This is a genomic window from Bradyrhizobium cytisi (assembly GCF_008123515.1).
Classification (GTDB): domain Bacteria; phylum Pseudomonadota; class Alphaproteobacteria; order Rhizobiales; family Xanthobacteraceae; genus Bradyrhizobium; species Bradyrhizobium cytisi.
This window is the reverse complement of record NZ_VSSR01000011.1, coordinates 1-54156: the sequence shown is the minus strand read 5'-3', so window position 1 is coordinate 54156 and position 54156 is coordinate 1. Positions and strand designations below refer to the sequence as shown.

Genomic DNA, 54156 nt, shown 5'->3' with positions numbered 1-54156 from the left:
GCTGGATGCAGGTGGCGTAGAGGCCTTCGGCGTCCTCCTCGTGCACCTTGCCGTCCAGATCCGTGAAGCGCACGCGCACCTTCGCCGGCCGCTCGACCTCCTCGTAATATTCGGGGATCGACAGGCAGCCTTCCTCGTAGACCGACAGATCCGCGGAAGACGCGATGATCTCGGGATTGATGAAGACGCGCGGCTCCGGCTTGGTCTCGCCGTCCTGGTCAGGCTTGGCGAGGTCCATGGTGATCAGCCGCAGCGGCTGCGCGATCTGGATCGCCGCAAGCCCGATGCCGGGCGCGTCGTACATGGTCTCGAACATGTCGTCGGCAAGCTTGCGGATCTCCGGCGTGACCTTCTCGATCGGCTTGGAGACCAGACGCAGCTGCTTGTCGGGCAGGATGATGATTTCTCTGAGGGCCATGGCGGGCGATTTAAGCCGCGCGCGACAAGCGGTCAATGCGGCCGGGAACACGTTAACGGTCCGCTAACCATAAAACTTCGCCTTCCGTTAACCATAAGGATTAGCGATCGATTAACCAGAAATGTTCGCTATTCGTTCGTACGGCGAGGCGAATCGGGTAGAAGGGCAGGCATGAACCAGATCATTTTCATGCTCGGCGACTGGCCGGTGCGCACCATCGACGCACTGATCGGCTTCGGCGCGCTGGTCCTCATCCTGCTGGTTGCCATTGCGGTCGTGATCGCGCGCTCCGGGCGGCGCGGCGCGGAACTCGCGATGGCGCACGCCATCCGCGCCGACGAGCTGGAGGAGCGCCTCAGCCAGGTCCTGCACGCCCAGAGCGAGGCCGCCGGCCGGGCCGACGCCATGACCCAGGCGCTGGCCGGCCGCCAGGCCGAGATGGCGCGGGCCGTCAACGAGCGGCTGGATTCAGTGACCCATCGGGTCGGCCAGTCCATGGAACATTCGACCCGCAACACCATGGAGAGCCTGCGCGCGCTGCACGAGCGGCTCGGCATCATCGACAACGCGCACAAGAACCTCACCGACCTCACCACGCAGGTGACGACCTTGCGCGACGTGCTCGCCAACAAGCAGTCGCGCGGCGCCTTTGGACAGGCGCGGATGGAGGCGATCGTCCAGGACGGTCTGCCGAAGGGGGCTTACGAGTTCCAGTTCACGCTCTCGACCGGCAAGCGGCCCGACTGCGTGGTGTTCCTGCCCGACCAGCGTCCGCTCTGCATCGATGCGAAATTCCCGTTGGAAGCGATGACGGCGCTGCACGATGCCCGCACCGACGAGGAGAAGCGCGTCGCCACGCAGCGGCTGCGCGGCGACGTGATGAAGCATGTCGGCGACATCGCGGAAAAATATCTCGTCACCGGCGAGACCCAGGAGATGGCGCTGATGTTCGTGCCGTCGGAATCGGTCTACGCCGAAATCCATGACGGCTTCGACGACGTGATCCAGAAGGCCTATCGCGCCAAGGTCGTGCTGGTGTCGCCCTCGCTGCTGATGCTCGCGATCCAGGTGATGCAGCAGATCATGAAGGACGCGCGCATGCGCGATGCCGCCGACCAGATCCAGACCGAAGTGATCAAGCTCGGCGACGATTTGGGACGCCTGCGCGATCGCGTGCTGAAATTGCAGAAGCACTTTGCCGACGCGAACGAGGACGTCCGCCAGATCCTGATCTCCGCCGACAAGATCGAGAAGCGCGCAGGCAGAATCGAGGAGCTCGATTTCAGCAAAACCGACGCGCCGGCGGACGGCCCGCGGCTGGTGGCGTCAGGCGCGCCGGAGCTGTTTCCAAGGAAGCTCCAGGCGGGGGAGTGAGATCGAGGCAACCGTCATACCCCGCGCAGGCGGGGTATCCAGCACGCCGCGGCGGTCGTGATTGAGCCGAGGTGCTGGTGAATACTGGATCGCCCGCCTGCGCGGACGATGACAGCGTTGAGGTGGTCACATGGGCGGACGCCAGTACTACGTCTACATCCTCGCCAGCAGGATTGGCGGCACGCTTTACATTGGCGTGACAAATGACCTCATTCACCGAGTGGCGGAGCACAAGTCAAAACTCATCGAGAGCTTCACGGAAAAGTACGACGTGGCAAGGCTCGTCTATTTTGAACAGTTCGACGATCCAGAGAACGCGATCAAGCGGGAGAAACGTCTCAAAAAGTGGAACAGGGCCTGGAAGGTCCGATTGATCGAGACGAACAACCCGAATTGGGATGATCTTTATTCAGGGATAGCTGGGCCACCATGAGGCCGTCATGCCCCGCGAAGGCGGGGCATCCAGTACGCCGCGGCGGTCGTGATTGAGCCGAGGTGCTGGTGAATACTGGATCGTCCGCCTGCGCGGACGATGACACTGAAGGGGTATTGAGGGCTTTCGACTCATTAGCGGAGCGGGAGTCTTTTCAGCCAGAATCTGCTAACACCTCCCGATGACCGCACCCGACGCGACCTCCCGTGCCGCGACCTCCGCCCCCGCCCGCTCCTGGCGCGACAGCCTGGCTGTTTACCTGCAGCCGCGGGTGCTGATCGTGCTGTTCCTCGGCTTCTCCTCGGGGCTGCCGCTGGCGCTGTCGGGCTCGACGCTGCTGGTGTGGATGCGCGAGGCCGGGGTCGATCTCAAGACCATCGGGCTGTTTGCACTGGTCGGCACGCCCTACACACTGAAATTCCTGTGGGCGCCGCTGGTGGATGCGCTGCATGTGCCGCTGTTCACGCGCGCTTTCGGGCGGCGGCGCGGCTGGCTGCTGTTCTCGCAATTGCTGCTGATCGTCGCGATCCTGCTGCTGGCGCTGACCGATCCGGCGCGATCGCCCTTCTATGTGGCACTCGGCGCGCTGCTGGTGGCGACGACGTCGTCGACGCAGGACATCGTGGTCGACGCCTTCCGCGTCGAGAGCCTGCCCGAGAGCGAGCAGGCCGCCGGCATGGCGGCCTATGTCGCGGCCTATCGCATCGGCATGCTGGTTTCGACCGCGGGTGCGCTGTTCATTGTCTCCGGCTTCGAGAGCACCGGCATCACGCGCACATCGGCCTGGATGTGGGGCTATGTGGTGATGGCGGCGATGGTGCTGATCGGGACGATCACGGCTCTCGCGGCGACCGAGCCCGAGCAATCGGTGCGGGCGGAAGCCGTGACGCACGACGAGACCGCGTTCACGCGCGTGCTGCACGCGGCGATCGGCGCCTTCTCCGAGTTCCTGTCGCGCAAGGACGCGATCGCGGCGCTCGCCTTCGTCGTGCTGTTCAAGTTCACCGACGCGTTCTCGGGAACGATGACGGCGCCGTTCGTGATCGACCTCGGCTTCACCCGCAACGACTATGCGGCGATCGTGAAGGGCGTCGGCCTCGCCGCGACCCTGATCGGCGGCTTTGCCGGCGGCTTTGTGGCGCGGCGTTATTCGCTGGCAACCTCGCTCTGGATCGGTGGCGTGGTGCAGGCGCTGGCGAACCTGACCTTCTCCTGGCTTGCGCTGGTCGGCACCAATCAATGGGCGCTGGCGCTCGCGATCTGCGCCGAGAATTTCACCAGCGCCATCGGCACCGTGATCTTCGTCGCCTATCTCTCGGCGCTGTGCCAGAACCCGCTGCACACAGCGACGCAATATGCGCTGCTCACCGCGCTTGCAGCGGTGGGGCGGACCTATCTCTCGTCAGGAGCCGGCTTCGTGGCCGATACGACCGGCTGGCCGCTGTTCTTCTTGATCTGCGTGCTGGTGGCGATCCCGAGCCTGGTGTTGCTCGTCTGGCTGCAAAAGCGCGGGCATTTTGAGGCGCTGGGGCCCGTGCGGGTGTAGCGCCGCCCCTCCTACTTCCTCACCAAGCTCCACTTCGTGACCACGGCCTCGCTCAACTGGCCGGGGTCGCTGGCGCAGGCGATTTCGTCGATCTTGACCGAGATCTCCTTGCCGACGAACGATTTCAACTGCGTGGCCTGCGCGTCGCTGGAGGTGACGAGCTGAAACGTTTCAGGTCCGGTCTCGAGATTGCACAGCCCGTTCGGCGCCGGCAGGCGGCGCGGCTCGGAGGTGATCTGGTACATCGCAATCCGCTTGCCGGCGTTCTTGACGTCGCGGATCTTCATCGCATTCAGCTCGCCCGAGAGCACCTCGCCGGCGCTGATCGGCTTGCCGGGCTTCGAGGGCGGCGGCGCCTCGTCGTCCCGCTGCGCGGCGATGGCCGGTGTCACCAGCAGCAGCATCGTCGCGACCAAAGCCGATCGTGTGGCGAAAAGTTTCGTCATGTCGTCCGTTCCGTCAAGTCTGGATGGCTAGAACAGGGTCCGCTGCCGCATCGCGGCCGAGAGCGTGCCCTCATCGAGATAATCAAGCTCGCCACCAACGGGCACACCATGGGCCAGCCGGGTTACTTTTACGTTGGCGTCCTGAAGCAGGTCGGTGATGTAATGCGCGGTGGTCTGTCCGTCGACTGTCGCATTCAGCGCAAGAATGATCTCGTGCACCTCGGCCGCATGCGCGCGCGCGACCAGCGCGTCGATGCTGAGGTCCTGCGGGCCGACGCCATCGAGCGGCGACAAGGTCGCGCCCAGCACGTGGTAGCGCCCTTGGGTCGCATTGGCCCGCTCCAGCGCCCAGAGATCGGCGACGTCGGCGACGACGACGATGATGGCGGGATCACGCTTCGGATCGGTGCAAATTGTGCAGGGATTTTGCGTATCGATGTTGCCGCAGGTCTTGCAGACCTGAACCTTGTCGAGCGCGACCTGCAGAGCGCCCGATAGCGGCATCATCAGCGCTTCGCGCTTCTTGATCAGATGCAGCGCCGCGCGCCGCGCGGAGCGCGGGCCCAAACCCGGCAGCCGCGCGAGAAGCTGGACGAGCCGCTCGATTTCGGGACCTGCAACCGCGCCCATATTACTGGCCGAACAGCCCCGGCGGCAGGCCAAGGCCGCCGGTCAGCGACTGCATCTTCTCCTGCATCGCGGTCTCCGCCTTGCGGCGGGCATCACCGAGCGCGGTGACCAGCAGATCTTCCAGCACCTCGCGCTCTTCGGCCTTCATCAGCGAGGGGTCGATCTTGACGCCCTTGACGTCCATCTTCGCGGTCATGCGCACGGCGACGAGACCGCCGCCGGAGATGCCCTCGACCTCCACATTGGCGAGCTGCTCCTGCATCTCCTGCATCTTGGATTGCAGCTGCGCCGCCTGCTTCATCATGCCGAGAAAATCAGCCATGGGTGCTCGTCCTTGGAAAGCCTAAGTTGTTTTGAGCATGATCTTGTCGGAAAACCGCTTCACACTTTTCCGGATCATGCTCTAGAGATCGTCGTCGGCGTCGGAACCGTCGGGCGGATCGTCAGAGCCATAGTCAGCGTTAATATTGGTTTCCGGCGTCTCGGGGGCAAGCCTGCGGACCTCGACGACCTTCGCACCGGGGAAGCGCGACAGCACCTCCTGCACGCGCGGATCGGCCTCGGCGCTGCGCGCATGTTCCTGCTTGGCGGCCTGGCTCATCGAGCGCAGCGTCGCCTGGCCCTGCTCGTTGGAAACAATGATGGTCCAGCGGCGGCCGGTCCACAGCTCGAATTTTCGCGCGAGCTCGGAGATCATGGTTTTCGACGCGTTCGGCTCGAGCGCGACCTCCAGCCGGCCCTCCTCGAAACGAACGAGGCGCATGTCGCCTTCGAGCGCGGCCTTGGTCATGAGGTCGCGCTTCTGCCCGGCGAGCGCCACGAGCTGGGCGAAGCTGGTGATGCGCAGCTGGGGTGCCGCCCCCTGCGGGTCTGGCGCGGGCACCGCCATTTGCGGCCGGGCACCGCCGCCGAATGCAGTCGGTGACGAGGTCGGCATGCGAACTGGCGCAGCAGAGGTCACGGACGCCGCGGAAGCCATTGGTGCCGCCGGCGCGCCGCTGCGCGCGGCACTGCCGCCCACGACCGGCGAACTGCCGCCGTTCTGCTCCAGCATCCTGATCGCCTCGTCCGGCGTCGGCAGGTCGGCGACATAGGCGATGCGCACCAGCACCATCTCGGCGGCCGCAGCCGGCCGGGTTGCGGCCTGCACCTCGGTGATGCCCTTGAGCAGCATCTGCCACATCCGCGACAGCACGCGCATGGAGATCTTCGAGGCGAAATCCCTGGCGCGCACGCGCTCGGTCTCGCCATAGGCGACGTTGTCGGCGGTTGCCGGCACGATCTTCACGCGGGTGACGAAATTGACGAACTCGGCGAGGTCCGAGAGCACGACGATCGGATCGGCGCCGACGTCGTACTGGTCGCGGAACTCCTTGAAGGCGCTCGCGATATCACCGCGCGCCAGCGAATCGAAGAGGTCGATGACGCGGGTGCGGTCGGCAAGGCCCAGCATCTGCCTGACCGCATCGGCCTTCACCTGGCCTGCCGCATGCGCAATGGCCTGGTCGAGCAGCGACAGGGAGTCGCGCACGGAGCCTTCGGCCGCACGCGCGATGATGCCGAGCGCTTCGGGCTCGATCTCGACGTTCTCCTTCGCGGCGATGTTGGCGAGGTGCTTCATCAGCACGTCGGCCTCGACGCGGCGCAGGTCAAAGCGCTGGCAGCGCGACAGCACCGTAACCGGAACCTTGCGGATCTCCGTCGTGGCGAACACGAACTTGGCGTGCTCCGGCGGTTCCTCCAGCGTCTTCAGGAAGGCATTGAACGCCGCCGTCGACAGCATGTGGACTTCGTCGATGATGTAGACCTTGTAGCGGGCGCTGGCCGGGGCGTAGCGCACGCTGTCATTGATCTGGCGGACGTCGTCGACGCCGGTATGCGATGCCGCGTCCATCTCCAGCACGTCCATGTGCCGGCTTTCCATGATCGCCTGGCAGTGCACGCCCAGGGTCGGCATCTGGACGGTCGGCCCTTTCACCGAGCCGTCCGGCATCTCGTAGTTGAGCGCACGGGCCAGAATACGCGCGGTGGTGGTCTTGCCGACGCCGCGAACGCCGGTGAGGATCCAGGCCTGCGGAATGCGCCCGGTCTCGAACGCGTTGGAGACGGTGCGGACCACAGCCTCCTGGCCGATCAGATCGTCGAACGAGGAGGGGCGGTATTTGCGCGCGAGAACGCGGTAAGGCGCGTTGGCGGCCTGGCCGGCGCTGTCAGAAGTGGAAGGGGCGCCAGCGTCGGTCATCGGTCAATCCGCAATGGAATGTCTCTCGGCTGGCTTTTGCGGACAGGAGCGCGCAGGCCGGGAAGCCCGCCGACGCAATTCGCTCGAAAAAACAGGTAGGAGACTGACGAGCGACCCGATCCGGACCTCGTTAGGGCTGCTTCCTTCCGGACCTGACCCGGTTGGCGAGTGGCTCGTCCACCGCCAATCTCCCGGTCCTTATTTGGGGCCAAAAGGTTGGGAAAGCAAGCGGGTATCACTTTGGCGAGCTTGATCTTGCCCAGCATCCGGGCAATTCCGGGTCTGCCCAGCCGATAGGCTGTGCTTTCGCAGTCTCCGCCGCCTTGGTAAGAACGCTGCCGGAACCCCACCTGATCAGAAAAGCGATTGATCCCAATGGTTACACGTCGTGATGTTGCATCGATTGTCGGACTTGGCACCATCGGCGCGGTGACCGCGGGCGCGCTGGCCTCTCCGGCCGTGGCCCAGGCGGCCGATCCCAACGAATCGACCTTTGCCCGCATCCGCCGCACCAAGAAGATGCGGATCGGCGCGGTCGGAGGCGGCGCGCCCTATTACATGAAGGATCTCGCCAGCGGCCAATGGAAGGGTTTTTACGTCGACATCGCCAAGGCGCTCGCCGACGACATGGAAGCCGAGCTGGAGATCACCGAAACCACCTGGGGCAATTCGGTGCTCGATCTCCAGTCCAACAAGATCGACATCTTCTTCGGCCTGAACCCGACCCCGAAGCGCGCGCTGGTGATCGACTTCTCGGTGCCGGTCTTCAACAACGCCTTTGGCATCCTCTGCAAGAAGGACTTCAAGCCGAAGAGCTGGGCCGAGCTGAACTCGCCCGACGTCAAGATCGCGGTCGACCAGGGCTCCTCGCACGACCAGGTCGTCAGCCGCCTGACGCCGAAGGCGCAGATCTCGCGGCTGAAGACCGCCGACGACGCCACCGCCGCGCTGCAGACCGGCCGCGTCGACGCGCAGTGCCTGATCACCATGCTGTCGCTGACCGTGCTGAAAAAGAACCCCTCGCTCGGCCAGTTCGTGCTGCCGACGCCGATCTTCGCCACCACCTCGAACGCCGGCTTTCGTCGCGAGACCGACAAGACCTTCCGCGACTACGTCAACACCTGGATCGACTTCAACAAGGGCCTCGGCTTCATCCGCAACGCCATCATCACCAACATGGAGCTGGTGGGCGTGACGGAGGCGGACATTCCGCCGGGCGTTTCGCTGTAGGTATCGCAAGCTTGGGGCAGTCTCGGTCCTCGCGCGCCGCTCCACTCCCTCTCCCGCTTGCGGGAGAGCGCTGGGGTGAGGGTGTCTCCGCTGGCAAGACTCCCCAAGAGGAGAGAGCCCTCACCCGCATCGCATCTTCGATGCGACGCGACCTCTCCCGCAAGCGGGAGAGGTGAAGCAAGAAAGCACGCATGTATCAGTGGGACTTCGGCATCCTCTGGAGCTATCGCTGGCTCTTTCTCAACGGGCTTGGCGTCACCGTCGGCTTCACGGTGGTCATTGTCGTGCTCGGCCTGGTGTTCGGCCTGTTCGGAGCGTTTGGCAGCCTGTCGCGCTTCAAGACCGTGCGCCTGACCGCCCTCACCTTCATCGAGGCGTTCCGCTGCACGCCGATCCTGGTGCAGCTGATCTGGTTCTATTACGCGCTGCCGATCCTGGCCGGTGTCGAGATGACGCCGATCACGGCCTCTGCGCTGGCGCTCTCGCTCTATGGCGGCTCGTTCTACTCGGAGATCATCCGCGGCGGCATCATCTCGATCGACCGCGGCCAGTCGGAAGCGGGGGCCGCGCTCGGCATGACGCCGGGGCAGTCCATGCGGCGTATCGTGCTGCCACAGGCGATCAAGCGCATGATCCCGGCGCTGATGAACCAGTCGATCATCCAGTTCAAGAACACTTCGCTGGTCTCGGTGCTCGCGGTGCCTGATCTGGTCTATCAAAGCCAGGTCGCCGCACATGACAGCTACCGGCCGCTCGAAACCTACACCGCCGTCGCGGTCGCCTATGCGGCGATCCTGATCCCCCTGACCATCCTCGCCAGGCGTGGCGAGAAGCGACTGGCGGTCAGCGAATGAGCGAGATGTCAAAGATCGAGATCCGGGCCTTGCGCAAGCGCTTCGGCAGCAACGAGGTCTTGAAGAACATCAATCTCGACGTCGCCAAGGGCGGCGTCGTGGCGCTGATCGGCCCGTCCGGCTCCGGCAAGTCGACGCTGCTCCGCTGCATCAACCTGCTGGTCGCGCCCGACGGCGGCAGCGTCCGCGTCGGCGACACGCGCTTTGCGTTCGGCGATGGTTCCAAGCTCCCTGACGTGAGGACACTCGCAAGATTCCGCGCCACCACCGGCATGGTGTTCCAGCATTTCAACCTGTTCCCGCACATGACGACGTTGCAGAACGTGATGGAGGGACCGGTCACGGTGCGTCGCATGGCCAAGGCGGACGCCGAAAAGCTCGCACGTGCCCAACTTGCGAAAGTCGGACTTGCGGAGAAGGCCGATCAATATCCGGCGACGCTCTCCGGCGGCCAGAAGCAGCGCGTCGCGATCGCACGCGCGCTCGCGATGGAGCCTGATGTCATGCTGTTCGACGAGGCGACGTCGGCGCTCGATCCCGAGCTCGTCGGCGAGGTGCTGAATGTGATCCAGCAACTGGCCTCCGAAGGCATGACCATGGTGATCGTGACCCATGAAATCGCCTTCGCCCGCGAGGTCGCCGACCGCCTGATCTTCATGCGCGATGGCGTTGTGGTCGAGGAAGGCCCGGCGCGGCAGGTGATCGACAATCCACAGGAAGCCGCGACACGCGCCTTCCTCAGCCATTTCCACCGCACCGGCGCGCTGCCGCCGGCCAACGCGACACCGTGATGCCCGATATCGACCGCGTCTATCTCGTCACCGGTGCCGCCAGCGGCATCGGTCGCGCCACCGCAAAATTGCTCGGAGCGCCGGGGGTCGCCCTTCTGCTCCACACGCGCTCGAACGCAGAAGGTCTCGACGCCACTGCAACCGAAGCTGAGGCAAAGGGTGCGGTCGTGGCAAAGTGCCTCGGCGATCTCGCGGAGGAGGCAGCCGTCACCGACGCACTCGCCGCCACACAACGCGCTTTCGGCCGGCTCGACGGATTGATCCTGGTCGGCGGCCACGCCCGTCGTGGCAGCGCCATCGGCACGCCGGCGGATCAGTTTCGCCAGGCGATGGATGAATCCGCACTGGCGTTCACGCGGATGGTCGAGGCGGCGCTTCCGCTGCTGCGGGCCGGACAGGATGCGCGGATCGTCGCGGTATCCTCGTTCGTCGCACACGCGATCCGGCCTGAATTCGCGCCCTTCGCCGCCACCGCCGCGAGCCGTGCCGCGCTTGAAGCGCTTGTGCGGCTCACCGCGATGGAGCTCGCCAAGGACGGCATCACTGTGAATGCGGTTTCGCCGGGCCTCATCGTCAAGGACAAGCCGAGCGAGAGCCGGCTGTCGCCCGAGCAGATCGCCGCAACCGAAGCGCTGATCCCGATGCGCCGGCGCGGGCGGCCGGAAGAGGTCGCCGAGATCATCGCCTTCCTTGCGTCACCGGGAGCGTCTTACGTCACAGGCCAGATCTGGCACGTCAATGGAGGCCTGACATGACCGAAGCGACCGTCGAACGTCTCAGGCTGTTCCTGATCGAAAGCCCGATCAAGATGGCCCGCCTGCAGGGCGTCGGCAATGTCAAGGACACCGTAAAGCGCGTGCTGATCGAGCTGACGTCGAGCGACGGCGTGATCGGCTGGGGCGAGGCGGCGCCGTGGGAGGTGTTCACGGGAACGGCTGAAGCAGCCTTCTCCGCGCTCGACATCTATCTGCGGCCGATCGTGCTCGGCAAGCCGGTCCGCCGCATCCGCGCGCTGATGGCCGAGCTCGACCGCGCGCTGGTCGGGCACGCCGAGGCCAAGGTCGCGATCGAGATGGCGCTGCTCGACATCGTCGGCAAATCCTCGGGGCTTTCCGTTGCTGACCTCCTCGGCGGCCGCGTGCGCGACACGATTCCCCTCTCCTTCTCGATTGCCGATCCGGATTTCGCTGCTGATCTCGAGCGCATGCGAAGAATGGTTCCCGACGGCAATGTCATCTACAAGGTCAAGACCGGCGTGAAACCGCATCGCGAGGACCTCGATCATCTCGAAGCGATCCGCAAGGAGTTCGGCGACAACATCGATCTGCGGGTCGACTACAACCAGGCGCTGGCGCCGTTCGGCGCCATCAAGATCCTGCGCGATGTCGAGGCGTTCGCGCCGACCTTTATCGAGCAGCCGGTGCCGCGCAAATTTCTCGACATGATGGCGCAGCTCACCGCGGCGCTGGAAACGCCCGTGCTCGCCGACGAAAGCTGCTTCGACCGCCGCGACATGATGGACGTGGTGCGCCAGGAGGCCGCCGACGCCGTCTCGATCAAGCTGATGAAGGCCGGCGGCCTGTTCGAGGCGCAGGCGATCATGGCGATCGCCGACATCGCCGGCCTGCCCGGCTATGGCGGCACGTTGTGGGAGGGCGGCATAGGCCTTGCCGCCGGCACGCAGCTGATCGCGGCAACACCGGGCATCTCGCTCGGCTGCGAGTTCTACATGCCGCATCATGTTTTGACCGAGGATGTGCTCGAGGAGCGCGTCGCCAATCGCGGAGGTCACGTTGTCGTGCCCGACGGCCCCGGCCTCGGCATTCGCGTCAGCGAAGCCTCGATTCGCACGAACGCGCGGGTGCTGGCGGAGGCGTAAGCCTCGCCTTGGGGTGTACAACACCCGTTGCTGCCGTCCCGGCCCTGCGCAGGGACGACACCGAATGTGGAGCGCCGCTTTTCGCACCCAACGGTCTCAGTCCCCTTCTTGACTCCTCCCAAATTCGTTATACAACATAACTATTCTGACAAGGACGCAAATGACACAGGGAAACGCCGAGACCGCTGACGCGGGCGCCTCCGGCCTGCTTCGGATCGAGAGGGTGGACCGGGTTCTGACCGTGGGTCTGAACCGGCCGGCCAAGCGCAATGCGCTCAATGACGGCATCATCCTTGAAATCGGCGAGTGCTTTGCGTCCCTGCCCGAGGATATCGGTGCTGTCGTCATCCACGGCATCGGCGACCATTTCTCTTCCGGCCTCGACCTGTCCGAGCTGCAAGATCACGACGCCACGGGCGGCCTGTTGCATTCGCAGATGTGGCACCGGGTGTTCGACCGCATCCAGTACAGCCGCGTGCCCGTGATCGCGGCGCTGAAGGGCGCGGTGATCGGCGGCGGGCTCGAGCTTGCCTGCTCCGCCCACATCCGCGTCGCCGAGCCCACAGCCTATTTCGCGCTGCCCGAGGGACAGCGCGGCATCTTCGTCGGCGGCGGCGGCTCGGTGCGGCTGCCGCGGCTGATCGGCGTCGCGCGGATGATGGACATGATGCTGACCGGGCGCGTCTACAGCGCGACCGAGGGCGCGTCCTATGGCTTTGCGCAATACGTCACCGAAGCAGGTAACGGCCTCACCAAGGCGCTGGAGCTCGCGACCAAGATCGCGTCCAACGCGCCGCTGACGAATTTCGCCGTGCTCCAGGCGCTGCCGATGATCGCGGAGGCCAACCCGCAGACCGGCCTGTTGATGGAATCGCTGATGGCCACCGTCGCGCAGAGCGACAAAGAGGCAAAACGCAGGATCCGCGAATTCCTCGAGCACAAGACCGCCAAGGTAAAGCCGAAGTCATGAGTGCACAGCCGTCCTCTTCCAGCACAGAGCGCGGCGCGAGCAATTCTCCGCTGCGGCCGATCTCGTTCGGCGATCCCGTCGTCGACATCGAGCGTCGCGCCGACGGCACGATCTATTTGCGGCCGAAGCAGCCGCTCGGCGATTACCCCGTCCGCATCACCGAGCGCCTGCATCACTGGGCGACGACGACGCCGGATCGCGTGTTCATGGCGGAGCGCGAAGGCGGCCGCGGCTGGCGCAAGATCACCTATGCCGAGCTGCTCACCGCGAGCCGGCACATCGCATCAAGCCTGATCCAGCGCGGCCTGTCGGCCGAGCGGCCGGTCGTCATCCTCTCCGGCAATTCGATCGACCATGCGCTGCTGGCGTTCGGCGCGTTCTATGCGGGCATTCCGTTCTGTCCGGTATCGCCGGCCTATTCGCTGGTCTCAAAGGATTACGGCAAGCTCTCTTATCTGATGAAGCTGCTGACGCCCGGCCTGGTCTTCGCCGAGGACGCCGACAAGTTCGCGGACGCGCTTGCCGCCAACGTCTCGCTCGGCACCGAGATCGCCGCGTCCTATGGCCATGTGCCGGGCCGCGACGTCACCTTGCTCGCCGATCTCATGGCAACGCCGATCCGAAGCGACCTCGACGCGGTGCATGGCAAGATCGGTCCCGACACGATCGCGAAATTCCTGCTGACGTCGGGCTCGACCGGCAATCCCAAGGCCGTCATCAACACCCAGCGCATGATCTGTGCCAACCAGGTGATGCTTCGCGAGACGCTCGCCTTCCTCAAGGACGAGCCGCCCGTCATCATCGACTGGCTGCCCTGGAACCATACCTTTGGCGGCAACCACAATATCGGGCTGACGCTCTACAACGGCGGCTCGATGTATCTCGACGCCGGCAAGCCGATGCCTGGTGGCATCGAGGAGACCGTGCGCAATCTCCAGGAGATTTCGCCAACGGTCTATTTCAACGTGCCCAAGGGTTACGAGTCGTTGCTGCCTTACTTGCGCGACGACCAGGGTCTTCGTGCAAAGTTCTTCGACCGGCTGCACGCGATGTTCTTCTCGGGCGCGGCGCTGTCGCCCTTCGTCTGGAACAGCCTCGACGAGCTCGCGGTGAAAGAAAAAGGCTATCGCGTCCCGATGCTGACCGGCCTCGGCGCAACCGAGACCGCGCCGTTCTTCATGTCGGTCAATCCGCGCACCAGCCGCTCCGGCCATGTCGGCCTTCCCGTGTCGGGCAACGACGCCAAGCTGGTGCCGAACAACGGCAAGATGGAAGTTCGTGCCAAGGGCCCGAACGTGATGCCCGGCTACTGGCGCCAGCCCGATATCACCGCAAAATCCTTCGACGAGGAAGGATTTTACAAGATGGGCGATGCGCTCAAGCCTGCCGATCCCGATGATCTCAACGCCGGCTTCGATTTCGACGGCCGCGTCAGCGAGGATTTCAAGCTCGCAAGCGGCACCTGGGTCAGCGTCGGTCCACTACGTGCGCGCTTCGTCGCGGCCTGCGCGCCGCTGGTGCGCGACGTCGTCATCGCCGGCATCAACCGCGATGAGGTTTCCGCGCTGGTGCTGCTCGATCTCGACGGTTGCCGCCTGATCAACCCCGCGCTGCCGGCCGACAATCTCGCCGCCACCGCCGGGGACCGGCTGGTGCGCGAAGCCCTCCGTGAGCGCTTGACCGGCTTTCTCTCTTCGGCCACCGGCTCCTCGACGCGGATCACGCGTGCGATCCTGCTGGACGTGCCGCTGTCGATCGACAAGGGCGAGGTCACCGACAAGGGCTCGATCAACCAGCGCGCGGTGATCGAGCATCGCGGCGCGCTGATCGAGGAGCTCTACGCTGCCAATCCATCGGACCGTGTGATATCGGTCGCTTAAGAAATCATCGCCAAGGGAGAACGCCATGTTGTTGAAGGATCAGGCAGCCATCGTCACCGGCGGTGCATCGGGACTGGGCGCCGCCACCGCGCGAAAGCTGGCGGCACAGGGCGCCAGGGTCGCAGTGTGCGATCTCAATACCAAGCTCGCGGAGACCGTTGCCGCCGAGATCAAGGGCGTGGCCGTGACCTGCGACGTCTCCGATGCCGCCTCCGCTGAAGCCGCGATCGCCCAGGCGACCAAGGCCCATGGCCCGGCCCGCGTGCTGGTCAACTGCGCCGGCATCGGCGTTGCGAAGCGCGTCGTCGGCCGTGACGGTCCGATGGCGCTCGCCGATTTCGACAAGGTTATCAAGGTCAATCTGATCGGCACCTTCAACATGCTGCGGCTTGCCGCGACCGAGATGGCCAAGCTCGAGCCGCAGGCGAGCGGCGAGCGCGGCGTCATCATCAACACCGCCTCGGTCGCCGCCTATGACGGCCAGATCGGCCAGTCGGCTTATTCGGCCTCCAAGGGCGGCATCGTCGGCATGACGCTGCCGATCGCGCGCGAACTGGCCCAGTTCGGCGTTCGCGTGCTGACGATCGCGCCCGGCCTGTTCCTTACGCCCCTGCTGGCCAACCTGCCGCAGGAAGCCCAGGACTCGCTCGCCGCCGCGATCCCCTTCCCGCGCCGGCTCGGCCACGCCGACGAATTCGCCGCGCTCGCGCTGCACATGGTCGAGAACTCCTATCTGAACGGCGAGGTGGTGCGGCTCGACGGCTCCCTGCGCATGGCGCCGAAGTAAGAGAATCGCATGTTCGTGAACCGGCGCGAGGTCCAGATCCAGTGGGGCGACTGCGACCCCGCCAACATCGTCTACTACCCGCGCTATTTCGCGATGTTCGACGATTCGACGTCGACCTTGTTCGAGGTCGCCGGGTTCTCCAAGCAGGATCTGGTCCGCAAATACGGCCTGGTGGGCATCCCCATGGTCGACACGCGGTCCAAGTTCTACATCCCCTCGACCTATGGCGACTGGATCACCATCGAGACTAGAATCGAGAGCATCAAGCGCTCGAGCTTCGAGGTGAAGCACAACGTCTACAAGGGCGAGGCACTCGCGATCGAAGGTTTTGAGACCCGCGTCCTGGTCGGCCGCGATCCCGTTAACCCCGACAAGCTGAAATCGGCACCGTTTCCGCCGGAAATGGTAGCGAAATTCACAGGGAGCGAGATCCGGAGCTAATCGCGCATCACCAAAAGACGGGGCTGAAATGGCCCCGAATTTCTGCTTTCAAAGAAACACGAAAAGGGAGGAATAGATGAAACGCTTTTACCTGACCGCCGCCATCGCCGCAGTCGCGCTGGCGCTGCCGGCCCTGCCGGCGTTGGCCCAGGCCAACGAAATCACCATCGGCATCACCACCACCACGACCGGTCCGGGTGCAGCCCTCGGCATTCCCGAGCGCAACGCGCTGGAATTCGTGCCGAAGGAGATCGGCGGCGTGCCGCTGAAGGTGATCGTGCTCGACGACGGCGGCGATCCGACCACCGCCACAACCAACGCCCGCCGCTTCGTCACCGAATCCAAGGCCGACATCATCATGGGCTCGGCGCTGACGCCGCCGACGATCGCTGTCTCCAACGTCGCCAACGAGGCCGGCATTCCGCATTTCGGCCTCGCGCCGTTCCCGATCACGCCGGAACGCATGAAGTGGTCGGTGGCCATGCCGCAGCCGATTCCGATCATGGGCAAGGTGCTTTACGAGCACATGAAGTCCCACAACGTGAAGACGGTCGGCTATATCGGCTATTCCGACAGCTACGGCGACCTCTGGTTCAACGACTTCAAGGCCCAAGGCGTGTCAATGGGCATGACCTTGGCCGACGAGGAGCGGTTTGCCCGCCCCGACACGTCCGTAACCGGGCAGGTGTTGAAGCTCGTCGCCGCCAATCCCGATGCGATCCTGATCGGCGCCTCCGGCACCGCGGCGGCACTGCCGCAGACCGAACTGCGCGAGCGCGGCTATCAGGGCCTGATCTACCAGACCCATGGCGCCGCCAGCATGGATTTCATCCGCATCGCCGGTAAGGCGGCAGAGGGCGTGCTGATGGCATCGGGCCCGGTAATGGATCCCGAGGACCAGCCGGACGAGGCAGCGACCAAGAAGCCGGGCCTCGCACTCAACAGGGCTTACGAGGGCAAATACGGCCCGAACAGCCGCAGCCAGTTCGCCGGCCATTCCTACGACGCCTTCGAGATCCTGAAGCGCGTCATTCCGGTTGCGCTGAAGACGGCCAAGCCGGGCACGCCGGAATTCCGCGAGGCGATCCGTCAGGCGCTGCTCTCGGAGCGGGAAATCGCGGCGAGCCAGGGCGTCTACAATTTCACCGAGAAGGATCGCTACGGCCTCGACGACCGCTCGCGCATCCTGCTCACGGTCAAGGACGGCAAATACACGCTCGCGAAGTAAGCGGCGACAAGTTTCCAGGACGACGAGAGCCGGCCCGATGGGCCGGCTCTTTTCTTTTACGCTGGCCGCGCAATTGCATCAGGCCGCCTGTCGCAGCGGCGTCCAGGCGAACTCCGGATAGTAGGTGTCCATCATCCGGTCGACATAAGCGGTCAGGTTCGGAAATCCTTCCGCGCGCTCGCGCAGACGGGATTCGAAGAACGGCGTCAAGATGCCCGCAAGCGCGCCGAACGCGGTCGCGTCGACCCCGCTGGGCTTGTTGCCCAGCAGATAGGATTTGTCGCCGAGCTGCACCGATAGTGCGAACAGCGAGCGAACCGCGAGCTCGACATCGTCATCGGGAGCGTGACGACCGAGGCCGGAGAGCAGGTAATTCTCGGCGACGCGGAATTGCGCGTCCTCGCGCAGCTTCTCGCGGCTGTGCTCGGGCGCCCCGTCGAAGAAATGCGCAGGGCCCTTGGCGAAATTGGCAGCATCGACCCAGCGCGCGCCGACCAGCGACCAATAGACGTGGTGCTCGATCATGCGCTCGAACGCCCAGGCCTGGGCGCGTTCGTGCAGGGAAAGGCCGGCGTCGAAGTCGAAGCCGTAACGGCGCTCGATATGGGCGCGGATGAAGGTGGAATCGGCCACCGCCTCGCCGCCGTCATCAATGAAAGGAAGCTGCCCCTTCGGCGACGCCGGCGGCATCGCGCGCTCCTTCCGGTAGGGCAGTCCCGCCATCTTGAGCTGCACCTCCGTCTTGGTGACGAAAGGGCTGATTTCCGGCAGGCCGAAGCCGGTGCCAAAGCCGTAAAGCGTGATCATTGGAGCTCTCCTGAACCTGCCGAAAGAGTTGATGGAACCTAGCGCCGGGCTGCTGCCACCATGGTGGCAGCAGCCGTGATATCTTCTGCGAAACGGGCCCCCCGCCAGGCGCGGCCCATCACATGGCGGACCAGCGCGTCCGCGGCCTGGACCAGCGAGCGTGTCAGCATGGTCACGAGCGCAACGCGGAGATCGACGATGGTGAGATCGAAAGGTGCGAGGCGGCCGAAGACCCAGGTCTGCAGCGAGGCTAGCAACGAGGCCTGGCTCCGCCACAGCGGTCCGGCCGGACCGAGATGGGTTGGAATGATCATGGACAAATCCTCTTCAGTCGATGTGTTGTCCCGGTATAGAACTCCCCTGCTGCCAACATCCTGTCAGCAGCCACGCGCCGTTTTCTGATCCGCCCCCGATGAGAGAATCGTCATGAGACGCGCCGACCGGCTGTTTCAGATCATCCAGGTACTGAGGCGTACCCGTAAGCCGCTAACGGCGGACGCGATTGCGGCCGAGCTCGAGACGTCGAAGCGAACGATCTATCGCGACATCGCAACGCTGATGGGCCAGCGCGTGCCGATCCGTGGCGAAGCCGGCATGGGCTACATTCTCGAGAAGGGTTTTGACCTGCCACCCTTGATGCTGACACCCGACGAGATCGAGGCGGCGGTGCTGGGCGCACAATGGGTCGCGGGCCATGCCGATTCCACGCTGGCGCGCGCGGCCGAAGACCTGATGGCCAAGATCGCCGACACCGTGCCTGAACGCCTGCGTCCCTTCGTGCTGGAGCCTGCTAGCCGCGCGCGGCCGAGCTGGAACAGGGAGCCGGATCGCCTGGACATGGCGCGCACGCGCACCCAGATTCACGAGGGCAAGAAGATCATGCTGCGTTATCGCGACGAGCAGGGCCGCCCGAGCGAGCGCATGATCTGGCCGATCTCGGTCGGCTATCTCGAAGCCGTGCGCCTGCTCGCGGCCTGGTGCGAGCTGCGCAGCGATTTTCGCAGCTTCCGCACCGACCGCGTGGTAGATGCGACCTATCTCGACGAAAGATATCCGGAGCGGCGCGACGTGCTGCGCGCAAAATGGCGGCAGAGCCTGGTCTGGGGTCCGCCCAAGGATACCTGACAAGGACACATGACGCTGATGGAAGAGACCGATCTGTCGAGCCGCTGCCAGAGCTGCGGCGCCTGCTGCGGCTATTCGCAGAACTGGCCGCGCTTCTCGATCGAGAGCGACGAGGAGCTTGCGTTGATCCCGGAGACGCTCGTCAACGCGCGACAATCCGGCATGCGCTGCGAGGGCGATCGCTGTTCAGCGTTGCAGGGCGAGATCGGCAAGGCGACCACGTGCGGCATCTATGCGGTGCGGCCGGAGGTGTGCCGCACCTGCATGCCGGGCGACGCCGAATGCGCGATGGCACGGCGGAAGTTCGGACTGCCTGTGATCGAGGCCGCTTAAGCCGGGACGGCTTCGCTGATCTCGTCGTCGATCTCGTCGTCCAGCGGTGCGAGCACCGAGAGCGGCTTGGTCGACAGCGTGATCGGCTTGCGGCCACCCGACACCGACGGGGACGATTTGGCCGAGCCCTGGCGCGACAGCGCGTAGAGCGTCGAGCCGACACGGCCGCCGTTCTCGATCAGGTCGCGCTCGCTGCAGCTGGCTGCGATCGCGACGGCCAGCGAATGAAGATGGCTGCGGCGATAGCAGAACAGCGCCAGCCTGGCGCGCGCGTCAGGGGAAACACTCTCAACCAGCCTCGGCAGGCCACTCTCGCTGGCGCGGTACATCTCGCCAAGGAGCTCGTCGCGAACCGGGCAGAAATCGCTTTCATAAGCGTCGCGGCTTGAAAACATTGCAGTTCTCCCTCGTGTAGGGAAGATGCAGCGCAATTCTCTAATGAAAGGTTAACCACCCCGGGCGGTAGTCACCCGGGGTGCTTGCGCGTGGGCCACGAATCAACCGGGCGGGACTTGTTGCGTACCGCTTTTGCGGCCCCGGAACGACAGTGCCAGCAGTCAGTTCGCCGCCATGAAGATGGAGAGGCCGAAGCCGGTCAGATGGTGCAGCGCCTGGTCGACGCCGATCAGGGTCCAGAACCAGGGGTGCTCCTGGTTGACGCGGAAATTGGCCGAAACCCATCCCTTGGCGCGGTCGATCGTGATGTGAATGACGAAGTCGATCAGCGCCACGAACCAGAATTTCGGCGCCACGATCAGGATCAGCGGCAGCGCAACCGCAAAGTGAATCAGGCAATGCACCAGAAGCGGCAAAGCCCAGCCGTGCTTCTGGTCCTTGCCTTGCGCCATCCAGGCGGTCTGCAGCACGAAATCGGCGATGATGTGCTTGAAGGTAAGCAGCAACATCCAGCCAATGAGCGCTTCGACCGGAACCGCCGATGACAGAGGTGGAAACGACAAAGCTGACGCCCTCGTTGACCTAAAAGGAAAAAATGGAGCGTTCAGCGCAACTTCTTCTTGGACCCGTCAGAACATCGGGACCGCTGATTTATGACATCTCCCGCGACGGAATGCAGCCGGGGGAATTGGAAAATCGCCAACTGTGGCTAAACGGTGATAGCATAACCAAACGACGTGGATCGGTTGAGTAAGGTTACCTTCGGCGCGGAATTTGCATTCTCTCGCTGGAGCGCTATCATCCTCAGGTAGAGGATTATTGTTCTTTTTTCAGGCGCTTACGAATTTTTGAGCGTGCCGCCGGCGATGGCCGTGCCGCCCGCCATTTCGGGAACGAGGCCAGAGTGCTGCCATGAGTGCTGAAGGCCCGACCTCGTCAACCGAGCTCCCGCCGCCACGGCGTCCCAAGGTGATCAAGACCAATCAGCAGCAGGTCCTGCTGTATGTCGTGCTGACCCTGCTGCTGTCGCTTGCCACCGTCTGGGCCGGGCGCGTCTGGTGGCACAATTCGGAGACGCTGACTTTTGCCGTCGGCGCTCCCAACAGCGACGAAGCAATGTTCGCGACCAAGCTCGCCACACTGCTGAAGAACAGCGCCTCGCGCTTCCGGATCAAGATCGTCAACAACGCCGACAACGCCAAGGCGCTCGCGCAGTTCGATCGCAGGCAGGCCGATCTTGCCGTCCTGCGCACCGACGCCAAGGTGCCGCTGCGGGCGCGCACGCTCGCGATCCTTGAGCACGATCTCGTGCTGCTGCTCGGCCCCGGCAACAAGAAGATCAAGTCGCTCGCCGAGCTCAAGAAGAAGAAGGTCGCCGTTCTCGCCGAGAATGATTCGTCCCTCGCCTTCGTCCGCAGCATCCTCGATATTCCCGCCGACAGCCCCGACGCCGCGAAGATCCAGATGGCGCCGCAGGGCGCGACGCTGGACAAGCTGTTCGCGCCGGCCAGCGGCTTTGGTGCGGTGATTGCTGTCGTCCACGCCTCCAAGGCCGTGCGCGACAAGGCTTATGAGCAGGTCGCCAGGCGCGGCGGCTTCACGCTCAATGCCATCGACGAAGCCAAGGCGCTGGCGCGTAAATTCCCCGGCATTTCCGATGAGACGCTGACAGCCGGCACGCTGTCCGCCTCGCCCGAGATTCCCGACGACGATCTCGACACGATCGGCCTCGAATGGCTGCTGGTCGCGCAGTCCAAGATTTCGCCGACCACGGCTGGCGACATCGCGCGCATCGTCTACGAGAACAAGTCCGCGCTCGGGCTCGACAACGGCTTTGCCACCCATATCGAGCCGGCCTCAGTCGAGAAAGATGCCTTCGTGATGGCGCATCAGGGCGCCGCCGATTACATCAATGACGACACCAAGTCGTTCATGGATAAGTACAGCGACATGATGTATCTGGGCGCCGCCGCGCTCAGCGTCATCGGCTCGATCTTCGCCGCGATCTACGCCAAGATCACCCGCGTCGCGCCAGAGAAGGCAAGCGAGCTCTCTACCGCGATCCTCGATATCGGGGAGCGGATCGAGCACGCCCATTCGCTGGATCAGCTCGAATGTCTCCAGGACGAGCTCGAGGGCATCTTGCGCGGCGCGGTAATCGGCTTGCGCGACGGCACGATCAGTACCGACGGGCTCGATACATTCAAGCTCGGCTACGAATTCGTCCGCGACGAGATCGGGATGCGCCGCGACTACCTGAAGCGCCATGCCAGCGAGCTCGAGAAGATCGCCGCCCCCGCCGCGCTCCCCCCGCCCGAAGACAGCAACGTTGTGGTGGTGAAGACAGCTCAGAGCGCCTGACCTATCGATTCGCGCCTGGATGGCAGGCGCCCATCTCCTTTTGGCGAATCGCTGCCTGCAGCCCGTGGAACCGTTTCCCCACCGCAACCGTTGGCTTCCAGCACAACCGGAGAACGCACCATGCGTCTACTCCTTCTCATCATCTTGCTGGGAATGCTGGTTGCGGTTGGTTATTTCGCCTACTCGGCCATGTCGGTCGGAGGCGATCCGATCCCGACGGAAGGTTATGTGGCACTGGCGCTAGGAGCGGGGTTCTCCGTAGTCGTCGGCGTCGGCCTGATGATGCTGCTGTTCCTGAGCAGCCGCCGCGGTTACGACGAGCCTCCGCATTTCAAATAGCCGGCAGGCCCGGCACCTTCCCAGCCATTGGACGAGGCATCCGCGCCCTGATCGGGGCGGATGGCGCGGCTGCCCGCCCCGTCGTTGACGGCTCCGGTGCGGGCGGGCACTTTGGCGCCCAAGTCCCAGCTCAAGTCCCGGTCCGGGACCGTCAGCACCAAGATCGAGCCGCCATTCCGCATGTCCAAGCCGATGTTTCCTGCTCTGGCCCAGTTCGTGGCCGCGACCGCCGGCCGCAACATGACCAAGGCGGCCTATGTGGCCGTGACGATCGGCGTGGTCAGCATGGTGCTGCTGACGCTCGATCCGGCCTATGAGACGGCGCACCGCTGGGTCGATTTCCTGCTGTGGGCTTGTCTCGCCTATTTCGTGTTCGAATGGCTGGTCCGGCTGCGCCACATGGCGCGGCAGGGGCGGCTGGGACTCTACATGTCCTCCTCCGCCGGGCTGGTCGACGCCCTGGGGGCGCTGGCCGTGCCGATCGCGCTGATCCTCGGCGCCGAGCCCAAGACAGCTTGGCTGCTGAGCGTGCTCTGGGTCCTGAAGGTGGTGCCGGGCATTCCCGGCCTGCGCCAGCTCCGCCGCGTGCTGGTGCTGGAATCGGGCCCGCTGATCAGCGTGCTGGTGATCTTCCTGATGGTGGTCTTCCTGGCCTCGGTCGCCGAATATTTCCTGGAGCGGGACGTGCAGCCGCAGACGTTTGGCAGCGTCCCTGCCGCGCTGTGGTGGGCGGTCGTTACGCTGACCACGACAGGTTATGGCGATGTCGTGCCAGTCACGCCGCTCGGCCGCATGGTCGCGGCGCTGGTGATGATCTCCGGCCTCGGCGTGTTCGGCCTCTGGACCGGTATTCTGGCGACCGGGTTCGCGGCGGAAACGCGGCGTGACAACTTCCTCAAGACTTGGGAATCCGTCAGCAAGGTACCGTTCTTCGCGGCGCTGGGGCCCGCGGCCATCGCCGACGTCACCCACATGCTGCGCACCATGGAGCTGCCGGCGCGCACCATGATCATCCGCAAGGGTGCGCAGGGCGACTGCATGTATTTTATCGCCGCCGGCGCGGTCGAGGTCGACCTCCCCGGCAAGAAGGTGCAGCTCGGCGAAGGCGCCTTCTTCGGCGAGATGGCACTGCTCGGCAACAACATGCGCGGCGCCAATGTCTCGACCACGAAAGTGTCGCGGCTGCTGGTGCTCGACCTCGTCGACTTCCGCGTGCTGATGGCGCGGCACCCAGACCTCGCCGAGACTATCGACGCCGAAGCGAAGCGCCGCACGCTCGAAAACAAGTAAATGGAGACAAGAATGTCGGACACAGCCGACGCGGCCAGTGGCCCCGTGCTCGAAATCGATGGCGCGCGCGCCACCATCCGCTTGAACCGGCCGAAGCATCTCAACCGGCTCCAGGCGGAAGATCTCGGCGAGCTGACAAAGCTGTTCGACCGGGTCGAGGCCGATCCCGATATCCGCGTGCTGGTGCTGACCGGCACGGGACGCGCCTTCTCGGCCGGCTATGACCTCAATTCGGTCGCGGAGCGCGCGGTGAGCGCCAACGAGCAGCAGAGCGCCGGCTCGGCCTTCGAAGTCGTGGTCAACCGCCTGGAGGATCTCGGCGTGCCGACGATCTGCCGGCTCAATGGCGGCGTCTATGGCGGCTCGACCGACCTCGCGCTGGCCTGCGATTTCCGTATCGGCGTCGACACAGCCGAGATGTTCATGCCGGCGGCGCGGCTCGGACTGCACTACTACGGGAGCGGCATCAAACGCTACGTGACGCGGCTCGGCGTCGACAACGCCAAGAGGCTGTTTCTCACTGCGCAGAAGATCAGTGCTCCGGAGATGCTGCGGATCGGCTATCTCACCGCCATGGTTCCGGTGGAAACACTCGACGAGGAAGTCGACAAGCTCGCCAATGTTCTCGCCGGCAATGCCCCAAACGCGATGCGCGGCATGAAACGCGCAATCAACGAATTCGTCCGCGGCGAGCTGGATGAGCAAGCCGCCGACCAGCGCCACCGCGACAGCATGCGCGGCGACGAGATCAAGGAAGGCATCAAGGCATTCGCGGAGAAGAGAGCGCCGAAATTCTGATCACGCCCGCTTCGACCGCATCGCGCGGACCTGCGTGAGCTTGAGATCGCGCGCGAGTGCCTGATAGCGCTCGCTGTCAATGGCGTAGATCGCGATCCGTCCTTCGTTATCGGCATGAACGCCCCAGCCAAAACGCTTGCCGAGGCCGGATGCACGCATGCAAGCTTGGCCTTTGGAGAAGAACGCCTTGCGGGCGAGGGTGCGCTCCTGCTTCGTCGCCTTCGCACCCAGTTCCCGACTAGCCGCAGACGTCGCGAAGATCACGTCGTCCGACGTGTATTTGTAGGGCTCCGTCGCGATCATCGCGTACTGCAGGTTCGCCACGGTCGGCTTTCCGGCGCGCGGCGGCGGATCTTCGCCGGTATGCGCCGGGCAGTCTTCGGCGACCCGGATGAAAGTATTGAAGCAGTTCGTCGTGTAAATCGGCTTTGTCATCTGATGACCGGCTTCTCTATCCTCCGACGGCCGCGGCATGCTGCGCCGCCATCTCGGCGTCGGTCGCATTTATCCGCTGGAACGCAGGGCGCGACGTTATGCGCTCGGAATAGCGGACGAACACGTCCTTCTTCGGCACGATACCGAACATCATCGTCCAACTGAACGCAACACCCCAGAGAATATCGGCCGCCGTCATCCGCTCGCCGAGCAGATATGGTCCCTTTGACAACTGCGCCTCGAGCGCACCCAGCATGGTGTCGTAATCCGCGTAGGGTGACTGCGTGACCGGCGCAGGCTCGCGCTGCATGAACTTGTCGATCAGCGCGGGCTCGAAGGAGGAGCCGTAGTAGGCGGTCCAGCGCAAATAGGGACCTCGCAGCGGATCGTTGAGCGCGGGCGCAAGGCCGGCCTGCGGAAACAGGTCGGCGAGATAGATGTAAATGGCCACCTGCTCGGTCACGAGCGCCTCGCCGTGCCGGATCGCCGGCACCTTGCCAAGCGGATTCATGGCGAGATAGGGAGGCCTCCGCTGCTCGCCGGCCTTCATGTTGAGGACGTGGAGATCGTAGGGCGCCCCGAGCTCCTCCAGCAGCACCCGCGTGCCGGTGGCCCGGCTCTGCGGCGAATAATACAGCGTGATGCGGTTCGGATCGGTCATGGCGGATCTCCCTTTGGGCCCCCTTGGGCGGCTTGCGATGGGTGCATCTCTAGCCGACCATACCTGACATCCTGTGTCAGGTATGGTTTAAAGGATCATGCGCGCGAGCCGGATGTTGTCGATCCTCACCACCCTCCAGGCCAGGGGGCAGGTCACTGCGCCCGAACTTGCAGAGGCCTGCGAGGTCTCGGTGCGCACGATCTATCGCGACATCGACGCGCTCGCGGCGTCCGGCGTCCCCGTCTATGCCGACCGCGGTGCGGAGGGTGGCTACCGCCTGCTCGACGGCTATCGCGTGCGCCTCAACGGGCTGTCGCAGAGCGAAGCGGGCGCGCTGTTCCTGGCGGGATTGCCGGGCCCGGCGGCGGCGCTGGGGCTGGATGCCGCGATGATCGCCGCACAGAACAAGCTGATGGCGGCACTGCCCGCAAACTTGCGCGAAGACGCCGGCCGGATGCAGGAGCGTTTTCATCTGGACGCGCCAGGCTGGTTCGGCGAGCCGGAAGAGCCGAAGCATCTGCGCGCGATTGCCGGCGCGGCCCTGCGCGGGACACTCATCAAAATCCGCTATCAGAGCTGGCGCGCCGAGAAGCAGCGCCGTGTCGCTCCGCTCGGCCTCGTGCTGAAGGGCGGCAACTGGTATCTCGCCGGCCAGGTCGACGGCAGCGTGCGCACCTATCGCATCGCGCGCGTGCTCGACTGCACGGCGCTCGACGACCGCTTCGATCGTCCCGCCGATTTCGATCTCGCCGCCTACTGGCAGAATGCGACGCTGCGGCTCGAGGCCGAGATGCACCCGAACGTCGCGATCGTACGGCTCTCACCATTCGGCGTAAAGCTGCTCGATGCGCTGAGCCAGCCCTACGTCAAGGCGCGCACCCAGATCGAAGAGACGACTGATGCCGACGGCTGGTGCATCGCAAGGGTGCCGACCGGGAAGACATCATGGCATGCCGCAGCCGAATTGCTGCGGCTCGGGTCCGAGGTCGAGGTGCTGGAGCCCGCCGATCTCCGCGAGAAGATGGCCGAGATGACGCAGGCGATGGCCGCGCGCTATCGCGCGGCGCGGAAAGCCTGACGACGGCGCATCTCTCCGCAACCGACGAAACAATCCCGAAACGCGATTCTTGCCTCATCGCGTGAACGAACTCGCGTGTCGCCTCGACCGAGAAGCAGGGACACAACAACGGCCTCGCGCCACACTGGAGAATAAGAATGTTTCGTAAGCTTGCTCTTGGTCTGATCGCCGCCGGTTCGCTCGGCGCTGCCGCCCTCGCGCCCACCGCTGCGTCGGCCCACGGCTTCCACCACTGGGGTCCCGGCTGGGGCTTCGGTTATGGTGGTCTCTACGTCAACACCGGCGTCAGCAACTGCTACCAGGAGCGCGTCGTCCAGACCCGCCGCGGCATGCGCGTTCGCGTCGTGAATGTCTGCGCCTACGGGATCTACTGATATCGTGCCGTCACGACAAAGCTCCGGTCGCGCTGCGGCCGGAGTTTTGCGTTGAGCTAAGCGCGCTTTCGATCCCGGCGAAACCACGCCCAGGTCTCGCGCGTCGTTCTGATATAGCCGCGTCCGCGATGGACGATCTCCCCATCGACGATTCCGTTAAGCTTCGGCAGCGCGTGAAACGGGATCGAGGGATAGGCGTGGTGCTCGACGTGGTAGGGCATGTTCCACGCAATCCATTTGACGATGGCGCCGGTATAGGTGGTGCGGGTGTTCTGGAACGCGCTGCGGGTACGGTCGCAACCGGTGTGCTCGGCATAGAGATAGGGCCGCAGGAAGAATTGCCCGATGATCACCGGCCCGATCCATATCCACAGAAGCAGTGCGGACGAGAACCACAGCGACAATGCGAGCAGCAACGCGTAGAGCGCGACATAGGCACGCGCCTCAGTCACGATGGTGCCACGCTTGTTCTCGGGGATCCAAGGCACGACCACTTTGCCGGTGGCGGCATGGCCGAGCATCAGCCGGAGCCGGCCGGCAACCTGAAGCAATCCGCTATAGGCAATCGCAAGCTGGGTGTCGGATGTCGGCTTGACGCCGACGATCAGTTCCGGGTCCTTGTCCGGATCCTGGGTGTAGCGATGATGGTCCCAGTGGAACAGGCAGTAATATTCATAGGGCAGTCCGATGATGAAGGCCGAGAAATAACCGACCGCGAGGTTGAAGCCACGACTTCTGAACGCGGTCTTGTGCGCAGTCTCATGCACCGCCATGAACAGGAACGCGACGAGATAGCCCTGCACTGCCATCAGCGGCAGCGCCCAGAGCACGCTATGGCGCGACGACACCATCGAGATCAGTACGCCAACCAGCACGATCATGCCATAATGACCGAGGCTTTGCGCCGCACCCCTGAGGTTCGAGCGCGCCGACAATTCGCGCAGCATGGCCGGGCTCAGTGGCTTCAGGCGATGGCCGGGCTCTGAAACAGTCGCATCAATCATGATCGGATGCCTACATTACTTGCTGAGAAGCGCTGCGACCTCGGCCCTGAGGGGATGACGATGAAATAGCGGGCGGGATCGAGCACGCCGTCGGAGCCGATCAGCCACTCGGTGTCGACCTGCTGGGCGCTGAAGGAGGTCGGATTCAAGATGAGGTTGTCTTTGGCCGCGCTCAGCGTGCCATAGGTCTGGTAGGCAAGCTTCATCGCAAGGAATACGGCGCCGGATTGAAGCGCGACGTTGCCGGCTTCAAAGATCTGGTGGTCGCGCTGCCCGGTCATGCGTCCAACTCCCGCTCACGCGGCCGCAAAACCCGCCCGCCGCAACACCCATGCATCGAACGTGCCGGACCGGCATACGCATCATTGCGTCTCGCTTAATAACTGTACCAATCGTACAGTTAATTGGCGAAAGCAATGGGATTTCGATCGTCAGGCGATCGCTGCGATGTATCGCTCCACCGACGCCGCGAAGGCCGCCTTGGCGCCGGAGGCGATGTTGCGGCCCCACCAGGCGCCGTAGATGCGGTCGAAAGCGAGCGGCTCGACCGCCGCCGCGATCCGCCGCACCGCGGCGGCGTTGAGCGGCATGTAGTTCGGATAGGAGTACATGAAGCTGAGGAAGCGGCGGTCCATCGTCACCTGCGCGATATCGCCGGTCAGCAGCGCGCCCTTGCCGTCCGCGCCGCGCGCATGATGCAGCATGGTGGCGCCTGCGAAATGACCGCCGGTGCGGAGCAGCAGAATATCGTCGGAGATGCGATGGCTGTCTCCGGTCCAGTGCACGATCGCGGGATACGGCCGCATCACCCACTGACGATCGTCGGCGTGCAGATAGACCGGTACACCGCCGAACGCCTCGCTCCAGTCCGCAAACGCACCATAGAAATGCGGGTGCGAGATCGCGATCGCCTTCAATCCGCCGAGCGACCGGACATGCGCGATCGCGTCTGGCGTTGCCAGCGGCACGCAGTCCCACATCACGCAACCGTCCGCGAGCGGTACCAGCAGGGCGCGCTGGCCGATCCCAAAGCTCGGCTCGGACCCGATGCCGGTCAGGCCGAGATCGTCGCGCCAGACCACGCGATGACGCTCCGCCAGCGCCTCTCGCCTGAGGAAGGTTTGTCCCTTCCAGTTCACGAATTGCCGTTCGTCCTCGCAGATCGGACAGGACGTCGGCGGCTTTTCGCTGTCCGGGAATTGCGCGCCGCAGGTTTCGCAGGTCCAGAGGGGCATGGCCGTGATCCAGAAATGAGACCGTCGCAGACATGAAATGACATCGCGGTCCAGCGATCGCAAGTCCGGAGGAACCAACGCGGGCAGCACAGGTTACTTTCATGTCCGCCCCGGCACACATGGCCATCCATGCCCGCCTGCGCGAGATCACAGTCGATCGGCAGCATCACGTTCAGCGTCTCGATGACATCGCGCCCTTCCTCACCCCGTCTCTGGCCCCTCTACGCCGTCAATTTCTTCATGGCCGACATGCAGTCGGGCATCGGGCCGTTCGTCGGGGTGTTCCTGCAAGAGCGCGGCTGGGCAACCGGATTGATCGGCACGGCGCTGACGATCGGCAATGTCGCGGGCATGCTGGTCACAACGCCGATCGGCGGCTTCATCGATTCCAGCCGCAACAAGCGGCTATGGGTCGTCATCCCCGGCATCTGCGTGGTGCTGGCCTCCGCCATCATCCTGATCTCACAAAATTTCTGGGCGGTCACGTTCTCGCAAGTTGCACAATCGCTGGCGAGCGCCGCGATCGTGCCGGCGGTCACCGGGATCACTCTCGGCATCGCCAAGCAAAAGGGTTTCAATGCGCTGAACGGGCGCAATCAGGCCTTCAACCATGCGGGCAACATGGTCGGCGCGGCGCTGTCGGGGTATCTCGGATACAAATTCGGCTACGTCTGGGTGTTCGTGCTGGCTGCCGTCTTCGGCGCCGTCGCCGTCGCTTGCGTCCTGATGATTCCGGCCAAGGCCATCGATGATCGCCAGGCTCGCGGCAGCAAGGAAGACGAGAGCAAGAACCCGCCGGCCGGTCTCTCCGTTCTCTTCAAGCACAAGCCGCTGCTGGTGCTGGCGCTGGCATTGGCCATCTTCCATCTCGGCAACGCCGCCATCGTGCCGCTCTATGGCCTTGCCGCCGTGAGCGCAGGCGAGGCGAATGGTCCAAGCTTCGTCGCGACCATCGTCGTCATTGCGCAGGGCGTGATGATCGTGACGTCCCTGGTCGGCATGCAAGTCGCGGGGAAACGCAACTACTGGCCGGTGATCCTCGTCTCCTTCATGGTGCTACCGATCCGCGGCGTTCTCGCCTTCTTCGTCACGGGATGGTGGGGCGTCGTGCCGATGCAGGTGCTCGACGGCATCGGCACCGGACTGCAGACCGTCGCCGTCCCCGGCATGGTCGCGCGCTCGCTCGACGGCACCGGCCGCATCAATCTCGGCCAGGGCGCTGTCATCACTGTGCAGGGCATTGGCGCAAGCCTGAGCCCCGCACTCGGCGGCTGGATCGCGCAATGGATCGGCTACGGTCCGACCTTCCTGCTGCTCGGCGGCTTCGGCCTCGCCTCAATGGCACTGTGGCTGGCGTTCGGCGTGCACGTGAAGAAGTACTGAGGCGAACGTGACTTGAGGAAACTGCACAGGCTCCGGCAAATCAGCCAGCTCCATGCCCTCGATCGACCAGTCGTGCGCGACCTGCCAGGCTTTCATGACGACCGCTCCGCCTCAGGTGGCAAAATTCCCCTGGATTGCCTTGTCGAGCGTCTCGCCGCCGACGAAGCGCTGGCGCAACTCGCGCTTGAGCAGCTTGCCGCTGGGATTCTTCGGCAGGCTCTCGACGAAGATCACGCGCTTCGGCACCTTGAAAGGCGCCATCTGGCCGGCGCAATGCCGGATGACGGCATCTTCATCCAGCTTCTCGCCGGCCTTGACCACGACGATCGCAGTCACAGCCTCGATCCAGCGCGGATCGGGCAGGCCCACGACGGCGACCTCGGAGACTTCAGGGATGCGATAGACCATCTCCTCGACCTCGCGGCTGGCGACATTCTCGCCGCCGGTCTTAATCATGTCCTTGACGCGGTCGACCACGGTGATGTGGCCTTCGGCGTCAACGGTTGCGAGATCGCCGGAGTGAAACCAGCCGCCGGTAAACGCCGCCGCGGTCTTCACGGGATCGTTGTAATAGCCGGAGAGAAGATGCGGCGAGCGGTGCACGATCTCACCGACCTCGCCAACCTTCACGTTCTCCATCGACGCGTTGACGACGCGCGTCTCGACGTTGAGCACGGGCTTGCCGGCCGAGCCGGCCTTGCGCAGTTGCTCTTCCGGCCGCAACACGGTCGCCAGCGGCGCGATCTCCGTCTGGCCGTAAAAATTCCAGAATTTTACGGCGGGCAGTCGACGCTGCAGCTCAAGCAATACCTCCACCGGCATGATCGAGGCGCCGTAATAGCCCTTCTGCAGCGTCGAAAGATCTGTCTTGTGGAAATTCGGCGAGCGCAGCATGGCGATCCAGATCGTCGGCGGCGCAAAAAACGAGGTGATGTTGTGCGCCTGGATCAACGCCAGAATGTTGTCCGCGGTCGGCTTGCCCGTGATCACGCCGGAAGCGCCGAGATAGATCTGCGGTCCCAGGAACACGTCGAGCTGCGCGCAATGATACAGCGGCAGGGCGTGCAGGAATTTGTCGTCTACGCTCATGCCGCCGTCGATGATGCAGCTGACATACTGCCACATCACCGCTTCATGGGTCAGCATCGCACCCTTGGGGAGCGATTCTGTACCGCTGGTGTAGACGATCTGCGCGAGATCGCGGCTGTCGACGGACGCCTCGAGGAACGAGCCGTCGGCATGAAGCAGATCGTCGAAGGTGGCGATGCCAGCGGGCGCCGTGGCGAAGTCCTCGCCCGGCAGCCAGATCATCTTTTCGACAGCGCAATCCTTCGCGCTTGCGGCGCGCGCCGGCTCAACGAAATCGGGGCCGGTCGCGAGCAGTTTTGCGCCAGAGCTTTTCAGGATGAAATTGATCTCATCGGGATTGAGCATGAAGTTGATCGGCACCAGCACGGCGCCGATCCGCGCCACCGCAAAGCGCAGGGCGGCGAAGGCATGCGAGTTGCGCGAGAGCACGGCGAGACGGTCGCCCTTCTTCACGCCGAGCCCGAGCAGGCCGCGGCCGAGCCGGTTGCAGATCGTATCCATCTCCGCAAAGGTCCAGCTCATGCTGCCGCAGCTCACCGCAAGCTTGGTCGGCTCGCGGCCCGCCGAGCGGCGCAGAAGGTCGCCGATGGAATGCTCGCGCGCTTTCGAGATGATGGCCGCGATATCGTTCGACATTTCCGTCCCCGGGAATTTGCACAAAGCGTAGTCGGCGCAATCTGCCGCGTCAAATCGATCCGAGCCCTGGCGGGCAGATGTTCGGCAAGCCGATCGACGATGGAATTGCAGCGCGGAAGCGGGCGGTCCAAAATCCGTTCGGACACCGGTACATCCGTGAGCCGGAAGCGATAATGCAGACGCCCGTCAGCCTACTCATCGTGCAGCCAAAATGAACGTCGTTTGTGCATCGCACAAGCTCGTCCGGCGCCGAGATTTTGGATGGCCGCCGCCTACACGCAAGACCGGTTTGCGCGGACAAGCAAAAGCTTTGCGCTCCGGAGCAAGCCGGGTCCGGGCGTGTGGCCTATGAAGAACAAGAATCGGTCAATGAGATAGGCAGGAAGCGTTCGCTTGCATCAGGACAGATCAGCTGCTGCACAACCCGCCGTGCCGCCTGGATGGCGGTGGCCGTGAGAGCGCCCTCGTTGACCACGACGCGATTCAGCCAGCCGGTCCAAACCATCGCCGACATCGAGGCGCTGGAAGGGCGGCCCTACAACTCGCCCATCTCTTCCCGCAATCTGCATGATCTCTTCGAAGCTACGGCGCAGCTGCATCCCGACCGGCCGAAGCGCATCGTGCTGCTCGAGACCCTCCCGGTCACCGCAGTTGGCAAGATCTTCAAGCCCGCGCTTCGCCACCTCGCTGTGCAGGAGAAAGTCCGAACCGAGATCGATCGCATCTTCGATCCTGACATCGCGGCAGACATTCTCGTCGACAAAGACGCCAGACTGAATACGCTGGTCCACATCTCGATCGGCTCCGACGACCAGGCCCAGGTGAGGGCACTCACGGAAGGCCCGACACCGCTCCCACAGACCTATCGCACAGAGACCCGATCGTCATAACTGACCCACAGAGGCCGACGTCGAAGAAAGGCAATACGGGATGAAGCGCTTTCGGGTCAACCAGCAGGAGATCGTCTTCGCCGTCTTCGCGCTGCTGTTCCTCGTGTTCTCGATCTTCCTCAACGGCTTCCTGACCGCGGACAATATGCTGACGCTGCTCCAGAACGTGGCAGTGCTCGGCATCCTCGGCCTCGCCATGGCGATCGTCGTGATCGGCCGCGGCATCGACATCTCGCTGATCGCGGCCCTCGCCGTGCCCCCGGGGCTCGTACTTCAGATGGTGCAGAACGGCCATTCGCTGCCGACCTCGCTTCTGACTGCCGTGCTGCTCACGATCGCCTTCGGCCTCGTCAATGGCTGGCTGATCGCCTATGCCGAGGTGCCCTCGCTGTTTGCGACGCTGGCAACGGGTCTGTTGCTCGCCGGGCTGGGACAAGCCGCGCTGTTCCAGCTCGACGTCGTGCAATGGAGCCCGGGCATGAACGGATTCGAACGTCTCGGACAGGGCACCGTTCTCGGCATCCCGACCTCGATCTGGATGTTCGCGATCGCCTGCATCGTGGTCGCATTCCTGCTGCGGCAAACCCGCTGGGGCGCTTATATCTATGCGATCGGTGACAACCCTTACGCCGCGCGCGTGACCGGCATTCCCTCCCGCCCGATCATTGTCCTGCAATATGTGATCACCGCCCTGATCGGCTGCTTTGCCGGCCTCGTGCTGGCGGCCTCCGTCAATTCGATGCCGACCCGCATCTTCAACTCGACGCTGATCTACGACGTGATCCTGGTCGTCGTGCTGGGCGGCATCGGGCTCTCAGGCGGGCGTGGCGGCGTGCTGAACGTCATCATCGGCACGCTCCTGATCGGCACCATGCTCAATGGCATGACCATCATGGACATCTCCTACGCCGGGCAAAATCTCATTAAAGGCGTGGTCCTGCTGCTCGCCGTCATCACGGACTCTTTCCTGAATCCGCGCAACGAAGAAACGGCACAGCAAGGCGACATCTGAACGACCGACAAGAACGACAACCATAACCAAGGAGGAAGCAATGAAACATCTTGGCAATCCGACAAAGGCAGCGCTCGCCGCACTGACTCTCGCGGCAATGACCGCACCGGCTCAGGCCCAGCAGGGCCTGGACGAGCCGTTCCAGAAGCCATTCAAGGAAGCGCTCGCCGGCAAGACCGTGGCCTATGTGCCGGTGGCGATGAACTTCGACCTCACAGAGGGTTGGTATGCCGGGCTGAAAAAGGAGCTTGAGCCGTTCGGCGTCAAGTTCGTGATCCGCGACGCCAACTGGAACACCAATGCCGGCGCGCAAGCCGTCACGTCGCTGATCTCCGAAAAGCCGGCGGTGATGGTGGTGCATAATCCGGACGTGCAGACCTACGCCAAGCTGCTGCAGCGCGCCGAGAATGAAGGCATCTACGTCATCCAGATCAACATGGGCTCGGCCTATCGGAGCTCGGCGTTCGTCGGCGCCAACTGGGTCGAGATCGGCGAACGCCAGACTGAAGGCGTGGTCAAGGCTTGCGAGGGCAAGTCGAACAAGATCGCGATCATCCAGGGCGCGCTGTCGGCCGCCGCGAGCGCCTATACTCTCAAAGGCGTCGAGAACGTCCTGGCCAAGCATCCCGAGATCAAGGTGGTGTCGAGCCAGGCCGCCGATTGGGACGCCGCCAAGGCCAAGGCGATCACGCAAACGGTGCTGAAGCAGAATCCCGACCTCTGCGGCATCGTCGGCTTCTGGGACGGCATGGATATCGGCACCGCAGCCGCGGTCAAGGAAGCGGGCCTCACCGGCAAGGTGTTTCTCGCGACCTCAGGCGGCGGCGAGCGCAAGGGCGCTTGCGAGCTGGTCAAGTCCGGCGCGTTCGATCTCAACATGAGCTACGACGTGCCGACCCAGGCGGCGCAGATGGCCGGCACAATCAAATGGCTGCTGTCATCGGGCGCGAAGCCCGGCTCGATCAAGGGCTCGGAATACACCACGCTGATTCCGATCACCAAGGAGAACGCCGACAGCCAGACGGCCTGCTGGAATCTCAGCGATCTCAAGAAATAGTCCGCCCCGACGCTCGAAGTCCCCGAGGCCATGCCTGTCTCGGGGACTTCGCTCCCACCATTGTCCACGCCCCGCTGGAATGCCGATGCGCGACACCCTGACGAGCCTGCGTTACCGCTACTGGCCGGATCATCTGCTTGGTGAAATCCTGTCCAAGCGATGGACCGAGACAGCCATCCCGGTCATCCTTCTCCTGATCGTCGGCTTCGCGTTCAGCCGGTCCATCGACAACTTCCTGTCGCCGGCGAGCCTCGCCGACACCGCGCGCCAGGCCGGAGAGATCGGCTTTATCGCGCTTGGGCTTGCGCTGGTCGTCATCGTCGGCGGCATCGATCTTTCCGTCGGCTCGATCTTCGCATTGACCGATTTCTGCGCGCTCTATCTGCTCGACGTGCTGGGCTGGCCGGTTCCGGCGGTGGTGGTCGCGACGCTGCTCTGCGGCGCGACGCTCGGCGCCGTCAACGGCATCCTGGTCGGGTATCTGCGGCTACGCGCTTTCATCACCACGCTCATCACGCTGATCATCTATCGCTCGGCCTACGATCTTCTGATCCAGCGCTACTCCAACGCGATCGCCTCGGCCTTCCCCGACATCCCGTCCTGGGATTTCATCGGCGCCGGTTCTGTCTTCGGTATTCCGACCGTCGCACTGGCCTATATCGTCATCGCGATCTTCGGCCACATCTTCATGACGCGGCTGCGGCCGGGCTGGCACATCACCGCGATCGGCGGCTCACGCCGTTCGGCGTATAATTCAGGCATTCCGGTTCGCCGGACGATCGCGCTCTGCTACGTCGCAAGCGGTGTGCTGACCAGCATTGGCGCGCTGTTCTTCGCCTCCCGGCTCGGCACGGTCGGCGGTGACATCGGCGTCGGCCTGGAGGTGATCGTGCTAACCGCGACCGTGCTCGGCGGCATCACGCTCGGTGGCGGCAAGGGCTCCGTCGCCAAATCTGCGGTCGGGGTGCTGATCGTGCTCCTGATCACCAACGGTCTCACAACCATGAACGCGCGCGGCGGCGTCAACCGTATGGCGCTCGCCGGCATCCTGCTCGTCGCCGCGATGGTCGACATCCGCTGGCAGAAGAACCGGACCCGCATCATCAGCAAGGTCTATGTCGCGCCGACTTATCACGAACTGCCACCGCCGCCACCGACCGAAATCGGGCAAGGCGGGCCCTTCGAGCAGAACGACAAGCTGCGTGACGTCGAGGCGATCGGCCTCGGCCGCATCGAGGCGCCGGAAGACGTTATCCTCGATCGCCACGACAATCTCTATGCCGGCTCACGCCACGGCGACATCATGCGCTTCCTCGCGCCCGACTATCAGACAATGGAGGTGTTCGCCCATATCGGCGGCCAACCGCTCGGCATGGCCTTCGACCGCGAGGACAATCTCTATGTCTGTATCGGCGGCATGGGGCTCTATCGCATCAAGCCTGACGGCTCCGTGGAAAAGGCGACCGACGAGACCAACCGCAGCATGCGCTCGGTCAACGACGATAGCCGCCTGCGGCTCGCCGACGACCTCGACATCACCGACGACGGCTTGATCTTCTTCTCCGAAGCAACGGTACGTTACGAGATGGACGAGTGGCCGATCGACGGCCTGGAAGCGCGCGGCAACGGCCGCATCATCTCCTACGACACCAAGACCGGCACGACACGCACCGAGCTGCGCGGCCTCAAATTCCCCAACGGCATCTGCGTTGCCAGCGACGGCCAGTCGATCCTGTTCGCCGAGACGTTCGGCTGCTCGATCAAGCGCTACTGGTTCGCGGGCCCCAAGAAGGGCGCGGTCGAGATGGTGATGGACAATCTGCCGGGCTACCCCGACAACATCAACCTCGCCTCCGACGGCAATTACTGGCTGGCGCTGGTCGGCATGCGCAGCCCCTCGCTCGACCTCGCCTGGAAGATGCCGGGCTTCCGCCGTCGCATGGCCAAGCGCGTGCCGGTCGACGAATGGCTGTTCCCCAACATCAACACCGGCTGCGTGGTCAAGTTCAACGAGCAGGGCAAGATCGTCGAATCGTTCTGGGACCTGCACGGCGAGAACCATCCGATGATCACCTCGATGCGCGAGCATCGCGGCTATCTCTATCTGGGCGGCATCCTCAACAACAGGATCGGTCGCTACAAGCTCGAAAACGCCGATCCGAACTTCGTCCAGTATGACAAGCGGTGGGGAAAGCAGTCGTGATCGCTGCCGTCAGAGACTTCGCCAACCGTTTTCTAGGGCGCGGCGAGGCCACCATCACAGTGCCGTCCTTAGACGGCGCATTGAAGCCGAACCAGAGGCTGGAATCGGCCGAGACCTTGCTGACATGCGAGGCGCCGGAAGATCTCGCCACCGACGGAAGCAACCTCTTCATCGCCGACGGCCAGCGGCTGATGTGCCTGAACGGCGGCACGGCATCGGAGGTGCGCAGTTTCGAGCAGCCGATATCGGCGCTCTGTGCACTTCCTGGCGGCGGCCTTGCCGTCGCACTCGAGGGACGCGAGGTGCGTGTGTACGCAAGCCCCTCGGCCGAGCAACCGAGCGTGACGTTCACCGATGCCGCATTCAACGCCGTCAATGCGCTGGCGCTCGCGGACGACGACACGCTCATTGCAACGGACGGCTCGACGACATGCGGCATCGACGATTGGGCACGTGACCTCCTGGAGCTCAATCGGACCGGCCGCGTGTTCAAGCTCGATCCCGGCAGCAAGGCCGTGACACGATTGGCGCAGGGGTTCGGCTATGCCTTCGGCGCCTGCGCTCACGGCAACGCCATGCTGGTCAGCGAGAGCTGGCGCCATCGCCTCGTTCTCGTCTCGCCAGGCGCATCGCCAAAGGTCGTGCTCGCTCACCTCCCCGTCTATCCGTCGCGGCTGTCGAAGGCCTCGGGCGGCGGCTATTGGCTCACCGCCTTCACCGCACGGACCCAGCTCGTCGAGTTCGTGTTGCGCGAGCCCAGTTACCGGCGCCGCATGATGGCCGAGATCGATCCGGCCTATTGGGTTGCGCCGCGCCTGCGCTCCGGACGTTCATTCAAGGAGCCGATGCAAGGCGCGCACATCAAAACCATGGGCGTGATCAAGCCATGGGCGCCGCCGCGCTCCTATGGCCTCGTCATCCGTCTCGATGCGGACGGCCAGCCGCTCTACTCGCTGCATAGCAGGGTCGACGGCATCCACCACGGCATCGTCGCGGCCATCGAGATGGGCGACGATCTCGTCCTGATCGCCAAGGGGCCCGGCCGGGTCCTGCGACTGCCCCTTGCTGGCCTTGCCGAGGAGTTTCGCCCATGAGCGACATCGCACTCTCGCTGCGCAAGGCGACAAAACTCTACGCCGGCGTGCCGGCCATCGACGGGGTCGACTTCGAGCTCCGCCGCGGCGAGATCCACGCGCTGGTCGGCGAGAATGGCGCGGGCAAGTCAACCCTGACCAAGGTGATGGCGGGCGTGGTGATGCTGACCTCGGGGACCATGACGATCGACGGCGCCGATGTCGCACCGAAGACGCCGCTGGAGGCGCGCAATCTCGGCATCGCCATGGTGTTCCAGGAGAACAGCCTGGTGCCGACCATGACGGTCGCGCAGAATCTGTTTCTTGGGCAGGAGAAATTTTACAACCGCCTGCGCGGCATCTACATCGCCGCGCAGCAATTCCTGCAATCGCTCAATTTCGACGTCACGCCGACCGCGACCGTCGGCGGTCTTGGCGCGGCCAAGAAGCAGATGGTCGAGATCGCGCGAGCGGTCCTGCACCGCGCCAAGGTCATCATCTTCGACGAGCCGACCGCATCCCTGACGCCGGAGGAGAAGAAATACTTCTTCGACCTGGTCCGCGATCTCAAGAAGCGCGGCGTCTCGATCGTCTTCATCTCGCACGCCCTGGAAGAAGCGCTGCTGCTCGCCGACCGCATCACGGTGCTGCGCGACGGCAAGCATGTCGTGACCGACGATGTCGCCAAGTTCGACCGCGCGGCGATCGTGCAGGCCATGGTCGGACGCGACCTCTCCAACACGCTCTATGGCGCGCGGAAAAGCAGCGTGCGGCCGGCGGGCGCGCGCGTGCTCACGGTGCAGAATTTGAAGATGGCGCCGATGGTGAAGAACAACTCTCTATCGGTATTTGCGGGCCAGATCACCGGCGTGTTCGGCCTCGTCGGCGCGGGCCGCACTGAGACCTTCAAGATCGTCGCGGGCGTACTCAAGCGCGACTTCTTCCACGGCGGCGAGATCCTGCTGCACGACCAGCCGGTGCGCTACCGGGTGCCGGCACCGGCGGTCAAGGCCGGCATCGCCTATGTCACCGAGGACCGCAAGGTCGAGGGTTTCTTCGAGACGTCCTCGATCGCGCGCAACATCTATCTCGGCCTGCTGTCGAAGTTTCCGCGAGGCCGCATGATGCTGTCGCGGCGGGAAAACGATGCGGTCGGTAAGACCTGGATCGAGAAGCTCAGGGTTCGCGCCATCGGCGACGACGGCAAGGTGGTCGAGCTGTCCGGCGGCAATCAGCAGAAGGTCGTGATCGCAAAATCGCTGGTGCAGGAGCCCGACTTGATCATCTTCGACGAGCCCACCCGCGGCGTCGACGTCGGCGCCATCGTCGAGATCCACGAGCTAATCAACCGGCTCGCCGACGAGGGCAAGGCGGTCGTGGTGATCTCATCCTATTTGCCCGAGATCATGGCGCTGTCCGACCGGATCCTGGTCTCGCGCCAGGGCAAGGTGGTGGAGGAATTCTCCGCGCTGGAAGCGACGGAGGAGAAGATCATGTACGCGGCCATTCACTAGAGACGCGGCTTCTACAGCTTGTGCCCCTTCTGGCGCAGCGCCTCGATCAGGCGCTGCTTCAACTCGTCGGCGGCCTTCTGGCTGACGTCCTGGCCGATCTGCGCATTCGCCTGCGCCAGCGCATCGGATTGCGCCAGCAGCTTTTGTCCGGCCGGCTGGGCGTAGAACGCCTCGATCTGGTGCAGCTCGTCCAGGGTGAAGCTTGCGGCATAGACGGCGGCGATCCGGTCGACCATCGAGGCGAGGAACGGGGCGTAGATCTCCGCGCCCGGCGCCGTCATCGCGTCATAGTCCCGCTCGATCTCCGGCCTGTCCTGCGCCACCACCGGCCGCAGCTTGAGCAGGAGCTGCGGCAGCAGCGCGCGATACTGATCTCCTATCTTCAGCGTGACCACGAGCTTACGCGCCGCATTCATCGCCTCGGGCGACGGCGTGTCGGCCCATGCGCCGCCGGCGAGGAGCAGGAGAATGCCGGCGATCGTCAACCAACGTCTGGACATGGATCTCTCCACTCAGCGGCTCGCATTGGGGGCCGGTGCGATCTCGACGGCCGTCTCGGGCTCCTCAACGTCGGTCACTTTCACGAACAGGTTCGGCACCCGCTCGGCGCGATCGAGCAGCCAGGCGGCGCCGACCATGATGACGATGCCGAGGAGCGAGACCGCGAGCTGCTCCCAGACGCCCTTGGTGTATTGCGTCAGGATCCAGTGTGCGGAGAACGACAGGAAGACGCCGAGGCAGAAAATCGGCAGCGAATGCTGGCCGCAGAGAATGACGGGACGCAGCCACGCCGTGTGCAGCGCCTTCCATTTGCGCGAGACGAAATGCGTCACCCAGAGCGCCAGCGCCAGGAAATGCGTGAAGCGCAGCATGTCGAGATCGGTCTTGTCGATCGGGTAGATCGCCTTGATCATCCATTTCGGGATCATGGCCTCGAGCGCGTGGACGTGCCACGTCATCACGATCAGGAGGGCGAAGACGAGCCACGCCGCGGCCAGTGCCATCGCGGTCCTCGACCACACCCATTCGCCGATCTTGTCGATCTGGCCGATGCCGCACCAGGCGGCGAACACGAACATCAGCTGCCAGCAGAACGGATTGAAATACCAGGTCGTGCCGGGCGGATAGGAGGCGACGTTCCAGTCGAGCCAGCGCGACAACACATAGAGCAACACGGACGCCGCAAGCGTCAGGCTCGGCCGGCGCACCAGGCACCAGACGATGAAGGGCGCGGCGAACACCAGCGTGATGTAGAGCGGCAGCACGTCGAGATTGACCGGCTTGTATTTCAAGAGGATCGCCTGCCCGATCAGCTCGTCCGGATGCGCCAGGAAATTGAAGACGTTGAACTCGTGCTCGTACATCGGATTGTCGAAGCGGCGGGCGGTGCGGGCGATCTGCGCCGTGAACAGCAGGAACAGCATGATGTGGGCGACATACATTTCCGCCGCGCGCCGCCACAGCCGCTTCAGCGCGGCGAGGAACCAGCCGCCGGCGACGATCGGCCCGTAGATCCAGCCGACAAGATAGCCGGAGATGAAGACGAAGAACTCGGCGGCGTCGCTGAAGCCGTAATTGCGCAAGGTCAGCCAGGCCACGACGTCGTGCGGGATGTGATCGAGGAAGATCATCCACAGGCCGATGCCGCGGAAGAGGTCGAGCCGCAAGTCGCGCTCGACCGGCGCCAACAGTGCTGACTGGTCGCGAATGATCATGGCCCCCGCCTCGTCCGGTGGGCGTCGCGCCGTCGCGGCGCCGATGAATTCGGATGCTAAAATAGATCAATCAAATCGTCACCTGACCCGGTGACCAGAACCCCGACGGTAGCCGACCTTGGCGTCCGCGCAAGGGCCTCTGTCATCACTCCCGCGGGCCACCTGCCACAAAGCTTGCGAAAACAACCCCATGCACAGTAGCTAAGTCCTTGGATTGCCTACGAAACTTATCTGACCCGTCCGGCAAAACCCGCCTGCGTCGCGCGCCCCGGAATCAGGTCAGCCGATCGTCCTCGGCGAGCATGCCGTTCAGCATCGCCTCGGCCTTCAGCAGCAGCGGCATGGCGCCGCTTTGGGAGGCGATCGCGATCGCGGCGCGCAACGCTGCCAGGATGATGGTCCGGTTCTCCGCGCTCGACGGCGGCGTCACCACGGCCTCGCCGAGCAGGGCCTCGGCCTCGAGGCCGGAGAAGCCCTGCTGGCGCGCGGTGTTGCGCGCCTCGCGCAGCATGTTCTGGGCCGCCTGGACATCGCCGAGCCGGTTGGTCGCCAGCGCGAGGTAGATCGAGGAGCGCAGCACCGCCGAGGTATAGCCGACGCTGCGCGCCTCTTCGCGCGCCTCGGCCAGCATGCCGCGCGCCCGGTCGAACAGCCCCTGCTCCAGATAGGCGATGCCGAGATGGCAGGCGAGCACCGGCACGAACAGCCGGATGCCGTGTTTTTGCGCCAGCACAAAACCGCCTTCGAGAATGGACGCGGCCGCTGCCGGATCGCCCCGGCCAAGCATCAGCCAGCCGCCGCTATAGGCGGCGGCAACGCGGTCATAGGGGCGGCTGGTTTCCTCCGCGATCGCGTCGGCGTGTCGCTGAAGCCGTTCCGCGGCATCAATCTCGTCCATGACGGTGTGGTTGATGCTGCCCATCATGCAGCAAAGCAGCAACGCGTATTTCGCTGTCGTCCCGAAGGGCGCACTCGCCTCCGGCCCCATCAATTGGGCGCGGGCTCGTGCGAACAAACCGTCCGCCTCGCGATAGCGGCCGGCGAGGAAGTAAACCTGACCGAGACCGTATTGCGCGGCGTTGAGCCAGCCGGAGCTGTCCGAACGCTCTGCGAGGCTCACGACTTCCTCGTTGAGCCTGATCGCTTCGGCCGGCGTGCCATAGAAATTCTGCGCCGCCGCCATGACCGTCATGGCCGCCACCTTCCGCCCGATGTCGTTGATTGCATCGGCGCGACGCTCGGCTTCCTTGCCGAGGTTCAGCCATTCGGAAACATGGCCGGACCCGATGAACGCCGCGCGCGCTTCGATGCGGATGTCCACGGCCTTGGCTTCCCGCGCGGGATTTTCCGGGGTCATGTCCAGCGATCGCATCGCGGTCTCGAAATAGTCCGCGGCGTCGGTAAACGCGGACCGCGCCAGACATTTCTGCGCGGAGGCCAGGCCGTAGTGGAAAGCTTTGTCCCAATCCTTGGCCCGCGTGGCGTGATAGCAGAGCTTGTCGGAATCCTCAGCCCCGCTGCCTTCCAGTGCAGCCAGAATGCGGGCGTGGATGTCCTCGCGCACCTTGTCGACCATCGAATCGTAGGTGACCTGGCGAACCATCTCGTGGCGGAACTCCAGCGAATCCTCCAATTCGCTGTCGATCCGAACCAGCAGCTCGGTGCGATCTAGCGAGACGAGGCAGCCGCGCAGGGCATCTTCGGGCAGGATCGCAATCTTCCGCAGCGTGGCCTCGCTCGACCGCGCCCCCAGCGCCGCCGCGACCTGCAAGACGGACCGTTCCTGCTTCGACACGCGGTCGAGGCGTGCCGCGATCACGCCCTGAATGCTGGTGGGAATACCGAGCTCGTCGATCGGGCGCACCAGAGCGAGGTCGCCCCACTCGCCGCGCAAGGTGCCGCTGTCCTTCAGACCGCGGCAGACCTCCTCGATGAACAGGGGCACGTTGGCCGTATGGGAGATGATCCGGCTCTTCAGATCGGCGTTGGTCTCGGACGATCCGAGCATGTCGGACAGCATCTCCAGCCCCGAATCGTCGTCGAGCGGCCGCATCGCGACGATCTCGGCATGGCAGCGCGCGATCCAGACCGGCATGCCGTTCGGGCGGGAGGTGAGCAGCACCAGGAGATCGGGCACCGCCAGCGAGGCAATGGCGGCGACGACGACGTCGCTGGCCCGGTCGATCCAGTGCAGATCCTCCAAAAGCAGGATCGTCGGCTGGCGACCGGCCAGGCTCTGGATGACGGCGCAGCTCGCATCGGAGATCACGCGTCCGCGGGCGTGAGGCTCGAGCTCGTCCCATTGCGGGTTCGCGATCGCTACATCGAGCACCGCGTCGAGGGCACTCTGCTGGATCGCAGGCAAGTCCTTCAGGGGATCGCCGGGATTGCCGGGGTCCCTTGCGGCTGCGTCGATGGCCGACAGCAGGATTCGCTTGAGCGTGCTGAATGGAGCTCCCTGGAGATTCGGGCTGCACTCGGCGTCGATCAGCCGCCAGCCCTCTCCCCTGAGCTTCTGGGCGAACTCGTGCGCCAGCCGGGATTTGCCGATGCCGGCATCGCCGAGCAGCAGGACTGTCTGCCGGCTGGCCCTGGCCTGCCCGGCCGCGCGGTCCAGCAGGGCCCGCTCCGTGGTACGATCGACAAATCGGGAGGCGCTGCGGGCGCGCCGGACCCGCCAGCTCGAGAGATCGCTGGCACTGACGATCCGGTAGACCGGCACGGGCTGGCTGAAGCCGCGCAGCGATTTGCCGCCGAGAGATTCGAACCGGACATGCCCGTCGGCGAGATTCTGGCAGGCTTCCGAAACGTAGATCTGGTTCGCCTCTGCCTCCTGCTCCAGCCGCGCGGCCAGATGCTGAGCGGCGCCGCCGATCTCGTAGACCTTGGAGAATTCGCTGGCGACCATGTAGGCAACGACGTGGCCGGAGTGCAGGCCGACCCGAACCTGAAGGGCGGGATCACCGAGGCTGGCGACGCGCCGGACCAGCTCGATCGCGGCATGGCACGCCAGCGGCGCATGGTTGTCGTCCGCGATCGGGGCACCGAACACCGCGGCAAGCCCGTCGCCCAGCTCCTTGCTGACGATGCCGCCGAACTGCCGGATCGCGCCGCGCATGGCGGCCAGCGCCGGCTCCAGGCGCGAGACCGCCGCCTCCGGATCCAATTCAGCAACAAGACCCGTGGAGTCGATGACGTCAGCACGAAGAATCGTGACGAACCGCCGTTCGCTGTCGGGATCCGACCGCCGGACGGCCGCGCCGCATTTGGGGCACCGGCTCCCGCCTGGGTCGATCGGCGACCGACATGCAGCGCAATGCATTCCCGTGCTCTCAAGTGATTCCAAAGGCACTGTCGATCGGGCCCCCGCGCGCGGATCGCGCCAAGATCGCTTATCGAACCTTGCTTAGCAACGCCTACTAGCAGGGCAGACGATCCATCCCCGGCGGAGTGCTGCCAAAGCGGTTGGTGATCTGGACGATTCACAGTCTCTGGTGGTAGCCTCGCGAATGTCGCGCGGAAAAAAGAGGCTGCGAATCGTGGGCTGCCAGGCTCTCGTCGCAGCCGGCAAGTTTCGCAGAGCGGCATATTCCCGGGGAAGCCAAGGGACTCATTGAGGGGCAAACATATGGGTATGCGAGTTTATACGGGCCGGCCATTTAAGGACCTGATGAATGCGAATTACTTTCCTTTGGAGAACATGAAGAAGAGCGTCAAAAAGCTCAAAGCGTCAGAAAACATTCACCTGCCGACCCTGGAATACGGCCAGTATCATTTGATCCTGGTCCCAAAGAGCAAATGGCCGCAAGGAAGCGCAAAGCACTGGCACAAGGAGAAGGGCCGCGCCCGCGTCGATCTCGCCAACCAGCCGAACACCACGCCGGTGTCCAAGGACGAGCCCAACGTCGTTCCGCTGACCCGCGTCGCGCTGCTCGATGCCTGCGTCCGCAAATGCTTCAATTCGGAGCCGCCGATTCCGATGAAGACCAACATCATCACGCACGAGGCGTCCGACCGCAACGCCGACCGGCACGAGATCAGGCTGGAGTGGGAGTACGAGGACAGCAGCAAGACGCCCACGCTGCTCAACCTGACGATGGTCTGTCCGCACAAGCCGGCGAAGGCCTGACCACCGGTCGGCGCCAACAGGTCGACAAGAAGGAAGGTCTGTTGTCGCCGCCCCCTCGCCCAGCTGCGAATCCCCTGCTCGATGGCCCGATCCTGCGCACGCTGCTCTCGCTCGCCTGGCCGAACGCGTTCGCGTTTTCGGCCGGCACCTTGGTTGCGATCGCGGAAACCTCCTACATTGGGAAACTCGGGATCGAAGCGCTGGCGGCAATGGCGCTGGTGTTTCCCTGCGTGATGCTGACCATGAGCATGTCCGGCGCGGCGATGGGCGGCGGCGTCTCGTCGGCCATTGCCCGCGCGCTCGGCGCCGGTGACCGCGACCGGGCAGAGAGCCTCGCCACGCACGCGCTCCTGATTGCGGTCTTCTTCGGCCTAGTTTTCATGCTTGGCATGCTGATCGGTGGCCGGCAACTGCTGGAGTTGCTCGGCGGCAGGGGTGACGTGCTGGCGCAGGCAGTCGCCTACAGCCAGGTGTACTTCGGCGGAGCCGTGCTCACTTGGCTGGTCAATATTCTGGCCGGCGTCCTACGCGGCACCGGCAACATGAAATTGCCATCGCTGATGATCGTCAATTCCGCGATCTTGCAGATCATCCTTGGCGGAACGCTGGGTCTTGGTCTCGGCCCGGTGCCGCAGTTCGGAATGCCGGGTGTTGCGACGGGATCGTTGATCGCTTATTCGGTCAATATCGCCGTGATGAGCTGGTATCTGTTCTCCGGCCGGGGCCGCATCGTTCCCCGGCTGCATGGGCTTCGCGTGGAGTGGGCGTTGTTTGCCGACATCCTCAAAGTCGGCGTGGTCGCCTGCTTCTCTCCGCTGCAAAATACACTGACGAACCTCATCTTCACGCATATGCTGGCGGTGTTCGGCACCACGGTCCTCGCGGCTTATGGTATCGGCGCACGCCTCGAATACGTGCTGGCGACCATCGCCTTCTCCGTCGCCGTTGGCGCGGTGCCCATGATCGGCCTGGCGATCGGGGCCGGGCGCATCGCGCGCGCCCGTCGTGTCGCCTGGACGACGGGCCTCGTGGCTCTCATCGCGATCGGCGCGCTCGCAAGCGCGATCGCGGCCGTCCCCGGTCCTTGGGTCAGCCTGTTCACGGATGATGCCGGAGCACGCGACGCGAGCCGCCAATATCTGACGATGGTGGCGCCGTTCTACGCCTTCAGCGGACTTGCCTCGGCCATGTATTTTTCCTCGCAGGGCGCCGGCAATGTGGTGGGGCCGGTGCTGGCACAGACGGCACGGCTCATCACCATCGTCGCCGGCGGCTGGTGGCTCGCGGCGCAGTCGGCAGCAGCCACGAGCTTCTTCGCGCTGAACGCAACGTCAATGATCGCGCTCGGCATTCTCTCCGGCGTCGCCGTTGCGCTCACGCGCTGGGGACCACGCAAGAAACCGGTGGTGTCCAGCGCAACCTAGGAAATCTCTTTTGGTTGCGTTCATTGACGACATTCGTTCCGAACGATGCGCTCGATACGTCGGGTCAAGCAGACCGGGAAGCAACGACGGCTGGAATCTACGAAGACCAGCGCGAAAAGGGCCCTGATGCACGGCAACTACGATCCTCTCGAGAACATGAAGAAGAACGGTGCTAGCCTCAAGGTCACGAACCAGATCGACATCGAGACGATTCTGGACAATTCACTCTCAGGTGGTATCGTTCCAACGCCGTGCGAAGCTGAGCTTCAAATCGTTGGCCGCCGGACACTCGTTCCCGTCGGCAAGTTTCGCGGGGCTAAACTAAAGACATATTGAGGGAAAAGGCGATGGGCTCAAGACCTTACACCACGGCTTCATTCAGAAACCTGATGAACAGCAATTACTACCCTCTGGCGAACATGAAAAAGAGTGTGGCCAAGCTCAAGGCATCGGCCCACATCGATCTGCCGACTCTGGAATACGGCCAGTACCACCTGATTCTGACGCCGGCCTCGAAGTGGCCGCAGGGCAGCGCGAAGTACTGGCACAAGGAGAAGGGGCGGGTGCGCGTCGATCTCGCGGCCCAGCCGAACACCACCCCGCTATCCAGGGACGAGCCCGATGTCGTTCCGCTGACCCGATGCGCGTTGCTCGATGCCTGCGTCCGGAAATGCTTCAATTCGGAGCCGCCGATTCCGATGAAGACCAACATCATCACGCACGAGGCGACCGACCCGGGCGCGAACACGCATGAGATCCGGCTGGAATGGGAGTACGAGGGAGACAGCAAGACGCCCACGCTGCTCCACCTGACGATGGTCTGTCCGTACAAGCCGGCGCACGATGCTCGAACTGACGATACTCGGTCTGTAGAAGCCGGCGAAAGGCTGAGCTTGGGCTAGATCGCAACTGCATCATCTGATCTGAACGGCGCGGGCCGGCACTTTGCCGGCTCGCGCTTTTTGTTGCGTAGGTTGGAAGCACAGCAAACCAGCCCTGCGGCGGTGTGTCTCCGTCCCTCCTCCCGTCATGGGCCTGTCGCATGAAGATGGTCCGCTCCGTCTCATTGCGTGCGAGTCGCCATGCGACCGGGGGCTCATGAGGAGGTGCGGCCGATGCCGGTTGGATTGCTCGAGGTCGAAGGCACGATTGAGGTCAGCCAGTTCTGGCCGGAGGGGCGGTCGGACGCCGACACCACCAAGGTCGTCGTGAACGTCGCCCCCGATGCCATCCGTTTCCTCAAGAACGATTCTTCGCCGTTCCAGCCGACCCACGTCTTCGACAATGCCAAGGTCAAGGGCAGGACCGCGACGGCGCCGATCAAGAACGGCAAGCTCACCATCCGCCTGCAGGGCATCGACGCGCCCGAGCTGCACTACCAGCCGTCGCCGCTCTCGCCCGCCGAGAAGAAGGGCCTGACCGACGCCAAGCGGAAGGCCTATCACGAGGTCACGCACCCCTACCGGCAGCTCCTCGGCGCGACCTCAAGCAAGGCGCTGCATGATTTCCTCAGCAACACCGGCGAGGCGACGCTCGCCTGCCGGGTGTTTACCCATGTCGATGCGCCGAACGAAGTGTTCGACACCTATGGAAGGCTGGTCGGCGACATCGAGGTGACGGTCGCGAACAAGGCGGTCGATATCAACCACTGGCTGGTCGAGCAGGGCTTTGCCTATCCGACGTTCTACTCCTCGATGAACGACGACGAGATCAGGGCCTTCCTCGCGCTCACCAAGATCGCGCGCACCAAGAAGCTGCCGGTCTGGAAGGCCCTCGCCAAGACCATTCCCGCCTTCGACTTCGACCTGCGCGAGCCGAAAAAGAACGAGACCGACGTGCTCGCGACGGATAAGGGCCCCGTGATCCTGCCAAAGCTCTACCGCCGCCAGACCAACTGGGCGGCGCGCAAGAAGGCGACGGTCACGAGCCAGAACTTCCAGAAATTTCTGGCCGAAGGATCCGGCGGCAAGCCGGACACCTGCTACGCAATCGACGACTTCCTGGCGAACGGGGTGCACTCGGCGACGCCGCGCAATTTTGCCGACTTCGTCGAGGGTGGGACGAAGATCAAGTTTCAGCCGGATGGGTTGGTGTTCGGCGAAGCGCCGTCGACGCTGGTTGGGGCGGACGGGAAGGTGATTGCGGGGTTTTGAGGGGGCTCGACTGCGTCCCAATCCCTCCGCAAATTTTTCTACGTCGCTATTGGCACACTAACGCCGTAGTTGTACTATGATTAGACTTCTATTTGAGAAGGGCTTCAGACGCCAGACGCACGCATCTCTCGAATCCCGAGAGATCGTCGAAGGGATTGGACGCTTTCACCGGATTCCGAACAATGGGAAAGCCGCCATGCTCGACCACGGACCATTCGATCATGAGATTGTCGGAGTTACCGAAATTCTCGACCGTCATGCCATGGGCATCCTGCAATGGACGCGTCTGTAGGCCGGTTGCGGCCGACGTCGACACGCGATGAGCATAGTCCGAGGCATCATTCGTGTAACCGAACACGCGCTTGCCGAGGCCGACCATCAGACCGAGTTCGAAGACAGTTCCAGCATCGGCACTCGGTCCTCGAAAGGGAGTCAGATTGAAGATGCCCAGATCAGCGTTCCGCATCATCGCTTCGTTCGCACGGTAGATGAGACGATCGACGCGCTGCCCACTCTCGCTCGTCGTAATTTCATTATCGAAAGGAAATAGACCCTCTAACCCGTATCTGGAGCATAGCAGCTTCTTTTGCCGGCCAATCTCGATGGCGTCGGGTAAGAAGACATCTGGACCGGCTAGATAGACTTTCGGCATGGAGAATCGATTCATCGAGTTGATTGACTGCAACGACGATACGCTTGGTTGCCTCGTCAAGAAACACAAAATTGAACACAGCACGAATCGGCCACCGCGCATCGCATCACCGAAATGGAGACCGGAATGACTGACGAAGCCGTAGCAGCGCAAGAGCGTAGCCGCCTGGTCGATCACTTCAAACGCGCTTATCAGATTATCGTCGGCGTTTCGATCACGGTCGCCTGCAGCAATCTGTTTCCTGGAAAATTCATCAGCTTTCCGCTGGACACCTCGTTCTGGCTGTTCGGCCGCCTTCTTCGTGACGGCTGTCCCGATCTTTCACGGCGGAGATCGCTCGCTCGACATCAAATACCTGCATCGCCGACCGGCGGGATTTTGGGGACACGCCGCCTACGTGTGGGACATCTACATGTTGCTCATTACGGCGATCTTTTTCGTCAAAATAGCTCAGTCGGTGCCCATTCCGCACGACGTTAAGCCGCCGAATCCGACCGCTCAAACATCCCCGGACAATTTCTATCTGTGGATGGGATCAATGCTTGTGTTCGATGTCTGCGTGCTGATTTTCGATGGAATCAAGAGTCACTCTCTGGGACTGGGCGGCGCCAAGCTGAGCGCGTATGTGACGTGGACCGTGATAAACTTGGGGCTAGGCCTCATCTGCCTCGGCGCTGCCCTGTGTCCTCTCGCCACCGGCCTGTCCGAGGGAGCGCTCGCGGCTGCAGTGTTCGCCTTTGCGCTGATACGCACCACGGTGGACTACATTCAGGGCCGGGAATTCCTGTTTCCTTGATCCTGCGGGACAGCAGGACGCGCTGTTGGCACCAGTTAGCAGTCGCACCAGACAAAAATGGCCCGCGCGAAGCGGGCCATTTTCTCATCGGAAGCTGTGACGTCCGAACCTGGCCTTCAGCGACGTCGGACCGCCAAAGCACCTTGCGCGTCAGCGAAGGCCGCCGGTGACGTGAAGGGTCTCGCCCGTGACGTAGGACGCGTCGTCCGAAGCGAAGAAGGCCACCGCGGCGGCGATCTCCTCAACCTTGCCGATGCGGCCAAGCGGCGTGGTGGATTCGATCCAGTTGCGCATGTCGCCCTCGTGCAGGCCGGCGGAGACCACGCCTTCGGTGGCGATCATGCCCGGATTGACGGCGTTGACGCGGATCTTGCGCGGCGCAAGTTCCTTGGCCAGCACGGACGAGATCGCATCCACCGAGGCCTTGGTCGCCGTGTAAACGGCCGTATTCGCCGGCGCAATCGTCGACACGCCTGAACTGATGTTGATGATACTTCCGCCATTGGGGTTGAAATGCCTGGCCGCTTCAGCCGAGACCAGCAGCAGGCCAAGCACATTGAGATCGAATTGCCGGTGGAAATGCTCAGGCGTGATGGCCTCGAGCGGGGCGAATTCGTAAATGCCCGCGTTGTTGACGAGGATGTCGATCGCACCGAACGCCTTCACCGTCTCCGCGACCACGCTTTTCACGGCGTTGGCGTCGGCCAGGTTGCCCTGGACGGCGACGGCTTTACCACCCTTGGCGGCGATGGCGGCAACCACGCGGTCGGCGCCCTGCTTGCTGGCGCTGTAATTGACAGCGACCGCGGCCCCCTCCGCCGCGAGCCGGGCGGCGATTTCGGCACCGATGCCTTTGGATGCGCCGGTCACGAGCGCAACTTTTCCTTCAAGTCTCTTGGTCATCGCAGTTCTCCTCGATCCGGCCGTCAGCCGACATTCAATAGTTCAATACTAGTGAACTATTGAATGAGTTCAAGGGAGGCGCTATATTTTAGGCATGGCGCAGTTCGTTCACCCATCGCGGGACGAGATTACCTTGGCCGGGGTGCTTGGAGCCCTCGCGGATCCGATGCGGCTGCGCATCGTCAAAAGCCTTGCGGCGCAAAACGATTGCATGTCGTGCACCGAGGCGGCGCCTTGCCCTGACATGGCGAAGTCGACGCTGTCGCACCATTTCCGGATCCTGCGGGAGGCTGGCCTGATCCGGACCTCGAAGCAAGGCGTCCAGCACCGCAACGTTTTGCGCGAAGAGGACATCAATGCGCGGTTTCCCAAACTGCTCAAAATGATCTTGAGCTTTCCGGACTGAGGACATTCGCTCACGTCAGCAGATTTGCGGGAGAGCGTCGCTGACGTTTCCACGCGGCTCGATTGCGGTGGCAGATTACGGCGCACCTAATCCGGCACGAGAGTTAAGTGCACTGTCACCGAAATTTGACGCGTATTGAGTGCACTGTCACCGTAACACGGTAACTCCGAGCACGCCAGTTTCCCTAGCGCAGCCTACGATCATCGCAAATAGGCTACTGCGGATTGTCTAGCGGGACCATTTTGGGCGTCAACCACCAGAGCAGGAACAGCAATGCGGCGCCGTGAGAGAGCAGCGCCGTTGATAGTGGCACGTTTATGATTTGCTGAACCACAATGCCGGAAGAGAGAAGAACGAACCGCGCCGGCAGATGCGACGCCATCGCGCTCCCGAATGCGAGGATAGCGCCGGATGCTAGTACGGTGAGGGGCGCCCATTCCGTGCCGACCGATGCAATCCCTTCGGTTGATAGGAGAGAGGCATTGAAGTTTCCGAGTTCGTACGCCCTTGCAAGCTCGACGCCGAGCTGCGGATCGTAGGGGCAGCCGATGAGAGACCGGACAAAGCCGATCTGACAAAAATGCGTCGGAGCGTGGCTGTAGAAGAAGGCGTTGTAGACCTCCATTGAGATCGAGGTGACGCCGAACATCCGGAAATTGATCAGCCCGAAGACGCGATAAACTCCGTGGTGCAGGCCCGATTCGACCGCTAGGCTTGCCAGACCGACAACGAGCGGCAGAAGGACTGAAAGTATGACCGCGTTCTCTGGCTTTGAAAATCGCTGAAGTGCTAGCAAAAACAGCAACCAGAACGGCGCGAAGGCTGCAAATTTGGAAAGGGTTGCCGGATAGAACGCCGCCATCAGGACGAGTGCTGCGATTGATGGTAAAGCCCGGCGGCGCTCTACAAAGCAAGCGAATGCGAACGGCAGAAGGGTCGATTGCACAATCCCGTTTGCGTACCTGAGCGGCATTGGGAAATCGATGCTATCGCGGAACTGATAGATATCCGCCAAGCCAACTAGATGAAAGTTATAACGTAGCGCGGCCCCAACCGTGACGGCTCCAATCACAAGGAGCGCATAGGGAAGAAGCTCTGTGAACGACGGGCGAAGCTGAAAGCGAGCCAAGCGCAGACGGCTCGATGTCACCAACACAACAAGAAGAGCGGCGCCGGACAAGAAGGCGGAAACAAGTGCTGCCTGGTGGTCGTATGGTAGCCTTGAGAATGGGTTAATCCATAGATACCCGACGACGATGCAAAGGAAATAGATCGAACACACGTAGCCGAACGAGAACGGTGCACGTCGCAGGATATAAGTGGCAAAGACTGCGAAAGACGGCGCTGCGATGAAAGCCAGCAAGCTGGCCTTAGGCGAGACCTCAATACCCGGAATAGGTTGGTGGAAATATCCGAATGTGGCGCCTACGCAGTAAAGGGATATGCATGTCGCAACGGCGGTCGCGACGAGGAGGATCGCCCGCATTAGTTATCATCATTGGGCGGAAGTATCGATCCAAAAAGACCCTTAACAGCAGAAGAAGGGCGCCCCCCACAATGAGAATTCCAACAATCGTCCAAAGCGCGGTGTGCATAGAGAGATTTTACACCCACGGCCGCAAATAGCGCAATAGATAGCAACGATAGGGTAACAGCCGAAAACTTCGGGTTACGGTGCGGTTACAGTGACAGTGCATTTAATCCGGTAAAAAAATATTAAGTGCACTGAAGATCAT

At 63.6% G+C, this 54156-nt stretch carries 56 protein-coding genes, 1 other RNA gene and 1 pseudogene (1 of these 58 only partly in view); 36 read left to right on the top strand and 22 right to left on the bottom strand.

Annotation, left to right across the window (positions count from 1 at the left end):
• Positions 1-418, bottom strand: the 5' portion of a protein-coding gene (gene def / locus FXB38_RS05710; RefSeq protein ID WP_148749793.1) for a peptide deformylase. 107 nt of this gene lie to the left of the window's left edge; the window shows 418 of its 525 coding nt (coding positions 1-418); it begins with the start codon at positions 416-418; its stop codon lies off the left edge, out of view.
• A gap of 171 nt (positions 419-589) precedes the next feature.
• Here def and FXB38_RS05705 point away from each other — a divergent pair, with 171 nt between their 5' ends.
• From FXB38_RS05705 to FXB38_RS05695, 3 genes are all read left to right on the top strand, one after another.
• Positions 590-1792 (top strand): DNA recombination protein RmuC, encoded by a 1203-nt coding sequence (locus FXB38_RS05705; RefSeq protein ID WP_148749792.1) that lies wholly within the window; start codon positions 590-592, stop codon positions 1790-1792.
• A 130-nt stretch (positions 1793-1922) separates the two neighbouring features.
• Positions 1923-2225: a GIY-YIG nuclease family protein gene (locus FXB38_RS05700; protein WP_148749791.1), complete on the top strand. Its 303-nt coding sequence runs from the start codon at positions 1923-1925 to the stop codon at positions 2223-2225.
• Between the two features lie 181 nt (positions 2226-2406).
• Positions 2407-3771: an AmpG family muropeptide MFS transporter gene (locus tag FXB38_RS05695; protein ID WP_148749790.1), complete on the top strand. Its 1365-nt coding sequence runs from the start codon at positions 2407-2409 to the stop codon at positions 3769-3771.
• Between the two features lie 11 nt (positions 3772-3782).
• On the opposite strand, the gene FXB38_RS05690 is transcribed toward FXB38_RS05695, so the two are convergent.
• From FXB38_RS05690 to ffs, 5 genes are all read right to left on the bottom strand, one after another.
• Entirely contained in the window at positions 3783-4217 is a 435-nt protein-coding gene (locus FXB38_RS05690; RefSeq protein ID WP_148749789.1) for a hypothetical protein, read from the bottom strand.
• A gap of 27 nt (positions 4218-4244) precedes the next feature.
• Positions 4245-4847, bottom strand: a complete 603-nt coding sequence (gene recR, locus FXB38_RS05685; protein ID WP_148749788.1) for a recombination mediator RecR — start codon at positions 4845-4847, stop codon at positions 4245-4247.
• Position 4848: 1 nt separating this feature from the next.
• The gene (locus FXB38_RS05680) at positions 4849-5169 is read right to left on the bottom strand and encodes a YbaB/EbfC family nucleoid-associated protein (protein WP_148749787.1); all 321 of its coding nucleotides are present in this window, start codon (positions 5167-5169) and stop codon (positions 4849-4851) included.
• 81 nt (positions 5170-5250) lie between these two features.
• Complete coding sequence (locus FXB38_RS05675) at positions 5251-7089, bottom strand: DNA polymerase III subunit gamma/tau (RefSeq protein ID WP_148749786.1); 1839 nt, start codon at positions 7087-7089, stop codon at positions 5251-5253.
• Between the two features lie 95 nt (positions 7090-7184).
• An RNA gene (gene ffs / locus FXB38_RS05670) (signal recognition particle sRNA small type) lies at positions 7185-7281 on the bottom strand.
• A gap of 183 nt (positions 7282-7464) precedes the next feature.
• Between ffs and FXB38_RS05665 the strand changes: the two genes are divergently transcribed.
• From FXB38_RS05665 to FXB38_RS05620, 10 genes are all read left to right on the top strand, one after another.
• A complete protein-coding gene (locus tag FXB38_RS05665) occupies positions 7465-8319 on the top strand; it encodes a transporter substrate-binding domain-containing protein (protein ID WP_148749785.1) in 855 nt (284 codons plus the stop codon).
• A 191-nt stretch (positions 8320-8510) separates the two neighbouring features.
• Positions 8511-9173 carry an amino acid ABC transporter permease gene (locus FXB38_RS05660; RefSeq protein ID WP_148749784.1) on the top strand — a complete coding sequence of 221 codons (663 nt, stop codon included), beginning with the start codon at positions 8511-8513 and terminating at the stop codon, positions 9171-9173.
• Positions 9170-9964 carry an amino acid ABC transporter ATP-binding protein gene (locus FXB38_RS05655; RefSeq protein ID WP_148749783.1) on the top strand — a complete coding sequence of 265 codons (795 nt, stop codon included), beginning with the start codon at positions 9170-9172 and terminating at the stop codon, positions 9962-9964. The genes FXB38_RS05660 and FXB38_RS05655 overlap by 4 nt, the downstream gene beginning before the upstream one ends.
• Positions 9964-10719, top strand: coding sequence for an SDR family NAD(P)-dependent oxidoreductase (locus FXB38_RS05650; RefSeq protein WP_148749782.1), 756 nt, complete (start codon positions 9964-9966; stop codon positions 10717-10719). The genes FXB38_RS05655 and FXB38_RS05650 overlap by 1 nt, the downstream gene beginning before the upstream one ends.
• The gene (locus tag FXB38_RS05645) at positions 10716-11843 is read left to right on the top strand and encodes a muconate cycloisomerase family protein (RefSeq protein ID WP_148749781.1); all 1128 of its coding nucleotides are present in this window, start codon (positions 10716-10718) and stop codon (positions 11841-11843) included. The genes FXB38_RS05650 and FXB38_RS05645 overlap by 4 nt, the downstream gene beginning before the upstream one ends.
• 160 nt (positions 11844-12003) lie before the next feature.
• Complete coding sequence (locus FXB38_RS05640; protein ID WP_148749780.1) at positions 12004-12813, top strand: crotonase/enoyl-CoA hydratase family protein; 810 nt, start codon at positions 12004-12006, stop codon at positions 12811-12813.
• Positions 12810-14693: a feruloyl-CoA synthase gene (locus FXB38_RS05635; protein ID WP_148749779.1), complete on the top strand. Its 1884-nt coding sequence runs from the start codon at positions 12810-12812 to the stop codon at positions 14691-14693. Before FXB38_RS05640 ends, FXB38_RS05635 begins: the two co-directional genes overlap by 4 nt.
• Before the next feature lie 25 nt (positions 14694-14718).
• Positions 14719-15480: an SDR family NAD(P)-dependent oxidoreductase gene (locus FXB38_RS05630; protein ID WP_148749778.1), complete on the top strand. Its 762-nt coding sequence runs from the start codon at positions 14719-14721 to the stop codon at positions 15478-15480.
• A 9-nt stretch (positions 15481-15489) separates the two neighbouring features.
• A complete protein-coding gene (locus FXB38_RS05625) occupies positions 15490-15921 on the top strand; it encodes an acyl-CoA thioesterase (RefSeq protein WP_148749777.1) in 432 nt (143 codons plus the stop codon).
• Positions 15922-15997: 76 nt separating this feature from the next.
• A complete protein-coding gene (locus FXB38_RS05620) occupies positions 15998-17149 on the top strand; it encodes an ABC transporter substrate-binding protein (RefSeq protein ID WP_148749776.1) in 1152 nt (383 codons plus the stop codon).
• A gap of 78 nt (positions 17150-17227) precedes the next feature.
• Here the strand turns inward: FXB38_RS05620 and FXB38_RS05615 are convergent, their stop codons facing one another.
• The gene (locus tag FXB38_RS05615; protein ID WP_148749775.1) at positions 17228-17956 is read right to left on the bottom strand and encodes a glutathione S-transferase family protein; all 729 of its coding nucleotides are present in this window, start codon (positions 17954-17956) and stop codon (positions 17228-17230) included.
• Between the two features lie 38 nt (positions 17957-17994).
• Complete coding sequence (locus FXB38_RS05610; RefSeq protein ID WP_148749774.1) at positions 17995-18270, bottom strand: hypothetical protein; 276 nt, start codon at positions 18268-18270, stop codon at positions 17995-17997.
• Between the two features lie 112 nt (positions 18271-18382).
• On the opposite strand from FXB38_RS05610, the gene FXB38_RS05605 reads away from it, so the two are divergent.
• Positions 18383-19081, top strand: coding sequence for a helix-turn-helix transcriptional regulator (locus FXB38_RS05605; RefSeq protein ID WP_027530661.1), 699 nt, complete (start codon positions 18383-18385; stop codon positions 19079-19081).
• An 18-nt stretch (positions 19082-19099) separates the two neighbouring features.
• A complete protein-coding gene (locus tag FXB38_RS05600) occupies positions 19100-19414 on the top strand; it encodes a YkgJ family cysteine cluster protein (RefSeq protein WP_148749972.1) in 315 nt (104 codons plus the stop codon).
• On the opposite strand, the gene FXB38_RS42595 is transcribed toward FXB38_RS05600, so the two are convergent.
• Positions 19411-19809, bottom strand: a complete 399-nt coding sequence (locus FXB38_RS42595; protein ID WP_187434681.1) for a hypothetical protein — start codon at positions 19807-19809, stop codon at positions 19411-19413. The genes FXB38_RS05600 and FXB38_RS42595 overlap by 4 nt on opposite strands.
• A gap of 162 nt (positions 19810-19971) precedes the next feature.
• On the bottom strand, positions 19972-20319 hold the full coding sequence (locus tag FXB38_RS05590) for a DUF3307 domain-containing protein (RefSeq protein ID WP_246229711.1): 348 nt from the start codon (positions 20317-20319) through the stop codon (positions 19972-19974).
• A 403-nt stretch (positions 20320-20722) separates the two neighbouring features.
• Between FXB38_RS05590 and FXB38_RS05585 the strand changes: the two genes are divergently transcribed.
• From FXB38_RS05585 to FXB38_RS05570, 4 genes are all read left to right on the top strand, one after another.
• Entirely contained in the window at positions 20723-22171 is a 1449-nt protein-coding gene (locus FXB38_RS05585) for a TAXI family TRAP transporter solute-binding subunit (RefSeq protein WP_148749771.1), read from the top strand.
• A gap of 120 nt (positions 22172-22291) precedes the next feature.
• A complete protein-coding gene (locus tag FXB38_RS05580; RefSeq protein WP_148749770.1) occupies positions 22292-22510 on the top strand; it encodes a hypothetical protein in 219 nt (72 codons plus the stop codon).
• A 180-nt stretch (positions 22511-22690) separates the two neighbouring features.
• Positions 22691-23800, top strand: a complete 1110-nt coding sequence (locus FXB38_RS05575; protein WP_148749971.1) for a cyclic nucleotide-gated ion channel — start codon at positions 22691-22693, stop codon at positions 23798-23800.
• 12 nt (positions 23801-23812) lie between these two features.
• Complete coding sequence (locus tag FXB38_RS05570; protein WP_148749769.1) at positions 23813-24598, top strand: enoyl-CoA hydratase/isomerase family protein; 786 nt, start codon at positions 23813-23815, stop codon at positions 24596-24598.
• Here the strand turns inward: FXB38_RS05570 and FXB38_RS05565 are convergent, their stop codons facing one another.
• Both FXB38_RS05565 and FXB38_RS05560 read right to left on the bottom strand, forming a co-directional pair.
• On the bottom strand, positions 24599-25033 hold the full coding sequence (locus FXB38_RS05565) for a DUF6157 family protein (RefSeq protein WP_148749768.1): 435 nt from the start codon (positions 25031-25033) through the stop codon (positions 24599-24601).
• 16 nt (positions 25034-25049) lie between these two features.
• Positions 25050-25694, bottom strand: coding sequence for a glutathione S-transferase family protein (locus FXB38_RS05560; protein ID WP_148749767.1), 645 nt, complete (start codon positions 25692-25694; stop codon positions 25050-25052).
• 97 nt (positions 25695-25791) lie between these two features.
• On the opposite strand from FXB38_RS05560, the gene FXB38_RS05555 reads away from it, so the two are divergent.
• Both FXB38_RS05555 and FXB38_RS05550 read left to right on the top strand, forming a co-directional pair.
• A complete protein-coding gene (locus tag FXB38_RS05555) occupies positions 25792-26772 on the top strand; it encodes a helix-turn-helix transcriptional regulator (protein WP_148749766.1) in 981 nt (326 codons plus the stop codon).
• A 137-nt stretch (positions 26773-26909) separates the two neighbouring features.
• Positions 26910-27146 carry a hypothetical protein gene (locus tag FXB38_RS05550; protein ID WP_148749765.1) on the top strand — a complete coding sequence of 79 codons (237 nt, stop codon included), beginning with the start codon at positions 26910-26912 and terminating at the stop codon, positions 27144-27146.
• A 56-nt stretch (positions 27147-27202) separates the two neighbouring features.
• Here FXB38_RS05550 and FXB38_RS05545 read toward each other — a convergent pair whose 3' ends face one another.
• The 3 genes and pseudogenes from FXB38_RS05545 to FXB38_RS05535 all read right to left on the bottom strand — a co-directional run bounded on the left by FXB38_RS05545 (position 27203) and on the right by FXB38_RS05535 (position 29385).
• Positions 27203-28150 carry a fatty acid desaturase gene (locus FXB38_RS05545; RefSeq protein WP_148749764.1) on the bottom strand — a complete coding sequence of 316 codons (948 nt, stop codon included), beginning with the start codon at positions 28148-28150 and terminating at the stop codon, positions 27203-27205.
• Positions 28151-28197: 47 nt separating this feature from the next.
• Positions 28198-28431, bottom strand: a pseudogene (locus FXB38_RS05540) (hypothetical protein); the annotation flags it as partial.
• 150 nt (positions 28432-28581) lie between these two features.
• Positions 28582-29385 carry an MBL fold metallo-hydrolase gene (locus FXB38_RS05535; protein WP_148749763.1) on the bottom strand — a complete coding sequence of 268 codons (804 nt, stop codon included), beginning with the start codon at positions 29383-29385 and terminating at the stop codon, positions 28582-28584.
• Positions 29386-29568: 183 nt separating this feature from the next.
• Between FXB38_RS05535 and FXB38_RS05530 the strand changes: the two genes are divergently transcribed.
• On the top strand, positions 29569-30768 hold the full coding sequence (locus tag FXB38_RS05530; RefSeq protein ID WP_148749762.1) for an MFS transporter: 1200 nt from the start codon (positions 29569-29571) through the stop codon (positions 30766-30768).
• 111 nt (positions 30769-30879) lie between these two features.
• Here FXB38_RS05530 and FXB38_RS05525 read toward each other — a convergent pair whose 3' ends face one another.
• Positions 30880-32493: an acyl-CoA synthetase gene (locus tag FXB38_RS05525; RefSeq protein WP_148749761.1), complete on the bottom strand. Its 1614-nt coding sequence runs from the start codon at positions 32491-32493 to the stop codon at positions 30880-30882.
• A gap of 467 nt (positions 32494-32960) precedes the next feature.
• Between FXB38_RS05525 and FXB38_RS05520 the strand changes: the two genes are divergently transcribed.
• The 6 genes from FXB38_RS05520 (at position 32961) to FXB38_RS05495 (ending at position 40242) form a co-directional block, all read left to right on the top strand.
• On the top strand, positions 32961-33383 hold the full coding sequence (locus FXB38_RS05520; RefSeq protein ID WP_246229693.1) for a hypothetical protein: 423 nt from the start codon (positions 32961-32963) through the stop codon (positions 33381-33383).
• A 40-nt stretch (positions 33384-33423) separates the two neighbouring features.
• Complete coding sequence (locus FXB38_RS05515; RefSeq protein ID WP_148749760.1) at positions 33424-34395, top strand: ABC transporter permease; 972 nt, start codon at positions 33424-33426, stop codon at positions 34393-34395.
• Between the two features lie 40 nt (positions 34396-34435).
• The gene (locus tag FXB38_RS05510) at positions 34436-35452 is read left to right on the top strand and encodes a sugar ABC transporter substrate-binding protein (protein ID WP_148749759.1); all 1017 of its coding nucleotides are present in this window, start codon (positions 34436-34438) and stop codon (positions 35450-35452) included.
• 79 nt (positions 35453-35531) lie between these two features.
• Complete coding sequence (locus FXB38_RS05505; protein WP_148749758.1) at positions 35532-37655, top strand: ABC transporter permease; 2124 nt, start codon at positions 35532-35534, stop codon at positions 37653-37655.
• Positions 37652-38749, top strand: a complete 1098-nt coding sequence (locus FXB38_RS05500) for an SMP-30/gluconolactonase/LRE family protein (RefSeq protein ID WP_187434680.1) — start codon at positions 37652-37654, stop codon at positions 38747-38749. The genes FXB38_RS05505 and FXB38_RS05500 overlap by 4 nt, the downstream gene beginning before the upstream one ends.
• Positions 38746-40242, top strand: coding sequence for a sugar ABC transporter ATP-binding protein (locus FXB38_RS05495; RefSeq protein WP_148749756.1), 1497 nt, complete (start codon positions 38746-38748; stop codon positions 40240-40242). The genes FXB38_RS05500 and FXB38_RS05495 overlap by 4 nt, the downstream gene beginning before the upstream one ends.
• 11 nt (positions 40243-40253) lie before the next feature.
• On the opposite strand, the gene FXB38_RS05490 is transcribed toward FXB38_RS05495, so the two are convergent.
• The 3 genes from FXB38_RS05490 to FXB38_RS05480 form a co-directional block, all read right to left on the bottom strand.
• Positions 40254-40742, bottom strand: a complete 489-nt coding sequence (locus FXB38_RS05490; RefSeq protein WP_148749755.1) for a DUF2059 domain-containing protein — start codon at positions 40740-40742, stop codon at positions 40254-40256.
• A gap of 12 nt (positions 40743-40754) precedes the next feature.
• The gene (locus FXB38_RS05485; protein WP_148749754.1) at positions 40755-41957 is read right to left on the bottom strand and encodes an OpgC domain-containing protein; all 1203 of its coding nucleotides are present in this window, start codon (positions 41955-41957) and stop codon (positions 40755-40757) included.
• A 274-nt stretch (positions 41958-42231) separates the two neighbouring features.
• The gene (locus tag FXB38_RS05480; protein ID WP_148749753.1) at positions 42232-45279 is read right to left on the bottom strand and encodes an ATP-binding protein; all 3048 of its coding nucleotides are present in this window, start codon (positions 45277-45279) and stop codon (positions 42232-42234) included.
• Between the two features lie 306 nt (positions 45280-45585).
• On the opposite strand from FXB38_RS05480, the gene FXB38_RS05475 reads away from it, so the two are divergent.
• The 5 genes from FXB38_RS05475 (at position 45586) to FXB38_RS05455 (ending at position 49663) form a co-directional block, all read left to right on the top strand.
• Entirely contained in the window at positions 45586-46086 is a 501-nt protein-coding gene (locus tag FXB38_RS05475) for a hypothetical protein (protein WP_148749752.1), read from the top strand.
• A 38-nt stretch (positions 46087-46124) separates the two neighbouring features.
• Positions 46125-47510 (top strand): MATE family efflux transporter, encoded by a 1386-nt coding sequence (locus FXB38_RS05470; RefSeq protein ID WP_430640159.1) that lies wholly within the window; start codon positions 46125-46127, stop codon positions 47508-47510.
• Between the two features lie 126 nt (positions 47511-47636).
• On the top strand, positions 47637-47846 hold the full coding sequence (locus FXB38_RS05465; RefSeq protein WP_148749751.1) for a hypothetical protein: 210 nt from the start codon (positions 47637-47639) through the stop codon (positions 47844-47846).
• 11 nt (positions 47847-47857) lie between these two features.
• On the top strand, positions 47858-48412 hold the full coding sequence (locus tag FXB38_RS05460; RefSeq protein WP_246229689.1) for a hypothetical protein: 555 nt from the start codon (positions 47858-47860) through the stop codon (positions 48410-48412).
• Positions 48413-48625: 213 nt separating this feature from the next.
• Complete coding sequence (locus FXB38_RS05455) at positions 48626-49663, top strand: thermonuclease family protein (protein WP_148749750.1); 1038 nt, start codon at positions 48626-48628, stop codon at positions 49661-49663.
• Between the two features lie 88 nt (positions 49664-49751).
• Here the strand turns inward: FXB38_RS05455 and FXB38_RS05450 are convergent, their stop codons facing one another.
• Positions 49752-50315, bottom strand: coding sequence for a nucleoside 2-deoxyribosyltransferase (locus tag FXB38_RS05450; protein WP_148749749.1), 564 nt, complete (start codon positions 50313-50315; stop codon positions 49752-49754).
• Positions 50316-50441: 126 nt separating this feature from the next.
• On the opposite strand from FXB38_RS05450, the gene FXB38_RS05445 reads away from it, so the two are divergent.
• Both FXB38_RS05445 and FXB38_RS05440 read left to right on the top strand, forming a co-directional pair.
• The gene (locus FXB38_RS05445) at positions 50442-50795 is read left to right on the top strand and encodes a hypothetical protein (protein WP_148749748.1); all 354 of its coding nucleotides are present in this window, start codon (positions 50442-50444) and stop codon (positions 50793-50795) included.
• Positions 50728-51111, top strand: a complete 384-nt coding sequence (locus FXB38_RS05440; protein ID WP_187434679.1) for a hypothetical protein — start codon at positions 50728-50730, stop codon at positions 51109-51111. The genes FXB38_RS05445 and FXB38_RS05440 overlap by 68 nt, the downstream gene beginning before the upstream one ends.
• Before the next feature lie 150 nt (positions 51112-51261).
• Here the strand turns inward: FXB38_RS05440 and FXB38_RS05435 are convergent, their stop codons facing one another.
• Positions 51262-52014 carry an SDR family NAD(P)-dependent oxidoreductase gene (locus FXB38_RS05435; RefSeq protein ID WP_148749746.1) on the bottom strand — a complete coding sequence of 251 codons (753 nt, stop codon included), beginning with the start codon at positions 52012-52014 and terminating at the stop codon, positions 51262-51264.
• Between the two features lie 94 nt (positions 52015-52108).
• On the opposite strand from FXB38_RS05435, the gene FXB38_RS05430 reads away from it, so the two are divergent.
• Positions 52109-52420 (top strand): ArsR/SmtB family transcription factor, encoded by a 312-nt coding sequence (locus FXB38_RS05430; protein WP_148749745.1) that lies wholly within the window; start codon positions 52109-52111, stop codon positions 52418-52420.
• Between the two features lie 214 nt (positions 52421-52634).
• Here FXB38_RS05430 and FXB38_RS05425 read toward each other — a convergent pair whose 3' ends face one another.
• A complete protein-coding gene (locus FXB38_RS05425; protein ID WP_148749744.1) occupies positions 52635-53906 on the bottom strand; it encodes a hypothetical protein in 1272 nt (423 codons plus the stop codon).
• Positions 53907-54156 lie beyond the last annotated feature (250 nt).

What these genes read in the sequence shown, in the direction of transcription:
- FXB38_RS05435 (WP_148749746.1), bottom strand. Translation starts at nt 52,014, where the DNA reads ATGACCAAGAGACTTGAAGGAAAAGTTGCGCTCGTGACCGGCGCATCC.
- FXB38_RS05425 (WP_148749744.1), bottom strand. Translation starts at nt 53,906, where the DNA reads ATGCGGGCGATCCTCCTCGTCGCGACCGCCGTTGCGACATGCATATCC.
- FXB38_RS05635 (WP_148749779.1), top strand. Translation starts at nt 12,810, where the DNA reads ATGAGTGCACAGCCGTCCTCTTCCAGCACAGAGCGCGGCGCGAGCAAT.
- FXB38_RS05615 (WP_148749775.1), bottom strand. Translation starts at nt 17,956, where the DNA reads ATGATCACGCTTTACGGCTTTGGCACCGGCTTCGGCCTGCCGGAAATC.
- FXB38_RS05655 (WP_148749783.1), top strand. Translation starts at nt 9,170, where the DNA reads ATGAGCGAGATGTCAAAGATCGAGATCCGGGCCTTGCGCAAGCGCTTC.
- FXB38_RS05465 (WP_148749751.1), top strand. Translation starts at nt 47,637, where the DNA reads ATGCACGGCAACTACGATCCTCTCGAGAACATGAAGAAGAACGGTGCT.
- FXB38_RS05505 (WP_148749758.1), top strand. Translation starts at nt 35,532, where the DNA reads ATGCCGATGCGCGACACCCTGACGAGCCTGCGTTACCGCTACTGGCCG.
- FXB38_RS05620 (WP_148749776.1), top strand. Translation starts at nt 15,998, where the DNA reads ATGAAACGCTTTTACCTGACCGCCGCCATCGCCGCAGTCGCGCTGGCG.
- FXB38_RS05490 (WP_148749755.1), bottom strand. Translation starts at nt 40,742, where the DNA reads ATGTCCAGACGTTGGTTGACGATCGCCGGCATTCTCCTGCTCCTCGCC.
- FXB38_RS05485 (WP_148749754.1), bottom strand. Translation starts at nt 41,957, where the DNA reads ATGATCATTCGCGACCAGTCAGCACTGTTGGCGCCGGTCGAGCGCGAC.
- FXB38_RS05555 (WP_148749766.1), top strand. Translation starts at nt 25,792, where the DNA reads ATGCGCGCGAGCCGGATGTTGTCGATCCTCACCACCCTCCAGGCCAGG.
- FXB38_RS05640 (WP_148749780.1), top strand. Translation starts at nt 12,004, where the DNA reads ATGACACAGGGAAACGCCGAGACCGCTGACGCGGGCGCCTCCGGCCTG.
- FXB38_RS05545 (WP_148749764.1), bottom strand. Translation starts at nt 28,150, where the DNA reads ATGATTGATGCGACTGTTTCAGAGCCCGGCCATCGCCTGAAGCCACTG.
- FXB38_RS05580 (WP_148749770.1), top strand. Translation starts at nt 22,292, where the DNA reads ATGCGTCTACTCCTTCTCATCATCTTGCTGGGAATGCTGGTTGCGGTT.
- FXB38_RS05665 (WP_148749785.1), top strand. Translation starts at nt 7,465, where the DNA reads ATGGTTACACGTCGTGATGTTGCATCGATTGTCGGACTTGGCACCATC.
- FXB38_RS05600 (WP_148749972.1), top strand. Translation starts at nt 19,100, where the DNA reads ATGGAAGAGACCGATCTGTCGAGCCGCTGCCAGAGCTGCGGCGCCTGC.
- FXB38_RS42595 (WP_187434681.1), bottom strand. Translation starts at nt 19,809, where the DNA reads ATGTTTTCAAGCCGCGACGCTTATGAAAGCGATTTCTGCCCGGTTCGC.
- FXB38_RS05445 (WP_148749748.1), top strand. Translation starts at nt 50,442, where the DNA reads ATGACTGACGAAGCCGTAGCAGCGCAAGAGCGTAGCCGCCTGGTCGAT.
- FXB38_RS05440 (WP_187434679.1), top strand. Translation starts at nt 50,728, where the DNA reads ATGTTGCTCATTACGGCGATCTTTTTCGTCAAAATAGCTCAGTCGGTG.
- FXB38_RS05495 (WP_148749756.1), top strand. Translation starts at nt 38,746, where the DNA reads ATGAGCGACATCGCACTCTCGCTGCGCAAGGCGACAAAACTCTACGCC.
- FXB38_RS05475 (WP_148749752.1), top strand. Translation starts at nt 45,586, where the DNA reads ATGGGTATGCGAGTTTATACGGGCCGGCCATTTAAGGACCTGATGAAT.
- FXB38_RS05645 (WP_148749781.1), top strand. Translation starts at nt 10,716, where the DNA reads ATGACCGAAGCGACCGTCGAACGTCTCAGGCTGTTCCTGATCGAAAGC.
- FXB38_RS05610 (WP_148749774.1), bottom strand. Translation starts at nt 18,270, where the DNA reads ATGATCATTCCAACCCATCTCGGTCCGGCCGGACCGCTGTGGCGGAGC.
- FXB38_RS05570 (WP_148749769.1), top strand. Translation starts at nt 23,813, where the DNA reads ATGTCGGACACAGCCGACGCGGCCAGTGGCCCCGTGCTCGAAATCGAT.
- FXB38_RS05530 (WP_148749762.1), top strand. Translation starts at nt 29,569, where the DNA reads ATGACATCGCGCCCTTCCTCACCCCGTCTCTGGCCCCTCTACGCCGTC.
- FXB38_RS05675 (WP_148749786.1), bottom strand. Translation starts at nt 7,089, where the DNA reads ATGACCGACGCTGGCGCCCCTTCCACTTCTGACAGCGCCGGCCAGGCC.
- FXB38_RS05590 (WP_246229711.1), bottom strand. Translation starts at nt 20,319, where the DNA reads ATGTTGCTGCTTACCTTCAAGCACATCATCGCCGATTTCGTGCTGCAG.
- FXB38_RS05525 (WP_148749761.1), bottom strand. Translation starts at nt 32,493, where the DNA reads ATGTCGAACGATATCGCGGCCATCATCTCGAAAGCGCGCGAGCATTCC.
- FXB38_RS05515 (WP_148749760.1), top strand. Translation starts at nt 33,424, where the DNA reads ATGAAGCGCTTTCGGGTCAACCAGCAGGAGATCGTCTTCGCCGTCTTC.
- FXB38_RS05630 (WP_148749778.1), top strand. Translation starts at nt 14,719, where the DNA reads ATGTTGTTGAAGGATCAGGCAGCCATCGTCACCGGCGGTGCATCGGGA.
- FXB38_RS05575 (WP_148749971.1), top strand. Translation starts at nt 22,691, where the DNA reads ATGTCCAAGCCGATGTTTCCTGCTCTGGCCCAGTTCGTGGCCGCGACC.
- FXB38_RS05455 (WP_148749750.1), top strand. Translation starts at nt 48,626, where the DNA reads ATGCCGGTTGGATTGCTCGAGGTCGAAGGCACGATTGAGGTCAGCCAG.
- FXB38_RS05690 (WP_148749789.1), bottom strand. Translation starts at nt 4,217, where the DNA reads ATGACGAAACTTTTCGCCACACGATCGGCTTTGGTCGCGACGATGCTG.
- FXB38_RS05605 (WP_027530661.1), top strand. Translation starts at nt 18,383, where the DNA reads ATGAGACGCGCCGACCGGCTGTTTCAGATCATCCAGGTACTGAGGCGT.
- FXB38_RS05695 (WP_148749790.1), top strand. Translation starts at nt 2,407, where the DNA reads ATGACCGCACCCGACGCGACCTCCCGTGCCGCGACCTCCGCCCCCGCC.
- FXB38_RS05585 (WP_148749771.1), top strand. Translation starts at nt 20,723, where the DNA reads ATGAGTGCTGAAGGCCCGACCTCGTCAACCGAGCTCCCGCCGCCACGG.
- FXB38_RS05430 (WP_148749745.1), top strand. Translation starts at nt 52,109, where the DNA reads ATGGCGCAGTTCGTTCACCCATCGCGGGACGAGATTACCTTGGCCGGG.
- FXB38_RS05560 (WP_148749767.1), bottom strand. Translation starts at nt 25,694, where the DNA reads ATGACCGATCCGAACCGCATCACGCTGTATTATTCGCCGCAGAGCCGG.
- FXB38_RS05705 (WP_148749792.1), top strand. Translation starts at nt 590, where the DNA reads ATGAACCAGATCATTTTCATGCTCGGCGACTGGCCGGTGCGCACCATC.
- FXB38_RS05625 (WP_148749777.1), top strand. Translation starts at nt 15,490, where the DNA reads ATGTTCGTGAACCGGCGCGAGGTCCAGATCCAGTGGGGCGACTGCGAC.
- FXB38_RS05535 (WP_148749763.1), bottom strand. Translation starts at nt 29,385, where the DNA reads ATGCCCCTCTGGACCTGCGAAACCTGCGGCGCGCAATTCCCGGACAGC.
- FXB38_RS05460 (WP_246229689.1), top strand. Translation starts at nt 47,858, where the DNA reads ATGGGCTCAAGACCTTACACCACGGCTTCATTCAGAAACCTGATGAAC.
- FXB38_RS05650 (WP_148749782.1), top strand. Translation starts at nt 9,964, where the DNA reads ATGCCCGATATCGACCGCGTCTATCTCGTCACCGGTGCCGCCAGCGGC.
- FXB38_RS05565 (WP_148749768.1), bottom strand. Translation starts at nt 25,033, where the DNA reads ATGACAAAGCCGATTTACACGACGAACTGCTTCAATACTTTCATCCGG.
- FXB38_RS05510 (WP_148749759.1), top strand. Translation starts at nt 34,436, where the DNA reads ATGAAACATCTTGGCAATCCGACAAAGGCAGCGCTCGCCGCACTGACT.
- recR (WP_148749788.1), bottom strand. Translation starts at nt 4,847, where the DNA reads ATGGGCGCGGTTGCAGGTCCCGAAATCGAGCGGCTCGTCCAGCTTCTC.
- FXB38_RS05550 (WP_148749765.1), top strand. Translation starts at nt 26,910, where the DNA reads ATGTTTCGTAAGCTTGCTCTTGGTCTGATCGCCGCCGGTTCGCTCGGC.
- FXB38_RS05660 (WP_148749784.1), top strand. Translation starts at nt 8,511, where the DNA reads ATGTATCAGTGGGACTTCGGCATCCTCTGGAGCTATCGCTGGCTCTTT.
- FXB38_RS05450 (WP_148749749.1), bottom strand. Translation starts at nt 50,315, where the DNA reads ATGCCGAAAGTCTATCTAGCCGGTCCAGATGTCTTCTTACCCGACGCC.
- FXB38_RS05680 (WP_148749787.1), bottom strand. Translation starts at nt 5,169, where the DNA reads ATGGCTGATTTTCTCGGCATGATGAAGCAGGCGGCGCAGCTGCAATCC.
- FXB38_RS05700 (WP_148749791.1), top strand. Translation starts at nt 1,923, where the DNA reads ATGGGCGGACGCCAGTACTACGTCTACATCCTCGCCAGCAGGATTGGC.
- FXB38_RS05480 (WP_148749753.1), bottom strand. Translation starts at nt 45,279, where the DNA reads ATGCATTGCGCTGCATGTCGGTCGCCGATCGACCCAGGCGGGAGCCGG.